The organism is Streptomyces sp. NPDC033221 (assembly GCF_055577005.1).
In genome coordinates, this window is sequence record NZ_JBVIQN010000002.1 from 171,628 (window position 1) to 229,298 (window position 57,671).

At 72.2% G+C, this 57,671-nt stretch carries 37 protein-coding genes and 1 tRNA gene (2 of these 38 only partly in view); 24 read left to right on the forward strand and 14 right to left on the reverse strand.

What is annotated here, in order from left to right; translation table 11 throughout:
* Both gltB and ACZ53K_RS02890 read left to right on the forward strand, forming a co-directional pair.
* Window positions 1–440 carry the end of a glutamate synthase large subunit gene (gene gltB, locus ACZ53K_RS02885; protein ID WP_468831243.1) on the forward strand. Its footprint begins 4,192 nt before the window's first position, so only the last 440 of its 4,632 coding nucleotides appear in the window; the start codon falls outside the window, past its left edge; its stop codon occupies window positions 438–440.
* Window positions 433–1,893 carry a glutamate synthase subunit beta gene (locus ACZ53K_RS02890; RefSeq protein WP_468831246.1) on the forward strand — a complete coding sequence of 487 codons (1,461 nt, stop codon included), beginning with the start codon at window positions 433–435 and terminating at the stop codon, window positions 1,891–1,893. Before gltB ends, ACZ53K_RS02890 begins: the two co-directional genes overlap by 8 nt.
* 104 nt (window positions 1,894–1,997) lie before the next feature.
* Here the strand turns inward: ACZ53K_RS02890 and ACZ53K_RS02895 are convergent, their stop codons facing one another.
* Window positions 1,998–2,990, reverse strand: a complete 993-nt coding sequence (locus tag ACZ53K_RS02895) for a serine hydrolase (protein WP_468831249.1) — start codon at window positions 2,988–2,990, stop codon at window positions 1,998–2,000.
* Window positions 2,991–3,242: 252 nt separating this feature from the next.
* Window positions 3,243–3,782: a MarR family winged helix-turn-helix transcriptional regulator gene (locus tag ACZ53K_RS02900; RefSeq protein ID WP_468831252.1), complete on the reverse strand. Its 540-nt coding sequence runs from the start codon at window positions 3,780–3,782 to the stop codon at window positions 3,243–3,245.
* Window positions 3,783–3,944: 162 nt separating this feature from the next.
* Here ACZ53K_RS02900 and ACZ53K_RS02905 point away from each other — a divergent pair, with 162 nt between their 5' ends.
* Window positions 3,945–4,670, forward strand: a complete 726-nt coding sequence (locus tag ACZ53K_RS02905; protein WP_468831254.1) for an SDR family NAD(P)-dependent oxidoreductase — start codon at window positions 3,945–3,947, stop codon at window positions 4,668–4,670.
* A 70-nt stretch (window positions 4,671–4,740) separates the two neighbouring features.
* Here ACZ53K_RS02905 and ACZ53K_RS02910 read toward each other — a convergent pair whose 3' ends face one another.
* Entirely contained in the window at window positions 4,741–5,232 is a 492-nt protein-coding gene (locus tag ACZ53K_RS02910; RefSeq protein ID WP_468831257.1) for a PPOX class F420-dependent oxidoreductase, read from the reverse strand.
* A 145-nt stretch (window positions 5,233–5,377) separates the two neighbouring features.
* Between ACZ53K_RS02910 and ACZ53K_RS02915 the strand changes: the two genes are divergently transcribed.
* From ACZ53K_RS02915 to ACZ53K_RS02925, 3 genes are all read left to right on the forward strand, one after another.
* Window positions 5,378–5,638 (forward strand): hypothetical protein, encoded by a 261-nt coding sequence (locus ACZ53K_RS02915; RefSeq protein ID WP_468831260.1) that lies wholly within the window; start codon window positions 5,378–5,380, stop codon window positions 5,636–5,638.
* A 167-nt stretch (window positions 5,639–5,805) separates the two neighbouring features.
* Window positions 5,806–6,918: a hypothetical protein gene (locus ACZ53K_RS02920; protein ID WP_468831263.1), complete on the forward strand. Its 1,113-nt coding sequence runs from the start codon at window positions 5,806–5,808 to the stop codon at window positions 6,916–6,918.
* A 144-nt stretch (window positions 6,919–7,062) separates the two neighbouring features.
* Entirely contained in the window at window positions 7,063–7,833 is a 771-nt protein-coding gene (locus tag ACZ53K_RS02925; protein ID WP_468831266.1) for an MBL fold metallo-hydrolase, read from the forward strand.
* A gap of 62 nt (window positions 7,834–7,895) precedes the next feature.
* Here the strand turns inward: ACZ53K_RS02925 and ACZ53K_RS02930 are convergent, their stop codons facing one another.
* The gene (locus ACZ53K_RS02930) at window positions 7,896–8,411 is read right to left on the reverse strand and encodes a GNAT family N-acetyltransferase (RefSeq protein WP_468831269.1); all 516 of its coding nucleotides are present in this window, start codon (window positions 8,409–8,411) and stop codon (window positions 7,896–7,898) included.
* Between the two features lie 70 nt (window positions 8,412–8,481).
* Here ACZ53K_RS02930 and ACZ53K_RS02935 point away from each other — a divergent pair, with 70 nt between their 5' ends.
* From ACZ53K_RS02935 to ACZ53K_RS02950, 4 genes are all read left to right on the forward strand, one after another.
* Window positions 8,482–9,177: an alpha/beta fold hydrolase gene (locus ACZ53K_RS02935; protein ID WP_468831272.1), complete on the forward strand. Its 696-nt coding sequence runs from the start codon at window positions 8,482–8,484 to the stop codon at window positions 9,175–9,177.
* A gap of 282 nt (window positions 9,178–9,459) precedes the next feature.
* Window positions 9,460–10,074, forward strand: a complete 615-nt coding sequence (locus ACZ53K_RS02940) for a sigma-70 family RNA polymerase sigma factor (RefSeq protein WP_468831275.1) — start codon at window positions 9,460–9,462, stop codon at window positions 10,072–10,074.
* Entirely contained in the window at window positions 10,071–11,840 is a 1,770-nt protein-coding gene (locus tag ACZ53K_RS02945; RefSeq protein ID WP_468831278.1) for a hypothetical protein, read from the forward strand. Before ACZ53K_RS02940 ends, ACZ53K_RS02945 begins: the two co-directional genes overlap by 4 nt.
* Entirely contained in the window at window positions 11,837–16,597 is a 4,761-nt protein-coding gene (locus tag ACZ53K_RS02950) for an FtsK/SpoIIIE domain-containing protein (RefSeq protein ID WP_468831281.1), read from the forward strand. The genes ACZ53K_RS02945 and ACZ53K_RS02950 overlap by 4 nt, the downstream gene beginning before the upstream one ends.
* A gap of 81 nt (window positions 16,598–16,678) precedes the next feature.
* On the opposite strand, the gene ACZ53K_RS02955 is transcribed toward ACZ53K_RS02950, so the two are convergent.
* Window positions 16,679–16,987: a hypothetical protein gene (locus ACZ53K_RS02955; protein WP_030020961.1), complete on the reverse strand. Its 309-nt coding sequence runs from the start codon at window positions 16,985–16,987 to the stop codon at window positions 16,679–16,681.
* Window positions 16,988–17,065: 78 nt separating this feature from the next.
* Window positions 17,066–18,076: a hypothetical protein gene (locus ACZ53K_RS02960; protein WP_468831284.1), complete on the reverse strand. Its 1,011-nt coding sequence runs from the start codon at window positions 18,074–18,076 to the stop codon at window positions 17,066–17,068.
* Window positions 18,077–18,311: 235 nt separating this feature from the next.
* Between ACZ53K_RS02960 and ACZ53K_RS02965 the strand changes: the two genes are divergently transcribed.
* From ACZ53K_RS02965 to ACZ53K_RS02975, 3 genes are read left to right on the forward strand one after another with little or no spacing between them, the layout of a single operon-like run.
* Window positions 18,312–27,431, forward strand: coding sequence for a putative T7SS-secreted protein (locus ACZ53K_RS02965; protein WP_468831287.1), 9,120 nt, complete (start codon window positions 18,312–18,314; stop codon window positions 27,429–27,431).
* Entirely contained in the window at window positions 27,428–30,286 is a 2,859-nt protein-coding gene (locus ACZ53K_RS02970; protein WP_468831290.1) for a right-handed parallel beta-helix repeat-containing protein, read from the forward strand. The genes ACZ53K_RS02965 and ACZ53K_RS02970 overlap by 4 nt, the downstream gene beginning before the upstream one ends.
* A 52-nt stretch (window positions 30,287–30,338) precedes the next feature.
* Window positions 30,339–31,310 carry a hypothetical protein gene (locus ACZ53K_RS02975; RefSeq protein WP_468831292.1) on the forward strand — a complete coding sequence of 324 codons (972 nt, stop codon included), beginning with the start codon at window positions 30,339–30,341 and terminating at the stop codon, window positions 31,308–31,310.
* Window positions 31,311–31,394: 84 nt separating this feature from the next.
* Here the strand turns inward: ACZ53K_RS02975 and ACZ53K_RS02980 are convergent, their stop codons facing one another.
* Window positions 31,395–32,336 carry a hypothetical protein gene (locus ACZ53K_RS02980; protein ID WP_468831295.1) on the reverse strand — a complete coding sequence of 314 codons (942 nt, stop codon included), beginning with the start codon at window positions 32,334–32,336 and terminating at the stop codon, window positions 31,395–31,397.
* A gap of 265 nt (window positions 32,337–32,601) precedes the next feature.
* Between ACZ53K_RS02980 and ACZ53K_RS02985 the strand changes: the two genes are divergently transcribed.
* From ACZ53K_RS02985 to ACZ53K_RS03000, 4 genes are all read left to right on the forward strand, one after another.
* Window positions 32,602–33,414 (forward strand): S1 family peptidase, encoded by an 813-nt coding sequence (locus ACZ53K_RS02985; protein ID WP_468831298.1) that lies wholly within the window; start codon window positions 32,602–32,604, stop codon window positions 33,412–33,414.
* Window positions 33,415–34,266: 852 nt separating this feature from the next.
* Complete coding sequence (locus ACZ53K_RS02990; protein WP_468831301.1) at window positions 34,267–34,965, forward strand: response regulator; 699 nt, start codon at window positions 34,267–34,269, stop codon at window positions 34,963–34,965.
* Window positions 34,966–34,970: 5 nt separating this feature from the next.
* On the forward strand, window positions 34,971–36,170 hold the full coding sequence (locus ACZ53K_RS02995; RefSeq protein WP_468831304.1) for a sensor histidine kinase: 1,200 nt from the start codon (window positions 34,971–34,973) through the stop codon (window positions 36,168–36,170).
* A 507-nt stretch (window positions 36,171–36,677) separates the two neighbouring features.
* Window positions 36,678–39,800 (forward strand): endo-alpha-N-acetylgalactosaminidase family protein, encoded by a 3,123-nt coding sequence (locus ACZ53K_RS03000; RefSeq protein WP_468831893.1) that lies wholly within the window; start codon window positions 36,678–36,680, stop codon window positions 39,798–39,800.
* Between the two features lie 27 nt (window positions 39,801–39,827).
* On the opposite strand, the gene ACZ53K_RS03005 is transcribed toward ACZ53K_RS03000, so the two are convergent.
* Window positions 39,828–41,609, reverse strand: a complete 1,782-nt coding sequence (locus ACZ53K_RS03005) for a glycoside hydrolase family 35 protein (protein WP_468831895.1) — start codon at window positions 41,607–41,609, stop codon at window positions 39,828–39,830.
* A gap of 228 nt (window positions 41,610–41,837) precedes the next feature.
* Here ACZ53K_RS03005 and ACZ53K_RS03010 point away from each other — a divergent pair, with 228 nt between their 5' ends.
* The 4 genes from ACZ53K_RS03010 (at window position 41,838) to ACZ53K_RS03025 (ending at window position 48,923) form a co-directional block, all read left to right on the forward strand.
* On the forward strand, window positions 41,838–42,713 hold the full coding sequence (locus ACZ53K_RS03010; RefSeq protein ID WP_468831307.1) for a helix-turn-helix domain-containing protein: 876 nt from the start codon (window positions 41,838–41,840) through the stop codon (window positions 42,711–42,713).
* 105 nt (window positions 42,714–42,818) lie between these two features.
* A complete protein-coding gene (gene pepN, locus ACZ53K_RS03015) occupies window positions 42,819–45,506 on the forward strand; it encodes an aminopeptidase N (RefSeq protein ID WP_468831310.1) in 2,688 nt (895 codons plus the stop codon).
* A gap of 421 nt (window positions 45,507–45,927) precedes the next feature.
* A complete protein-coding gene (locus tag ACZ53K_RS03020; RefSeq protein WP_468831313.1) occupies window positions 45,928–47,400 on the forward strand; it encodes a pyridoxal phosphate-dependent decarboxylase family protein in 1,473 nt (490 codons plus the stop codon).
* Window positions 47,397–48,923 carry a lysine N(6)-hydroxylase/L-ornithine N(5)-oxygenase family protein gene (locus tag ACZ53K_RS03025; protein WP_468831316.1) on the forward strand — a complete coding sequence of 509 codons (1,527 nt, stop codon included), beginning with the start codon at window positions 47,397–47,399 and terminating at the stop codon, window positions 48,921–48,923. Before ACZ53K_RS03020 ends, ACZ53K_RS03025 begins: the two co-directional genes overlap by 4 nt.
* Before the next feature lie 113 nt (window positions 48,924–49,036).
* Here ACZ53K_RS03025 and ACZ53K_RS03030 read toward each other — a convergent pair whose 3' ends face one another.
* Window positions 49,037–50,842, reverse strand: a complete 1,806-nt coding sequence (locus ACZ53K_RS03030) for a bifunctional metallophosphatase/5'-nucleotidase (protein ID WP_468831319.1) — start codon at window positions 50,840–50,842, stop codon at window positions 49,037–49,039.
* A 217-nt stretch (window positions 50,843–51,059) separates the two neighbouring features.
* Here ACZ53K_RS03030 and ACZ53K_RS03035 point away from each other — a divergent pair, with 217 nt between their 5' ends.
* Both ACZ53K_RS03035 and pyk read left to right on the forward strand, forming a co-directional pair.
* Window positions 51,060–51,770, forward strand: coding sequence for an SIMPL domain-containing protein (locus tag ACZ53K_RS03035; RefSeq protein ID WP_468831321.1), 711 nt, complete (start codon window positions 51,060–51,062; stop codon window positions 51,768–51,770).
* Between the two features lie 165 nt (window positions 51,771–51,935).
* On the forward strand, window positions 51,936–53,372 hold the full coding sequence (gene pyk / locus ACZ53K_RS03040; RefSeq protein ID WP_468831324.1) for a pyruvate kinase: 1,437 nt from the start codon (window positions 51,936–51,938) through the stop codon (window positions 53,370–53,372).
* 20 nt (window positions 53,373–53,392) lie between these two features.
* Here the strand turns inward: pyk and ACZ53K_RS03045 are convergent, their stop codons facing one another.
* The 3 genes from ACZ53K_RS03045 to ACZ53K_RS03055 form a co-directional block, all read right to left on the reverse strand.
* The gene (locus tag ACZ53K_RS03045) at window positions 53,393–54,166 is read right to left on the reverse strand and encodes a transcriptional regulator (RefSeq protein ID WP_468831327.1); all 774 of its coding nucleotides are present in this window, start codon (window positions 54,164–54,166) and stop codon (window positions 53,393–53,395) included.
* Between the two features lie 23 nt (window positions 54,167–54,189).
* A complete protein-coding gene (locus ACZ53K_RS03050; RefSeq protein ID WP_468831330.1) occupies window positions 54,190–54,972 on the reverse strand; it encodes a helix-turn-helix domain-containing protein in 783 nt (260 codons plus the stop codon).
* Between the two features lie 107 nt (window positions 54,973–55,079).
* Window positions 55,080–55,153, reverse strand: a tRNA-Leu gene (locus tag ACZ53K_RS03055).
* Between the two features lie 97 nt (window positions 55,154–55,250).
* Here ACZ53K_RS03055 and ACZ53K_RS03060 point away from each other — a divergent pair.
* Window positions 55,251–55,919 (forward strand): ANTAR domain-containing response regulator, encoded by a 669-nt coding sequence (locus ACZ53K_RS03060; RefSeq protein WP_468831333.1) that lies wholly within the window; start codon window positions 55,251–55,253, stop codon window positions 55,917–55,919.
* Between the two features lie 174 nt (window positions 55,920–56,093).
* Here the strand turns inward: ACZ53K_RS03060 and ACZ53K_RS03065 are convergent, their stop codons facing one another.
* Entirely contained in the window at window positions 56,094–56,822 is a 729-nt protein-coding gene (locus ACZ53K_RS03065) for an ABC transporter ATP-binding protein (protein ID WP_468831336.1), read from the reverse strand.
* Window positions 56,819–57,671 carry the 3' portion of an ABC transporter ATP-binding protein gene (locus ACZ53K_RS03070; protein WP_468831339.1) on the reverse strand. 98 nt of this gene lie beyond the right edge of the window, so only the last 853 of its 951 coding nucleotides appear in the window; its start codon lies beyond the right edge, outside the window; it ends in the stop codon at window positions 56,819–56,821. The genes ACZ53K_RS03065 and ACZ53K_RS03070 overlap by 4 nt, the downstream gene beginning before the upstream one ends.

Sequence of the window (57,671 nt, forward strand, 5' to 3'; positions counted from 1 at the left end):
TCTGCGTCCGCAACTCCGGCGCCACGGTGGTGTCCGAGGGCGTCGGCGACCACGGCTGCGAGTACATGACCGGCGGCCACGCCGTCGTCCTGGGCGAGACCGGGCGCAACTTCGCGGCCGGCATGTCCGGCGGCATCGCGTACGTCATCGACCTGGACCCGGCCAACGTCAACCGTGAGCTGACCGCCGCCGTGTCCACCGAGCTGGACGCCACCGACCGGCAGTGGCTGCACGACGTCGTGCGCCGACACCAGGAGGAGACCGGCTCCACCGTCGCCGAGAAGCTGCTCGCCGACTGGGACGCCGCGCTGGCCCGCTTCAGCAAGGTCATTCCGGCCACCTACCAGGCAGTGCTCGCCGCCAAGGACGCCGCCGAGCGAGCCGGGCTCTCCGAGTCCGAGACCCACGAGAAGATGATGGAGGCGGCGATCAATGGCTGACCCCAAGGGCTTCCTGACCACCGACCGCGAGGTCGCCAAGACCCGCCCCGTCGGCGAGCGCGTCAAGGACTGGAACGAGGTCTACGTCTCCGGTTCGCTGCTGCCGATCATCAGCAAGCAGGCCGGACGCTGCATGGACTGCGGCATCCCCTTCTGCCACAACGGCTGTCCGCTGGGAAACCTCATCCCCGAGTGGAACGACTACGCGTACCGCGAGGACTGGACGGCCGCCAGCGAGCGGCTGCACGCGACCAACAACTTCCCGGAGTTCACCGGTCGCCTGTGCCCCGCGCCCTGTGAGTCGGCCTGCGTGCTGGGCATCAACCAGCCGCCGGTGACCATCAAGAACGTCGAGGTCACCATCATCGACAAGGCGTGGGACAACGGGGACGTCACCCCGCAGCCGCCCGAGCGCCTCAGCGGCAAGACCGTCGCCGTCATCGGCTCGGGCCCGGCCGGGCTGGCCGCCGCCCAGCAGCTGACCAGGGCGGGCCACACCGTCGCCGTGTACGAGCGCGCGGACCGTATCGGCGGGCTCCTCCGCTATGGCATCCCCGAGTTCAAGATGGAAAAGCGCCACATCAACCGCCGTATCGAGCAGATGCGGGCGGAAGGCACCAAGTTCCGTACGGAGGTGGAGATCGGCCGGGACATCGACGCCGCCAAGCTGCGCAAGCGCTACGACGCCGTCGTGATCGCCGCCGGCGCCACCACCTCCCGCGACCTGAAGGTCCCCGGGCGCGAGCTGAACGGCATCCACTTCGCGATGGAGTACCTGCCGCTCGCCAACAAGGTGCAGGAGGGCGACCTGACCGTCGCCCCGATCACCGCCGAGGGCAAGCACGTCGTGGTCATCGGCGGCGGCGACACCGGCGCGGACTGTGTCGGCACCGCGCACCGTCAGGGCGCGGCCTCGGTCACCCAGCTGGAGATCATGGGCAAGCCCGGCGACGAGCGGAACCCGAACCAGCCGTGGCCGACCTTCCCGATGCTCTACAAGGTCACCTCCGCACACGAGGAGGGCGGCGAGCGGCTGTACTCCGTCTCCACCACCCACTTCGAGGGCGACGAGGACGGCAACGTCCAGTGGCTGCACCTGGCCGAGGTGGAGTTCAAGGACGGCCGTCCCGAGACGAAGCCGGGCACCGAGCGCAAGATCCCCGCGCAGCTGGTCACCCTGGCCATGGGCTTCACCGGAACCGACCAGGACAACGGCCTGGTCTCACAGTTCGGACTGGAGCTGGACGCGCGCGGCAACATCGCCCGCGACGCCGACTTCGCGACCAACGTCCCCGGCGTGTACGTTGCCGGTGACGCTGGCCGCGGCCAGTCGCTGATCGTGTGGGCCATCGCCGAGGGCCGCTCCGCAGCCCGCGGTGTGGACCGCCACCTCGCGGGCGCCAGCGCACTGCCCGCGCCCATCAAGCCGACGGACCGCGCACTGACCGTGTAGCGGCCCCGGCTCACAGATGTCCCGTACAACGACGTGCGGAACACCCGCGGCGCCTGCCTCCCTCCCCGACCGGAGGGCAGGCGCCGCGACTCATGCGTGCAGGATCACCGGCCGGCTGCGGAAGCCGGTTCGGGGACCAGCGAGCCGTCCGACGTGTCCGGGAGGGCGGCCCTGGCGCGCACTCCTTGGGACGGACCCGCCGCCTTGCCGAGGTCCTTGTGCACGGTGCGGGCGAGGTCCTCGATCGCACCGACACCGGCGGACATGGTCGGATGGTCCGCGGTCAGGACGGCGAGCGCGTAGTCATGCCCCCCACCGGTGAACGCGCCGAGGCTGTGCACCCGCCAGCCGCCACCGGTCCGCTGCAGCCACCCATTCTTGACGTGCACCTTCACCCCTGCCGGAGCGCCGGCGGGGGCTCCCCAGCGCTGCTCGGGAATCACCCGGCTCATGAGATCCAGGGCATAGGCGCGGGCGGCGCCGCCCAGTACGGAGTTCTCGGAGGTGAGGGTCCTCAGCAGGGTGAGCTGATCGGCGGCGTTGATCTGGGTCAGCCCCCAGTACCCCTCCGTGTCCGGAACGGTGTCGTGCATCCCGGCGAGCCGGAGGAAGTTGTTTATGCGCGTTACGCCGATCCGCTTCCACAGTGAGGTGGTGGCGGCATTGTCCGATTCTGTGATCATTTTGGCTGCGAGGTTTTTCTCGGCCGCCGTCAGCTGACGCTGCTCGTCCTGGGCCTGGCGCAAAAGCGCGCCCAGTATCGTGACTTTGACGACACTCGCCGAATCGTACTGACGGCTCGCGTCATACGCGCACTTCGTATTGCTCTTACGGTCGTACAGCGCGAACGACATGTGGCCGTCCGAAGCGTGCGATTTCAACACCTGGCCGAGATCTTTCGCCAGCCGGCCGGCGCTTCCGTCGTCGTCGGACGTACAGGAGACCTGCGGAGACGTCGGACGGTCCGCCGACGGAGCGGTCGGCGTCGCCGCCGCCGGTGTCGCGGTGGCGATGAGCGAGGACAGGGCTGCGGTGAGAAGCGCCGCGGCGGAGAAACGCTGCTGACCGGAACCCAGGGGGCGTATTCGATGGCGCAAGGTGTTCTTTTGCCTTTCTGATGGTGATCGCCGACAGGGCGTGGAGAAGGGGCATGGCGTCGAGCGAGCACCATTCCCGCCGCAGGAGCATTCAGCATCAGGGATTCCGCGTCAATGGCGTAGATAACGTCGCGGAAGTCGCATAAGTGGTCATGGTGGGTGGTCGACGGGTGTCCGATCGGGGGAGCGGTCGATCGGGGGGACGGGCTATTAAGGGAAGGGGCGATTAAGGGGGCGGGGCGGGGGTGGGGGTTATCCGCCCACGTGTGTGATCCGGTGGTCGCCCAGCCGGGTCTGTACGTCCTGGAGCAGCAGCTTGAGCAGGCCCGCGAGCTGCTCCTGCTGGTCCGGCTTCAGGCCGCAGACCAGCTCCGCCTCCCGGTGCAGCACCTGGTCCACGGTTTCCTCGACGAGCGTGTGACCGGCCGGGGTCAGCTCCACCCATACCGTGCGGGGGCGGCCCTCGCCCGGGCGGCGCACGACCAGGCCCTCGCGTTCGGCGCGGGCGACGCGCTGCGAGATCGCGCCGGCCGTCACCATCGAGCGGGCCGCCAGTTCGCGGGTGCTGAGGGTGTACGGGGCGCCCGCGCGGCGCAGCACGCTCAGCAGGTCGAGGGTGGCGGAGTCCACCCCGGCGCCGGCAAGCACCCGTCGGCGGTCGTCGCCCAGCAGCTTGGCCAGCTGCCAGAGGGGCGTGACGATCGGGATGGACAGAACGGGGGTGCCGGGGCGCTCGCGTTCCCAGGCGTCGGCGATCTCTTGGACCGGGTACGGGGCGTCCGCGCTTGCCATGGGTTCTCCTGCGGGTGTTACGTTGAGGTCTAAATGTAGGCCTAAATTCAGACCTGTATCGAGGTCGGTGCCGGCCCTGTGTGGAGGTCTGCACCGGGCCCGCGTCGAGGTCTGAATTCAGGTATGAATTTAGGTCTGAATGATGACGTCAGGAGTCAGCCTATGTCACGCACCATCCTCGTCACCGGCGGCGCCACCGGCATCGGCCTGGCCGTCGCGCGCCACTTCGCCGGGCAGGGCGACGCGGTCACCATCACCGGCCGCCGCCCCGCACCCCTGGAGAAAGCCGCCGAGGAGACCGGCGCCCGCGCGGTCGTCTGCGACCACACCGACCCCGCCGCGCTGACCCGCCTCCTGGGCGAGCTGCCCGAACGGATCGACGTGCTGGTCAACAACGCCGGCGGCAACACCGACCTGGACGACGAGCCGGGTGCCGACCTCGCCTCGTACGCACGGGCCTTCCGCGCCAACCTCGATGCCAACCTGCTCACCGCGGCCCTCACCACAAAGGCCGTGGAGGACCGGCTCGCCCAGGGCGGCGCCGTCGTGCACATCGGCTCGATCGCCGCCGACCAGGGCGCGGGCTCCGGTGCGTACGGCGCGGCCAAGGCCGGACTCGCCACGTGGAACCTCGACCTGGCGAACGCGCTCGGTCCGCGCGGCGTCACCGCCAACGTCGTCTCACCCGGCTACATCGAGGACACCGAGTTCTTCCGGGACCGGCTCTCCGACGGGCGGCGCGCCTGGCTGGTGGACGCCACCGCCACGGGTCGGGCGGGGCGGCCAGGGGACATCGCGGCGGCGGTCGCCTTCCTGGCCTCCGAGGGGGCGCGGCACATCACGGGCCAGGTGCTGAACGTCAATGGGGGTGCGTACAGGACGCGTTGAGGTTGGGGGGGGCGGTAGTGACCGGGGCGGCGAAAGTGGTCGGGGGCGGTCTGAGGCGAGGGGGCGGGGCTCAGTCCCTCTCCTCGCTCTGGTCGTCCTCCTCGACGAGGCGGGCCGGGAAACCGCCCTTGGCAATCGGGCCCCAGCGCAGCGGCGTCACCCGGATCAGGGACTTGCCCTGCGTGATCATCGCGGCACGGTACTCGTGCCAGTCCGGGTGCTCGCCCGCGATGTTGCGGTAGTACTCGACGAGCGGCTCGACCGAGTCCGGTGCGTCCAGAACCTCCGCCTCGCCGTCGACCTGCACCCAGGGGCCGTTCCAGTCGTCGGACAGCACGAGCACGCTCACCGAAGGCGCCCGGCGGGCGTTGCGTACCTTGGCGCGCTCCGGGTACGTCGACATCATCAGGCGCCCGGAGTCGTCCACGCCGCAGGTCAGCGGCGACGCCTGCGGCGTGCCGTCGGAGCGCCGGGTGAGCAGGATCGCGCGGTGCCGAGGGCGTACGAACTCCAGCAGGCCGTCGAGGTCCACGCGGGTGTTGGTGGCAATGGAAGGGCTCATACGGACGAGCTTAGGACGTGGGGCGCGCTCGACGGGAGCGACGTTCCGGGGGGCGGCGCGGCCCGTCGTGTCCGCGCTATTGACTAAAAGTCAGCCGGGAACGACGCTGCTGGGCAGCCGTCGTAGCCGCACCCCGGGAGGACTGGTGGGTACAGGTTCACGTACAGACGCACGGACCGGCACGGGCGGGGACCCCGAGGGGCTCCGCGCGCTGACCGAAGCGCTCGGCGCCTCCGCGCCGCCCGGCTTCGCCGCCGCCGCGCCCGAAGAACTCGCTGTACTGACACGCGCGTTGCGCGCTCGTAAGGAGAGCCGTGCCGCGGGGCTCAACGACGCGGCCGAAGAGGCCCTGAAGCTGGTGCCGGCCCTCGCCCGAGGGCCCGTCCGCCGCATCCTCTTCCGTTGACGTTGACGTTGACGTTGACGTTGACGTTGGCTCTGGCTCTCGCTTCAGCGCTGGGTCCGGCTTTCGCCCTGGCTCCGCTGATGCCCCAGTTCTGCTGACGCCGCAGCTCCCCTGACTCCGCTCATCACGCTCATCTCGCTGATTCCGCCGACCGGACGGTGACTCCCATGGACACGCTCAGCAACCGCGCCGAGGCGCAGAAGATCGCCCAGCTGCTCGACGTCCTGCCGGAACAGCTGGACTTCCTGCACGGGCTGCCCGCCGAGGACGTACGGCAGCTCCGTGCCCGTACCGTTGACGCGCTCTTCGACGACGTACCGGACATGCTCGACCGCATCGCCGCCGCGACCAAACTCGTACCGGCCGGTGTCGCCGCCGCGATCTCACAGAAGGCGCTCGGGCCGCGGCTGGCCGCCTCCGTGGCCGGGCGGCTGGACCCCGGCCGCGCCGCGGACATCATCGGGAAGCTGCCGGTCGCCTTCACCGCCGAGTCCTGCGGCCATCTGGACCCCCGCCGGATCGCCGGTATCGTCGACCGGCTGGACGAGGACCTTGTGGTCCGCATTGCCGTCGCCCTCGTCGAACGCGGCGACCACCTGACGATGGGACGCTTCGTCGGCCATCTGCGCGACCGGACCCTGGGGCGGATCCTCCAGCTCATCGACGACCGGGTGGTGCTGCGCGTCGGGTTCTTCATCGACCTGCCCGAACGCCTCGACGCCATCCTGGAACTGATGGGGGAGGAGCGGCTGGCCTCGGTGGTGGCGGCCGCCGGGGACGGCCTGTGGCCCGAGGCGCTGGCCGTGGCCGGGCTGGCCGGGCCGGAGCGGCGTGCCCGGGTGGCCGCCCTTGCCGCCCGCCAGGATCCGGTACGGCTGGACGGTCTTGTCCGTACCGCGCACGAGCAGGGGCTGTGGGAGTCGCTGCTGCCGCTGGTGGCCCTGCTGTCCGAGGAGGACCGGCGTGCGGTGGCCGCCCTGCCGTCGCTGCGTGACGCCCAGGTGCTCGGCGCGGTCGTCCGGGCGGTCGTCGCGACCGGGCTGTGGGCGGAGTTCCTGCCGCTGGTGGGGGCGTTGCCGCCGGAGTCACGCAAGGTCGTGGCGGACACGGCGGGGGCGCTGCCGGACGCGGAGCTGGACGCGATGGTGCTGGAGGTCGAGAAGCAGGATCTGTGGGACACGGTGCTGCCGCTGGTGGAGATCATGGACGAGCCGGCCAAGGAGCGGGTCTTCGCGCTGCCGGTCTTCCAGGAACAGGGACAACAGGGGGAGCGGGGATAGCAAGAGGAGTATGGGCGGCAGGAACGGACGAACAGGGGGAGACGCGGAAAGGCGCAGGAGCCGGCGTGCGGTTCGCCGTCCGCTCAATCCGCCCTGGGCGCAAAGCGGGTGGCTACGCGGCGGCCGACCGTTAGCGTCCGGTACATGACCGCTTCTCCCGAATCTCGCGCAGCCGACCGTGCTCCCGAAGGCCCCGCCCCGATCGTCCCCGGTGTCTGGCAACTGCCGTTCCCGGTGGGCCATGTCTATCTCGTACGGCTGTCCGACGGCGGGTTCGCGGCTGTCGACACCGGTGTGCCGGGTTCGGCTCCGGCGATCCTGGAGGCCGTGACCCGGCTCGCCGGGACGCCGGACGCGCTGCGGCAGATCGTGCTGACGCATTGCCACGTCGACCACACGGGTTCGGCCGCCGACCTGGTGGCCGCCACCGGCGCCCGCGTCCTGGCGGGTGCGGCGGACGCCCCGTACATCAGCGGTACCGCGCCCGAGCCGCCGCCGGTGCTCACCTCCTCCGAGAAGCCCGTGATCGAACAGGTTCTGGCGGGCCTGGCGGAGGCGGGCACGCCGCCGCTGAAGCACGTGCGGGTGGACGTCGAACTCCACGACGGCGACGTCCTCGACGACTGGCCCGAGCCCGCCCACGTGCTGCATGTCCCCGGTCACACGCCGGGCAGCACCGCCCTCCATCTGCCCGCCGCCGGTGTGCTGTTCACCGGCGACCTCATAGCCACGGGGGCGGACGGCCGGGTCATCCTCGGTCCCTTCAACGTCGACCGGGCCGAGGCCATCGCCTCCTTCCGGCGGCTGGCCGCGCTGCCCGGCGTGGACACGCTGTGCGTACCGCATGGCACACCGGTCCGTACGGGCGCGGCGCGTGCCCTGGCAGCGGCCACGCCGGAGGCCGACTGGCAGTGAGCCGGGCGGTACGGGGCGGGTGACTCAAGGGCCGGGGTACGGGGTGAGTCACCGGCGTTCGGTCACGGGCGGCGGACCGCGTAGGCGACCGACCCGAACGGCCAGTCCGCGGCCAGCCAGTCGCGCACCGCCTCGTACAGGGGCCGGTCCAGCTCGGCACGGTCGGCCCGCACCCAGGAGCGGACCTCCGCGTCCGGGGTTTCCTTCGGGCCCTTGCCTGGCTTCGAACCGCCCCCGCCGCCCCCGCCGTGCCCGTCCCGTACCGGATAGATGTACACGCACCCGATCACCTTGCCGTCCGGTATCCCGATGACGGAGTACGTGAAGCCGGTACGCCGTTCGAAGTCCCGGGCGTGCCGCCGCAGGTCGCCGAGGTTCTCCTCGGGTGTCATACCGGTCTCGGGCGGCCAGCCGCGGCCGGCGAAGCCGGGGGTCGCCCGGATGTGCGTGACGCTGGAGGTCCAGGCGGTGTGGTCGGCGAGGTTGTGGCCGGGGCCGAGGGGCTCCAGCCGGAACCGGTCGGTGACGAGTTCGCCGGGGACGGCGAAGTCGGCGGGGACGAAGGGTGGTGTGTCCATGCGGTGAGAATAGGGTCCGGCGCGCCGCTCGACCGCGGCGTGCGACGGAACGTGACAGGAAGGCGATGCCATGCAGCTGCACACCCATGAGTGGGGTACCGGTGAGCGGGTCGCGGTGCTGGTGCACGGCATCATGTCCGACCACCGGACCTGGCGCCGGGTGGGCCCCGCACTGGCCGACCGCGGCTACCGCGTGATCGCCGTCGACCTGCGCGGCCACGGCGCCAGCCCGCGCGGCCCGTACGGCGACGGGATCTTCGCCGACGACCTGGTGGAGACCCTGCCCGCGGAGCCGGAACTGGCGCTCGGGCACTCGCTCGGCGCGATGGCGCTGTCGCTGGCGGCCGAGCGGCTGCGCCCGCGGCGCGCCGTCTACTCGGACCCGGCCTGGACCCTCGGCAACGCCGAGCGCCCGATGGACCCCGCGCTGTTCGTCGAGTTCAAGCGCGCCACCCACCAGATGATCCGGGGCTTCAACCCGCGCTGGGCGGAGGCCGACGTCGAGATCGAGGTGGCCACGATCGAGGCGTGGGACTCCGACACCGCGCTCGCCCTCTCCGGCCGGAGCCTCAAGGAGCGCATACCGGAGCGGCCGGTGGTCCCTTCCCTTGTGCAGGTGGCCGGGGAGGGCTTTCTGTTCACGGAGGCGGACAAGGAGCGGGTGGCGGCGCGCGGCTTCGAGGTCCGTACGGTCGAGGGTGCCGGGCACACCATCCACCGGGACGACTTCGACGGCTTCATGAAGTCGCTGGAGGGCTGGATCTGACCGGGCGCCGACCGGATCCCCATCGGGCGGGCGACAAATGACCGCCATCCGGACGCCATCCGGACGACCCGGACAACGCATCGCCTGTCGGGTTTAGCACTTGATGTTCAGTCTTGTACCACCCCGGAGGGTGCCGGCTGCGGTGGAGTGTGCCGGCCGGCGTCCGGGGCGCTTTGCCGCGGTCGGCGGCGGCTGATTAGGGTGTGGTCCGTGGTAGTAGCAACCACCCACCCCGGTCGGCCCGCGCACCGGCGACCCGAAATCCCCTGAGGCAGCACAGCGATGACCGAACCGGCGATACCGGCCCGGGGCCCCGCCGCCGCGCCGGAACGCCCCGCGCCGGTCTCCTTGTCGTCTCCCGCCCGGCCGCGTACCGAGGAGCGCATCACCGCTCTCGTACTGACGTACCGTCAGCCGCTGTTACGGTACGTCACCGGCTTGTTGCCCGCCGACCCGCAGCGGGCGGAGGACGTCGTCCAGGAGACGCTGCTGCGTGCCTGGCTGGAAAGCGACATCTCTCGCGTACGGGACGCCCGGCGCGAGGCCGGCTGGGAGCCCGGCCTGCCGTGGCTGTTCAGGGTCGCCCGCAACGTCGTGATCGACTGGAGCCGGCGCGACAGCTCCCGGCCGGCGGTGCCGACCGGGCTGCCGCCGGAGACGGCCGGCCCGGCGGACGAGGTCGCCCGCGTGGTGGAACGGACGCATGTCGTCGAGTTGCTCGCCCAACTGTCCCGCCCCCATCGAGAGGTTCTGGTGTACACATACCTGCTCGGCTGTTCCGGACCCGATACGGCGCACGCGCTGGGCATACCGCCCGGCACGGTGAAGTCCCGGCTGCACCATGCGATGCACCACCTGCGGCGGGCCGCCGCGCCCGACGCCCGGGACCGCGGATGAGCGGCCCGGGCCGTACGGTGCCGCCGGGGACGGCGGCCGCGGTGGTACCGGCGCAGTCCCCGGTACCGCTGGCCCTCGGTATGCCGGACCGCACCTCCTGGCTGATCCTCATCGGCTTCCTCGTCGTCCTGATCCTGCTGATCTGGCTCCTCGCCCGGACCGTCCGCAAACAGGGCGGCCTGCGCCGTACCTGCCGCCGGATCGCCTGGGAGGTACGGATGACGGCGCGGGCGTTCACCGCGCCGCTCCGCGCCTACCTGCGGCACCGGCGCTGCGCCCGGATCCTGGCCGCGTACTTCGCCGACCCGGCCGCGTACGACGTCTCCCGCGCGGCGCTCGACCGCGCGGACGCGGACGCGGGCGACGGCTGCTACGCGCCGACCGTCCAGCTGGCCCAGACCCGGGACCGGGTACACGTCGTCGTCGCCGGCCGCGACCCGGCCGGCGCCGGCGGACCGGTCGTGCCCTGGATCGACGCGGCGCACGAGCCGGGGGAGTGGACCTGGTCGGCGCCCGCCGACGCGGTACGGGGATCGTCGGCGGCGCACGGACGCGCCGTACGCATGCCGCTCGTCCTCGGCGTGGACCGCAGGACGACGGGCGTGGTGCTCGTCGACTGGCTGCGCGGCCCCGCGGCGCTGGGCGTCGAGGGCGACCCGCAGGTGTCCCGCAGCGCGCTCCAGGCGCTGGCCGCCCAGGTGGACCGGATGCCGGACGGGCCGCCGGTCCTGGTGGCACCCGGCGTGCACCCGCGCTTCCCCGGCCGTCCGCTGGACGACATCCTCGCGGAGCTGGCCGCGGACCGCTGGGCGGAGACCGGGTACGGGCCGGAGGCCGTGGACGAGACGGCGGTCCCGGTGGTCGTCTGCTGGGCACCCACGGCCGACCAGGCGGCGCGGCTGGCCGACCTGTGCGTACGGGGACGTGCCCGCGCGCTCGTCGGCGGCCGGCTGCCGGGCGCCTGCTGGGTCCTGCACGCCGAACCGGACGGGCGGCTGCTCGGCCCCGGGCCGCGGGTGGACGTGGAGTCGCCCGCGCTCGGCCCGATCGTGGCCCGCGCGGTACGGCGCAGGCAGCCCGCGCCGCACTGCGTCCTGCCGGGCGCCGGTGTGGGGACGGGCATGGGGACGGGCATGGTGCCGGAGTCCGGCCCCGGTTCCGGCGGCCCGGCCGGGTACGCACCCGGACCGGCCCCGGCGAAGCCGGACCTGCACAAGACCGCTCCGGTCCCGGTGCCCACTCCGGCCCCCGCCGAGCCGGTACGGGAACGCCCTGCGGCCCCCATCCCGCCGGGACCGGCCCCAGCGCCCGCTCCGACCTTCAACCCGGCCCCCACCTCGGCCGCCCATCCCCCCGCGGCCCCCGCACCCGCCCACCCCGCCGGCAACCCCGCCCACCAGGCCGAAGCGCCCCGCGAAACCGCCGCTTTCGACGCCGACTTCGCCGAGCCCGAGCCGGGCGTGCCCGCTCCGGCGGCCGCGTCCGAAGCCGTGACGCCGGAGCCCGCGCCCACCCGGCGTCCCGCCGCGGCGCCCACCCCGTCGGAAACCGGCTCCCCTGCCGATGCCGGACCCGGTAGCCGGCCCGGTGCCGACTTCGCCGAACCGGACTTCGCGGAACCGGACCTGGCCGTCCCCCGGGCCGCCGCCGCGCCGCCCGGCCTGGCCGGGGTGTCCGCCGCCTCCGGCACCCGCGGCACCTCCGACGCCGACTCCGACCCCACCGCCCCCGGCGATCCTCAGGAACGGACTCCTCGTACCCCGTGAGACTCTTCGTCACCCTCGCTCCGGCCGCGCCGGCCCGGCCCGGCTCACCGCAGCCCGCCCCCGAGCGGCGCGACCTGGTCCTGCACACCCCGGGCACGACCACGGTCGGCGCCCTGGCCGCCCGCTTCGCCGGTGCGCACGCCACCGGCGAGACGCCGCCCGCCCTCTTCCTCGGCGACCGTGAACTCCCCGCGGACCTGCCGGTGTCCGCCACCGGCATCCGCGACGGCGCCACGCTCGGCCTCGGCGGTCCCGTACCGCCCGAGCCGGACGGCGGTTACGGCCCCGACCGCACCGAGCTGCCGCCCCCGTCCCGCTCCGCCGACGGCGAGCGGCTGCCGCGCGCGCCGCGCGTGGAACTCCAGCTGATCGGCGGCCGTGGCGCCGGGCGGGTCTGGCCGCTGGATCTCGGTACGCACACCATCGGCCCGGCGGCGGGCAGTTCGGTACGCCTCCAGGGCCGCGACGTGCCCGGTGCGGGCATCCGGATCACCGTCCGGCCGGACGGCACGGTGCTGCTGGACGCCGGCCCGGCCGCCCGCAAGTCCGCCGGCGGTACGGCGGCGGACGGCGGCAGGCCCGCGTCCGGCCACCGCACCGACGTGGCGCTGTCGGTTCCCGAGCCGCCGCCCGCCCGGCCCCGCGCCGACGCGACCCCGCTGCCGCCCCCGCCGCCGCCCGAACTGCCCGACCCGTACGCCGACACCCACCTGCCGGTCCCCGAGGGCTGGGTGGAGTGGCCGCTCGGCGGCGAGCTGCGGCTGGGCGAGTTCCTGCTGCGGATCGCCGAGCCCACGGAGGCGGACGCCGCGGTGACGGCCTCCGAGGACGGCGCCCACCTGGACTTCAACCGGCCGCCGCGGATCGTCCCGCCGCTGGTGCCGGAGCGGTTCACGCTGCCCTCGCCGCCCGCACCGCCGCCCCGGCGCACCATCCCGCTGCTGGTGGTGATCGCGCCGATGTTCATGGGCATCGGCATGGTCGTCTTCCTGAACTCGTACTTCTACCTGATGTTCGCGTTCTTCAGTCCGGTCCTCGCCATCGGCAACTGGATCAGCTCCAAGCGCAGCGGCTGGCGCGACTTCCTCACCTCGGTCGCCAACTACCGGTCCCGGCGCGCCTCGCTGGAGCAGGACGTCAAGGGCATGGTCGAGCGCGAGCGCGGCCTGCGGGTCGCCGCCGGGCCCGACCCGGCCGCCGCCGGCATGTGGGCCGTCGGCCCCGGCGCCCGGCTGTGGGAGCGCCGCCGCGGCCACCCCGACCATCTGCTGCTGCGCGTCGGCACCGTACGCCAGTCGTCGCTGCTGACGATCGAGGACAGTTCCCGCGAGGACAACCACCGCTCGGTGAACTGGCAGATCCCCGACATGCCGATCGGCGTGGACCTGTGCGGCGACGGCGTCGTCGGCATCTCGGGCGAGACGGACGCGGCCCGCGCGCTGGCCCGCTGGACGGTGGCGCAGGCCGCGATCCTGCACAGCCCCCGCGACGTACGGATCACCGTGCTCACCGACGCGGCGGGCGCGCCCGCCTGGGAGTGGGTGCGCTGGCTGCCGCACGCCCGCCCCGGCGAGGGCGGCGTCGCCGCGCCGCCCACCGGCGGGCCGACCGTGACCGTCGGCAACGACCCGGAGACGGTCGCCAACCGGGTCTCCGAACTGGTCTCCGCGATCCGCTCCCGGGCCCGTTCGCGGGAGTCCGCGATGGGCGGGGCCCTGCTCGCCGAGCCCGACCTCGTCGTCGTCCTGGACGGCGCGCGGCGGCTGCGTGACGTGCCCGGCGTGGTGCAGGTGCTCAAGGAGGGCCCGTCCGTACGGGTCTTCCTGATCTGCCTCGACCAGGAGGAGCGGATGCTCCCCGAGGAGTGCGTCACCGTCTGCACGGTCGGCGCCCGCGAGGTGACGCTGCGCCGTACCGGCAGCGCCGACCTCACCGGCATCCGGCCCGACCTCGTGGACACCGGCTGGTGCGAGCGGATCGCCCGCGCCCTGGCCGCCGTACGCGACGTCACCCCGGACGGCTCCGACGGCCTGCCGGACCGCGTCAAGCTGCTGGACCTGCTCGGCCTGGAGCCGCCGCAGGCCGCCGAACTGGCCGCCCGCTGGACCAAGCGCCCGGCCTCCACCGGTGTGCTGCTCGGCGCCGGTTACACCGGCCCGGTCACCTTCGACCTGGTCAAGGACGGGCCGCACGGCCTGATCGCGGGCACCACCGGCGCCGGCAAGTCCGAACTGCTGCAGACGCTGGTGGCCTCCCTCGCGGCGGTCAACCGGCCGGACGAGATGACGTTCGTCCTCGTCGACTACAAGGGCGGCAGCGCCTTCGCGGGCTGCGAGCGGCTGCCGCACGTGCTGGGCATGGTCACCGACCTGGACAGCCACCTCGTCGAGCGGGCCCTGACCTCGCTGACCGCCGAACTGACCCGCCGCGAACGCCTCCTGGCCGACGCGGGCGCCAAGGACCACACCGAATACCGGGCGATGCGCCGCCGTGACCCCGCGATGGCGCCGCTGCCGAGGCTGCTGCTCATCATCGACGAGTTCGCCACCCTGGCCCGCGACGTACCCGAGTTCGTACCCGGCCTGGTCGGCATCGCCCAGCGCGGCCGTTCGCTGGGCCTGCACCTGCTGCTCGCCACCCAGCGTCCGGCCGGTGTGGTCACCGCCGACATCCGCGCCAACACCAACCTGCGGATCTCGCTGCGCGTCACCGACGCCCTCGACAGCCAGGACGTCCTGGAGGTCAACGACGCGGTCAGCATCTCCAGCGACACCCCGGGCCGTGCCCTGGCCCGGATCGGGCACCGTTCGGTGCTCCCGTTCCAGACCGCCTTCGTCGGCGCCGTACGCGACGCCGCGCAGGCCACGCCCCCGGACGCCGGGGACACGGAGCAGGGCGCGACGAAGGGGGCGCAGTCCGACGCCGACGTGTGGACCAGCGAACTCTCCTGGTCGCTGCTGGGCCGTACGGCCGCCGAACCCGCCGAGGAGACCGGGGACCTCTTCGACGCCATCCAGGAGGCGATGGACGACCGCGACGCGCCGACCGACCTGACGGCTCTGGTCGACGCGGTCCAGCAGGCCGCCGCCGAGCTGGAGATCGAGCGGCAGCCCAGCCCCTGGCTGCCCGCCCTGCCGCACGCCGTCAGCCTGGCCGAACTCCCCGACCGGCCCGACCCGGCCGACGGGCGTCTCGCGCCGGTCGTCTGGGGCCTGTCCGACCTGCCGGGCGCCCAGCGCCAGGAGCCCCTGGAGCTGGACCTCACCCGCTTCGGGCACCTGTACGTCCTGGGCACCCCGCGCTCCGGCCGTTCCCAGGTCCTGCGCACCATCGGCGGTGCGCTGGCCCGTCGGCACTCCAGCGCTGACGTGCACCTGTACGGCATCGACGCGGCCGGCGGCGCGCTGTCGCCGCTGTCCGCGCTGCCGCACTGCGGCGCCGTGGTACCGCGCGCCGACCTGGAACGGCTCGGCCGGCTGCTGTCCCGCCTGACCGCCGAGATGAGCGCCCGCCAGGAACTGCTCACCTCGCACGGTGCGGCCAACCTGACCGAGCTGCGCGCCTTCCTGCCGCCCGCCGAACGCCCCGCCCACGTGGTCGTCCTGATCGACGGCTGGGACTCGCTGGCCGCCCTGCTCGGCGACCACGACGGCGGCCGTCCGGTCCAGGAGCTGACCTCGCTGATCCGCGAGGGCGCGCCGATGGGCCTGCACGTCATCGCCACGTCCGAACGCGCGCTGATGACCGGCAAGGTCGCCTCGCTCAACGACGAGCGGCTGCTGCTGCGGCTGACCGACCGCAACGAGTACAGCCTGGCGGGCATCCCGCCGAAGCAGGTGCCGGCCGTCGTCCCGCAGGGCCGCGGCTGGCGAGGGGGCAGCGCCACCGAGGTACAGGTGGCCCTGCTCGGCGAGCAGGCCCTGCGGGAAGAGGGTGCTCCGGTCACCGGCCGTGACCAGGCCGAGGCGCTCAAGCGGATCGGTGAGCGGGCCGAACAGCGCGACCGGGACGTGCCCGCCGCGCGCCGCCCCGCACGCGTGCTGAGCCTGCCGCGCCAAGTGTCCTTCACCGACGCGTACGAGAAGGTCCCGGCGGCCGACCGGCGCCCCCTGTGGGGCCTGCTCGGTGTCGGCGGCGACGAACTGGGCCCCATCGGCGTTGACTTCGCGGCCGACGCGCCGTCCTTCCTCGTCAGCGGCCCGCCCGGCAGCGGCCGGTCCACCGCGCTCACCACGCTCGCGGTGTCCCTGCTGGCCGGCGGCACCCGGGTGGTCGCGCTCACGCCGCGCGAATCGCCGCTGCGGGGCCTGGCCCGGCACCCGCGCGCCGTGGTCATCCAGGACCCGGACCCGCTGGCCGACGAGGTGACCGCGGCGCTCAACGCCGAACCGGGGCCCGCCGTGGTCCTGGTCGACGACGCCGACCTGCTCGCCCAGCTGCCCGCGGCCGACGCGGCGCTGCGCGAGGTCGCCACCACCGGACGGGACCGCGGCATCGGCCTGGTCGCCGCCGCCACCGCCGAGACGCTGACCTCGGTGGGCATCGGCTGGCTCGGCCTCGTACGGCGGGTGCGCAAGGGCGTGCTGCTGTCGCCGCAGTCGCCGAGCGAGGGCGACATCCTCGGCGTACGGGTGCCGTACGACCTGCTGCGCGGCCGTCCGACGCCGGGCCGCGGCCTGACCGTCGACCCGGTCAGCGGCGCGCTGGTGTCGGTGCTGGTGCCGGAGACGGTGCTGCGCGAGGGAGACGCCGGCTGACCGGCCGTAAGGCAGATACGACGGTGCCCCGCCACCGGACGAGAGGTCCGGCGGCGGGGCACCGCCGTGTGGTGCGGAAGGTCAGCCGGCCTTCTTGGTGCCGGCCGCGATGTCCGCGTCCATCTTCTCGATGTTGTTCTTGATCTGGTTGAACTGGTTGGCGAAGGAGTTGATGCTCTCCACGGCCTTCTGCAGCGACGCGGTGAGGTTGGTGTACGACTCCTTCAGCGCCGGGCTGCTCTGCTGCATGAACATGCCGTTGTCCAGCAGGCCCTCGACGGAGGTCTTGGTGCTCAGCAGCAGCGGGTTGATGTCGTTGACGGCCTGGTTCATCACGCCGGAGACGCGCTGGATCTCGTTGTAGTCGATGTTGATGTTGCCTGCGGGCATGGTGCTGGCTCCCTGAATCGGTGTGATGGGTGGAGATCCGGACGGGGTCCGGGGCGCGGCGGGCCGGGGGACGGGCCGTCAGTCGTCGGACTTCTTCGGCTTCCAGCCGGTGTCCCCTTCGGCGTCGTCGCTCGTCCACTCCTCCGTCTTGCCGTCGGTCACCACGGTCTTGGTGCCGCTGCCGTCCTCGTTGACCTCGATGGTGGTGGTCACCTCGTGGCCGTTGAGTTCGACGGAGGAGTGGGTCGTACCTTTCACCGTCTGCTCGTTGCCGTCCTCGTCGGGACCGACGGTGGTGTAGGTGGTCTTGGTGTCACGGTGACCGGTCTTCTGGTCGGTGACCGAGGTGGTGGTACCGGTCGTGGTGCTCTCTTTGCCCTCGGTGTCCTTCGTCTTGCTGTTGAAGTCGTCCGTGGTGGTCTTGTGCTCCGGCGTCTCGGTCTTCGTGGACGTGCCGGTGGTGTTCGTGACGTTGCCGAAGACGTCCGTCGACTTCGAGTCGTACGTGCCGTCGTCGTGGTAGTTCGTGGTGTCGGTCGCCTTCAGGCCGGTCTTGGTCTCCATGGTCGTGGTGACCTTCGTCGGCTCGCCGTCCGCCCCGTACTCGTACGTCGTCGTGGTCTTGTTGCCGTGCCCGTCGTCGGTGGTCCACTCGTGGGGACGCTCACCGGGCTTCTGGGGCTCCTTCGGCAGCAGCTTCGGGTCGAGGTCCGGGTGTTCCTTCTTGGCCTTCTCGACCGCCTCGTGCCAGGCGTTCCACTCCTCGTTGCGGGCCTTCCACAGGTCGGAGGAGATCTGGGCGCTCTGCTTGGCCGCCTTGTTGGCCAGGTCGAAATCCCAGTCGGCCCACTTCTTCGCGACGCCGTCGTAGAGGTTCTTCAGCTTCTCCAGCTTCTCTTCCGAGCGTTTGAAGGAGCCCTTCCACGTCGAGTAGTACTTGCGGATCGCCGCGACGGCCACCCGGGAGCCGACCTCGTCGACCGAGTACTCCTGCTTGCTCTCGCGGGCCTGCTTGACCTCGTCCTTCAGCTTGCCGGACTTCTGTGCGACATCGTTGAGCAGCTCGTAGTCAACGGCTATGTCGGACACGGTCACACCCCTCGCGCGGTACTGGAGATCACTTCACGTCTCTCCTGGTCAAACGTATGGAGAGGCGGAACGGTTCATCCGGGAACCGGAGAAGCCGCGCGAAGTGATGTCGTTCACACAGTGAACCGATTGCTCCCCGGATACGTAAACGTAGGTGTGGTGTCCCATGGTCCGGATGCGCGGAACGCGCCGGTCGTGACACGAGTGAACGGTCTGCTGCGCGAAGGGAAGAGGCTTGGCTACGCGTCCCGGTGACTGGGGGGCCCTCGGCCTCGACGGCGACCCGACCCCGGGTGACGCCTCCGCCATCACCACCATCGCCGACGCGATGCGCGACCTCGCCACGCACGCGGGCACCATCAACAACGGCCTCAAGGCGCTCCAGCAGACCGCCGGCGACGGCCAGCGCTTCATCGGCAAGACCGCCGACCAGCTGCGCGACATGGTCGACGACCACCTGCACAACTTCGTCGGCCATGTGTCGGACTCCTTCAACCAGGCCGAGGCGGCGCTGCGCAAGTACGCCACCGCCGTCACCGACGCGCAGGCCGACGCCGACGCGGCACTGACCGCCGCCCAGGGGCTGGACAAGGACGACCCGCAGCTCCAGACCCACAAGGACCGGGCCGACGACGCGCAGTCCGCGCTCAGCACCGCGGCGAGCACCCTGGACAAGTCGCTGACCTCCGCCGGGTCGCTGATGGTCCAGCCGGTCAGCGACTGCGACCTGTTCTGGGAAGCCTTCCAGTGGCTGACCATCATCCTGTCGGTCATCGCCATCTTCACCGGCGGCGTCCTGGCGATCCTCGCCTGGGGCATGAACGCGGTCCTGCTGATCAAGACCATTGTCGACTTCAGCCAGGGCAAGGCCAGTGGCCTGGAACTCGGCCTGGCCTTCCTCGGCGTGCTCTTCCCCACCACCAAGGCCCTGCCGGTCGGCTCCATCCTCAAGGGCCTGGGCGGTGTCCTCAAGGGCGGCGTCGAGGGTATCGCGGGCGCCGGGAAGAACATCATCAAGGAGATCGGCCACTTCTCCTCGCTGCACAACATGCCGAAGGTCGTGGTGGCGCCGATCGTGCTCGGCATCCACGCGGCCCCCGCCTTCAACATCGTCAACGGCGTGAAGGGCCTCGGCAATCTCGCCAAGGGCGGCTGGGAGTCGCTGGCCGGCACCGTCGTCAAGGACTGGGCGAAGTTCACCGGGCACATCGACGGCAACTGGGGCAAGATCGGCGCGTACGCGAAGGTCAACTTCGAGCGGCTCGGCCGGGCGGGCATCGCTACCGTCGTGCCCCTGGACTTCACCGAGATGGGTGTGCTGGGCTTCGGCGGCGCCGCGCGGCTCGCCTTCGCCGAACGGGTGCTGGGCATCCCGCAACCGGATCTGCAGAGGCTGCTGGCCAACGCGGGGCGTACGGACACGGCGCTGGCCAACGGCGTCCCCGTCGGTGACTTCGGCGCCCTGGTGGCGTTCCGGCCCATCGGCGGGGCCGGCGTCCACTTCGTGCCGGGCAGCTTCGTGGACCTGTCGGCCCTGCACTTCGTCCCCGGCGGCTTCCACGGCGTGTCCTTCCCCGGGGTGCACATTCCCTCCGTATCTCCCGGCGGGCTCACCAGGTTCCCGGGCGCCGGCCTGCCGAACGGCATCGGCGGGCTCCACCTGGACGGGCTGGGCGCGTTCCGGCCCGGCGGCCTCGGGACGTTCAACTTCCAGGGTGTCGGCAACCTGATGCCCAACGGCATCGGCTCGTTCGGACACGGCGGGCTGAACCTCAACATCCCCGGCAATCTGGGCGGCCTGGGAGTCAAGGGCCTGGGGAACGTCACGCATGTCGGCGTGAACATGCCGCACGGGGTCAATGTGCCCCACGGAATCACCGTGCCGCACACCGGCGTGAGCGCGCCACACGGCATCACCGTGCCCGGCGGCTCCCTCACGCACACCGGCGCGCACGTCGGCCAACCCGGACTGCTGACCGTCCCCGACGTGCACATGCCGGGCATGACCACGCTCGACAACGGCCTGAGCGTCCCGGACGTGCACGGCGCCGGCGCCACCCGGCTCATCCAGCAGACGGACTTCGCGGCCGGCCACATCCGGATGGACAACAACCTGCTGCTGTCCGGTGACACCGCCATCGACCTGCTCAAGGACGCCCACGGATCGTCGGGCGTGCTCGGGCACGTGCCGGAGAACACCACCGCCCGCGCCCCCGAAGTCTCCTTCGACAGCGGCTTCGTGCACGGCATCGGCGACGGCCACTCCATGGCCCGCGGTGCGATCGGGCACGGCGAGGCCCTGGAGGATATGACCTTCCCCGAGCTGACCGCGCTGGCCAATGGCGATGTCGCGGTGACCGCATTCCACGGGGACGGCATCAGCTTCCGCATCGGTGAGGCGGCCCCGCGCACGATCACCGCCGACCACCTGGCGGCCACGGCGCCCGGCACGCCCGTACGGGTGGACACGCCGGGTACCCAGAACCTGGCGGGCACGCAGAACCCCCTGACCACGCACAACCTGACGAGTGCGCACGGCGAGGCCCCGGCCGTCCAGGGTGCCGTACCCCCGCCCCGAGACCTCGCCAAGGCCCCGGCCGACGTACCGGCGTCGTCGCTCGGCGGAGCACCGGACCCGCTGCGGCTGAAGACGCCGGAGACCGGTAAAGCCACCACCATCGGCAGCGGCGCCACGACCAAGGCGGCACCCCAACCGGTCGTCAACGAACACGACATGGCGATGAGCCTGCTGGACATGGGCGACCGCAAGCCGGTCCCGTCCGCCGGCCACAGCGCCACCTCGAACAGCCCCTCCGGGGTGTCCGCCCTCCCGGACCTGGACGGCGCGGGAGCCCGCGGCGCCACCGGCCCGGCGGACAACAGCGTCCTCGACCTGATCGCCCACCCCGGCGGCCCGGCGAAGGCCGGGGACGAGGCCGCCGTCGGCATACCGGCCGCCGTGAAGGCCACCGACAACGCACCCGCCCCGACGCCCGTACCCGCGCCGAAGACCGAGACGCCCAACTCCGCGCCCGCGGCGAAGGATCCCGGCACCGTCACCGCGCCCCCCGGCAACCGCTTCGGCGGTTTCTCCGGTGCCGCGGCCATGAACCACCGCCTGCGCGTCCGCAACGACCTGATCCTGGGCGGCTCGGTCGGCCCGGAGGCCGGGGCCAAGCTCAACGCGTGGGCCGGGTACGAGAACGCGCTGTCGCAGCTCGGCAAGGCGGAGCGCAAGGTGGACGAGCTGGCGCCGCCGCCCGGCGTGACCGCCGGCAAGCCCTCGCCCGCCCTGGCGGAGGCCCTGGACGACCTGGGCGTCAAGCGCGTCGAGGTCACCAAGGCCGAGGCCAAGCTGGACGAACTGGGCATCGACGCCTCGCGCACCCGCAAGCAGATCAGCGCCCTCACCGACGGCATCTTCGGCGAACACGGCCTGGGCGGCGGCCCGCGGCCGCACCCGCAGCCGGAGCCGCAGGCGGTTCCGGTCGTCGACAAGGGCAAGGCGAAGGCGGACTTCGCGGATGCCGAGCCCGTACCGCACATCGACAAGGGCAAGGGCAAGGCCGACGCCGCGGACTTCGGGCCCGTCCCCGAGACGAACATCCCGCGGCCCCCGGCACAGGACCCGCTCGGCCACACCCCCGGTTCCGGCATCGGCGACCGTGCCGCGGCCCGGCACGAGATCGTCACCGGCGGTACGAGTGGACACGAGGCCGACCTGCGGCTCGGCGCCTGGGAGCAGTACGAGCAGGCGTCGTTCGACCTGGCCCGCGCCCAGGGCAAGGCGGACGGGCTGGTGCCCAAGGCCGGGCAGCCGGGCCCGTCCAAGCCGTCCGCCGCGGCCGTCGACGCGCTCGACGACCTGAACGCCAAACGCGCCGAGTTCCACGACGCCGAGGCCCGCCTCGGCGAACTGGACATGGACCCCAACGCGCTCCGGCAGCAGATCGACGACGCCAACCACGCGATCGCCATCGACCGCGCGCAGCACGGCGAGTACGTCGGCCCGCTCGGCGGCGCACCGGCCCCGCACGGCGGCGATCCGCTGCCGGTCGGGCCGCACGACTGGTCCCCCGACCCGCGGGCGCCGCACGCCCTGTGGCCCGAGCCCGGCACCCACGGGGCGGGCCGCACCATGGTCAACCAGTCCTTCCGCGACCTGCCGTTCGCGGGCCACCAGCCGCTCACGGGGGGCGACTACCTGAGCTGGATGCGGGCCAGCACGGGGGAGGGGCGGCCGCTGTCCTACGTGGTCAACAGCATCGTCTCGTACAGCGAGATCGGCGGCGGCAAGCTCCAGGACTTCCTGAACTCGATCACCCGCGGCCTGGAGGGCTACGACGGCCGCCTCGGCGTGGTGATCGGCGTCAACGGCAAGCTGGAGGACCTCGCCGCCATCCACCGCGCGATGGACGACGCCCTCGCCTCGACGCACTTCGACCACCCGCTGGCGATGGTGGCCACCACCTTCTACGGCGACAACTTCCCGTACGGCACCATCCGCAACCTCACCATGACCAGCCCGGCGGCCCGGTCGATGGCGCACTCGATGATGCACGGCGGCGGGGCGGCCGGCCCCAGCCACCCGTACTGGGCCTTCATGGACTTCGACGTGTACGAGCACACCGTCCCCAGCGGCCGGCACGTCTTCGACCACTTCGACCGGGAGCTGAACCTCGGCCCGGGCGGCGCCGTGGACGACTGGGCAAAGAAGCTCCCCGGCGACACGGGGCCCGCGGCGAAGGTCTCCGACGACTCCGTGACGGTGCCGGGCGGTCCCGACACCCCGCCGCTGCGCCCGCTGGTGATGACCGGCGGCTACCGGGTGCCGGGGAAGACCGGCGAGACGGTGATCGTCGACGGCGTCGCGGTGGACCGCTCGGTCGAGGACCTGATCAAGGCGACCAAGACCCGCGGCGACACCCCCGACGGGATGGTCTTCACCCAGCAGGACGTGGACAAGTTCGCGTCCGTCGTCGACTCCGACATGCGCATCCGCGCCCTGATGGCCGACTGGCACGGACTGCTGCCGTACGGGCCCGAGCCGAACCTCTTCGTGGACGCCGCCGTCACCATGGTGGACGACATCCCACTGGCCGCGGGCCCGTGGCGGCCGGTCCGGTTCGGCGGCGGCACCGGCGAGTACAAGGGCCTGCGGGAGCGCCTTAACCACTTCCACGCCTGGGAACTGGACCAGACCCTGCCGGACGTGCCGGGCAACACGGTCGCGCGGGAGATCGCCGCAGCCAACTCCGCGCTGCCCGACCGCGGCACCGCGTTCCTCGCCGACTTCGTGAACGGCGCGGTCCCCACCGACCTGTCCCGCCTGATGTCCGGCTACTACAAGCACGGCAAGGCCGGCGGCGTCGGCAACATGCCGCAGGAGCACCTGACCCCGAAGAACGTGGTGGAGCACGTCTTCGCCCGGGACACCTTCGACCTGGACCCGAGCATGTCGCGGGCCAAGGACGACACGAAGATCGCCAAGCTGCGCGAGGACCTGCTGAAGGGGAAGTCCCCGGAGCAGGGCTTCCGGGACGACCCGCTGAAGCCCATCGGCATCGACGGACGGCCCCCCGGGCTCAACGAACACCCCCGGGTCACCCTCGACCGGCTGGGCGCCGGGCTGGGCGGCGACGCCAACACCCTCGGCCTGAACATCTCCATCCACGTACCGGGCCGGACGGACGGGCTCGTGGTGGGCATCGTGCCGGCGGACAAACGGTTCCTCAGCCATGCGCTGGTCACCGCCACCGAGGAGGCGGCGTACAAGCGGCTGCAGAACTACGTGATCGCCGAGGTCCTGCCCCAGGGCGGCCTGCCGAACAACTCGCTGCTCCGGGCCCTGCCGGAGCCGCCCCCGGCCACCGCCGGCGCGAAGGGAGGCCGGATCACGCCCGGCGCGATCCCGGACGCCTCGACGCTGCTGACGCAGGTGCAGCGGCAGATGGGCAAGAACGGCTTCGAGGACCTGGTCAACGACACGTACACACGGGGGCTCGACGGCCGCGCGCTGACCGTCGGGCTGGTCAGCGGACGCCTGGGTCCGGACGTGTCGGACATCGGCCCGATCGAGCGGATCGTGCTGGACCGCTATGCCAGGGCGTTCAACCGCCCGCTGGAAATCCGCGGTCTGGACGGCTCGGCCCACCGGGTCGACATCGAAGCCCGCAAGCCGGGCCCGCCGCTCTACCTGACCTGGGTCCCGGGCCACGGCGGCCCGCACTCCGGGCACTGGGACGTGAGCAACGCGGCGCCGCCCGCGCGGCTCGGCTTCGAGCCCGGCTCCGGCATCGGTGAGCGGTCCGCGGTCCGGCACGACATCATCACCGGCGGTACGGCCGGGACGGAGGCCGATCTGCGGCTCGGCGCCTGGGAGCAGTACGAGCGGGCGTCGTTCGACCTGGCGAAAGCTCAGGGGAAGGCGGACGGACTGGTGCCCAAGGCCGGGCAGCCCGGCCCGTCCAAGCCGTCCGCCGCTGCTGTCGGCGCGCTCGACGACCTGGGCGTCAAGCACGCCGCGTTGACCAAGGCGGAGACCCGTCTCGACGAGCTGGGCATGGACCCGAACGCCATCCAGCGGCAGATCGACGACGCCAACCACGCGATCGCCGTCGACCGCGCGCAGCGCGGCGAGTACGTCGGTCCGCTGGGCGGCGCGCCGTCCCGGCACACCAACCTCACCCAGGCGTTCGACGACCTGGACGTGGCCGGCGGCTCGTCCGCGCACCACGTCGACGACCTGGACATGACGGAGGCGCCCGCCCCCGTCGGCGCGGGCGACGACGTGACCCCGACGCCGCACGGCGACGACCCGATGGACGGGACGGGACCGTACGGCGACCTGGGCCACGGCGGCCCGCCGACCGCCGGACCGCTGCCCCGCGACCTGCAATGGCAGCAGGACGTGCCGAACCTCGGCAACCAGGTCACCCGCGGCGACGTCACCGTCAACGGCGCCTTCCAGCGGCTGCCCGGGTTCGGCCAGCGCCCGCTGACGCCGGACCAGTACACGAACTGGATCCACGCCAGCCTCGACCGGCAGAACCCGATGGCGTACGTGGTGAACACCGTCGTCCGGGCCGGCGACATCGCCGGAGAAGCGGGACGTCAGCGGCTGCGGGACTTCCTCACGGCGATCACCACCGACCCGAACGGCGAGTACCGGGGCAAGTTCGCGGTGGTGATCGGCGTGAACGGCCGCGCGGACAAGATGGCGGACGTCAACGCCGCAGTCCGCGGCGCGCTCGACGGGCTGGACGTGCCCTACCCGGTGGCCGCGGTCGGCATCGGCTGGACCGGCAAGGACTTCCCCTTCGGCACCATCCGCAACGTCACCATGACCAGCCCGCCGAGCCGGTACCTGGTCCGCTCGATGATGTACGACCCGCACCAGCCGGCGCACCCGTACTTCTCCTTCATGGACTTCGACACCTACCAGCGGCTGGTGCCCAGCGGCGATCACGTCTTCCAGCACTTCGTCAAGGAGTTCGAGATGGGCGGCGGCGGTAATCAGCCGCTGCGCCCGCTGACCATGTCCGGCGGCTACCGCCTGCCCGAGGGGAACGTGCCGGGCGCCGACACCGCCCAGCTCATCGAGGACACCAACAAACGCCTGGCCGAGGAGCACGCCAAAGCCGTGGCAGCCGCCGCCAAGACGGGCGGCAAGGGCAAGGGCAAGGACGTCGGACCGCTGCACACGGTCTCCGAGGCCGACCTGCCCGCCTTCGACACCGCCGTCCGCGCGGACATGCGGGCCCGTACCCGCCTGGCCGGCATCCACCCGCTGCTGCCCTACTCGCCCGAACCCAACCTCTTCACCGACGCCGCCGCGACCCTGCTGGACCGGGTCGGCCCCGGCTGGCAGCCCATCAGGTTCAGCCCCGGCACCAGTGAGTTCAACGGCCTGGCCGAGACCCTGAACTCCTTCAACGCCTGGGAACTCAACCGCACCCTGCCGGTACTGGACCGCTCGGCCTTCCCCGGCAACTCCCTCGTCCACCGGCTCACCGACCGCGAGATCGAGGCCGTCGCCCAGCGCCCGTACGACCGGGCGTACGGCGCCGACATCGAGACACCGACGGCCGGCCAGATCGACGCCGTACGGCAGCGGCTCGCCGCCCGCGGGCCGGGCGGCGGAACCGACGGACCGCTCGGCACACCGGAGATCGACGCGGTCAGCCGGCTGCTCACCCCCGGGGAACTGAACGCCATCGCGACCCGGCAGGCGGAGCGGCTGATCGCCGCGCACACCAACACCCTGCCGGACCGCGGCGTGCCCTTCGTGACCGACTTCGAGGGCGCGGCCACCCCCACCGACCTGTCCCGGATGATGGAGGGCATGTTCGGGGACCGGCCCGCGCTGCCGCAGGACCACAACGACGTCCGGCAGGCGATGGGCCGGATGTTCGGCCGCGACTCGTTCGCGGACGTCGACCCCCAGACGTCCAGGAGGGTCAAGGGCGGCCTGCACTGGGCCGACCGCCGGGACGACCACCTGACGAAGAACTCCGCCACCGGGCTCTCCCGCGACCCGCTGGCACCCGTCGACCCGGGACACGGCTCGACCCACTCGCCGCGGGACGTCGTGAACGGGCTCGACGGTCTGGGGACCGACCGCAACACCCTCGGTTTCAACGTCTCCGCGCCCATCCCCGACGACTCGGGCCTCGCGCTGCGGGCGGGCCTGCCGCTGAACGACAAGGCGTTCGCGAGCCTGGCGGCGGCGACCCACCCCGAGCCGGCCGGCTTCATGCGCAACCTGCACCTCGTCGTCGCCGGGTACCCGCCGGTGCACTCACCGCCCCGGTCCCTGTTCCACGCCCTGGAGAACGCCGCCGACAGCGGCGGCGGGCCGGGCCACACCCCTGGCGGCCTGCTCGACACCGTGGAGCAGTACCTCAGGAGCAAGCCGAAGGGCAGCAAGGACCCCGTCGTCAAACTGGTGCTGGCCGAGGCGGACCGGGCCGGAACGGGTTCCCGCGAACTGTTCGCCACATTGGCCACCGGGCGGATCGACCCGCACGGCTCGTTCGCCGTCGGCTCGCCGGGCGAACTCTCCGTACGGCTCTACGCCCAGGCACTGGGCGCCCGCATCCGCATCATCGACGGCGACGGCATGGTGGTGCACGAGGCCGCACCGGGCACGACGGGCGCGCGGTCCCGCCCCCGCCCCGGCCTCGACTTCCGCTGGGAACCGGACCCCGGCGGCGGCTGGCACTGGACCGTACGGGAGTCTGACGACATGGAGGAGCCGGCCGGCCAGCCGGTCAAGCGTCCCCGCAAGGGCAAGGGACGCGCCGACAGGCCTCCCCGGCCGCACGACGAGGACACGAGCATGGGCGACGCATGACCACCGCAGAACACCCGGACACCGGGACGGTCCACACAGTCGCCGCCGGACACCCGGCGGCGCACGCCACCCTGGGCGCCGCGCTGCACGCGGCCGCGCCCGGCGACGAGATCCGCATCGCGCCCGGCACCTACGAGGAGGCCCTGCGGATCGACCGCCACATCGTCCTGCGCGCAGACGGCGGCCCGGTCACCCTCGCCGCCCCCGGCGGCACCACGCCCGCGCTCGAAGTGCTGCCCGGCGCCCGGCTCACGCTGGACGGGCTGACCGTACGCGGCGGCGCCGCCGACCGGCCCGCCGTCCTGCTGACCGGCGGCGCCACCCACTGGCACGGCGGCGGCACCGACCGCGGACGCCTGGAGGTGCTGCGCGAGGCCGCGCTCACCATGACCGGCGCCCGCCTGACGGGCGCGGCCCTGGCCGGGGCGCTGATCCGCACCATCGGCGCGGTCCGGCTCACCGACTGCGTCCTCGAAGGTGCCCAGGGCACCGGCGTGGTGGTGGGTGGCGACTCCCGGCTGGAGCTGACCGGCACCCGGATCAAGGGCGCCACCGGCTCCGGAGTGCGGGTCCGCGAGGACGCGCGCGTCGTGCTGCGCGACTGCCTCATCGACGGCGCGGGCCGCAGCGGGCTGCTCTTCGAGGACCGGTCGGCGGCCCTCGTCGTCGACTGCCGCATCCGCGACTGCGGCGGCGAGGCCGTACGGGTGCTGGACTCCTCACCGGTGCCGCGCGACGGCGACCCGTACGAGGCCGCCGACGGGCAGGTGCCCGCGCAGGCCGGCGGCGGACTGCTGCTGTACGGCTGCGAGCTGACGGGCGCCGGCGCGGACGCCCTGCACGTCGCCGGGTCCGGCGACGCCGTGCTCGACGGCTGCGTGCTGCGCGACGGCGGCGGCTCCGGCGCCACCGCGGGGGAGCGGTCCCGCGTCCGGCTGGCCGACACCCGGATCGTACGGACCGCCGCCGCCGCCCTGACGGCACACGGCACGGCCCGGCTGGAGGCGCGCGGCACGACCGTACGCGGCTCGTCGGCCAACGGCGTGCTGGCCACCGGCTCCGCCACCGTCCAGCTGACCGACGGCGAGGTGACCGACTGCCGGTACAGCGCCGTGCACGCCGGCGGCGACGCCGAGCTGACCCTGACCCGGCTGCGCGCCGGGAACACCCCCGAACACGGCCTGCACGCCGTCGCCGACAGCCGCCTCACCCTCACCGAGGTCCACCTCACCGACTGCGGCATGTCCGGCCTCGACCTGTCCGGCACGGCGGCCGCCGAAGCCACCGAACTGTCCGTCGCGCGCTGCCGCAACGGCGTCGTCGCCGGCTCCGGCGGCACCCTGAGCCTGACCGGATGCACCGTCACCGACGCCGAACGCGCCGGACTCACCTTCGGCAGCGGCGAAGCGGACCTGACCGGCGGCCGCATCCTGCGCGCCGGCACCGCCGGGCTGGTCTTCCAGGGCGGCGCCACCGTACGGGCCGCGGACGTGGAGATCACCGAAGCGGCCGGGTCCGGCATGGTGGTCGCGGCCGGCGCCGCGCCCGACGTCCGCGCCGTACGGATCGCCCGCCCCGGCAAGAACGGCCTGATCGTCGACGCCAAGGGCGCCGGCACCTTCGAGGACTGCGAGATCACCGGGCCCGGCTTCCCCGCCGTCCACCTGGGCGAGGCGGCCGCCCCCGCCCTGACCAGGATCCGCGTCCAGGACGCCGAGGCCGACCTGAGCAGCGAGGACGGCGCCGAACCGAGGGTGCGCGACTGCGTCTCCTGGCGGGTCGAGGACGCCCAGTGGCCCGCGCCCTTCGCCCCCGTCCCGGCCGCCGCCGCGGCCGCCGCGAGCGGCGCGCAGTCCGCCGGGGCGCCGTCCGGCGACGGCACCACGACGACGGTCCCGCCCACCGAGGCCGACCTCGACGAACTCCTCGGCGAACTGCACGAACTGATCGGCCTGGAGCGCGTCAAGCAGGACGTCGCCTCGCTCGTCAAGCTGATGCGGATGGTCCAGCGCCGGGAGGCGGCCGGACTGGCCGCGCCGCCGCTCAGCCGCCACCTGGTCTTCGCGGGCAACCCCGGCACCGGCAAGACCACGGTCGCCCGGCTCTACGGGCGCATCCTGGCCGCCGTCGGCCTGCTGGAGAAGGGCCACCTCGTCGAGGCGGACCGCTCCGCGCTGGTCGGCGAGTACGTCGGCCACACCGGCCCGAAGACCCAGCGGGTCTTCATGGAGGCGATGGGCGGCGTGCTGTTCATCGACGAGGCCTACTCGCTGGCGCCCGCCCACTCCTCGGGCGGCAACGACTTCGCGCAGGAGGCCATCGCCACCCTCGTGAAGCTGATGGAGGACCACCGCGACGCGGTCGTGGTCATCGTCGCCGGATACCCGGTGGAGATGGAGCACTTCATCGACTCCAACCCCGGCCTCGCCTCCCGCTTCAACCGCACGCTGCTGTTCGAGGACTACGGCACCGAGGACCTGGTGCAGATCGTGGAACAGCACGCGTCGGCCCACCAGTACGAGCTGACCGACGCGGCCCGCGCCACCCTCGTCGGCTACTTCGACCACGTCCCGCGCGACGGCCGGTTCGGCAACGGGCGCTCCGCCCGGCAGACGTTCCAGGCGATGACCGAACGGCAGGCGTACCGCGTCGCGGAGAACGACGCGCCGTCCGAGGCGGACCTGCGGACGCTGTCCGAACTGGACGTACCGGAGCTGGACGTACCGCGCCAGGACGAGCCGTACCAGGACGCCAGCGGCCACGGGGCTCCGGAGGCGGTCGTGCCCGGCGGCACCGCCGTACCGCAGCCGCAGCCGCAGCCGTCCGGCCCGGGCGGGCCCGGCCGGCTCGCCTGACCGGCACCCCGCCCGCCCCAGCACCCCCCGACCACCCCCAGGAGGAACCCCGTTGTCACAGCCGAACAAGAGCGCCGGACCGGACCGCTCCGGCGCATCCGACCCGTCCCGGTCCGGTTTCGCGGAGACCTTCGCCAAGGGCGCGCGGACGCCGAAGCGCGGCCTGGCCCCCGGACGCCGGGTGTGGAAGACGGCGGTGGGCCTGCCCGTCCTGGCCGGAGTCGGCATCGGCGCGGTGGCTCTCGCCACCCTCGGCGCCTCCCAGGTGCGCTTCGGCGACGGCCAGGAGCAAGCCGTCGCCGCCAAGCAGCCGCAGCAGACCAAGACCGGCTCGCCCCTGCCGTCGGCCAAGCCCGGCAAGGCCCCCGGCGAGGCGCCGGGCGACAAGAAGGCCGGTGACGCGCCCACGCCGAAGAGCGAGAAGTCGCCCTCCGGCACGCCCGCGGCACCCAAGAAGAGCCCGAAGCCCGAGGCCAAGAAGCCCGCCGCGCCGCGCGAGGCCAAGATGACGTACGAAGGCATCGCCGGCCCCGGCTGCCCGACGCCCCCGCGCGGCGGCTACCACCAGGCCGGTGTCCACGGCGAGGTCGGCGTGGGCTGGTACGGGCTCAGCGGCGGCAGCACCCGCGACGGCGGCTGCAGCGGCCAGTTCACGTCCGTGCCGATGTCCGGCGACCCGAACAAGGACACCAACAACAACATCATGTGGTGGTGGGAGCCGGGCCCGGAGTCCCGCAGCTGCCAGGTGTCGGTCTACGTCCCCTGGGGCCCCAGCGAGCGTGACGTCCAGGGCAGCCCGACCCACTACCAGGTGCTGACCGACCCCTTCAACGGGGGAACGAAGGTCGGCGACTTCGCCGTCGACCAGGTCGCGCACCGGGGGAGCTGGCAGACGGTCGGCACCTTCCCGGTCCGGCAGAACAAGATCGGCGTGAAGCTGATGGACCGCGGCGACAACCACTCGCCGGGCCGGGACCGCGCCCACCACGGGGCCGGAGCCGTCAAGGTCACCTGCCACGACTGATCCCCGCTGACGGGTCCGCCGCGCGCGCCGCTGCGTCTGCTGTGTGCCGCCACTGTGTGCCGCCACGCCTCGCTGTGTGTGCCGCTACGTGTCGCACTCCAGCTCCGTACGGCACAGCGCGCAGCGGGCCCGCAGCCGGCCGCGCACCGGGACACGGATGCGCTGATGGCACGTCGGGCAGGGGAACGACACGCGCAGCGGCGCGCTCCCCTCGAAGGCGTAGCCGCCGGACGCTGCGGAGTTGCCGGACGGCGTGGGGCCGCCAGGCCGTCCGGTGCGCCGTGGGTCCTGGGCCGCGCGCCGGTCCCTGGCGTAGCGGCGGCGGCCCGACCAGCCGGCCGCGGCCAGCGGCGGCTGCTGCGCGTCGCGGCGGGCCAGCGCCAGGCCCGCCTTGTAGGCGTCGTACGCCTGCGGGCTGGTGAACCACGGCGCCGGGTCCTCGTCGAAGAGCAGCGCGCGCTTGGCGAGGACGTAGCCGAACTCCTCCGGGGTCAGGTAGCCCAGCTTCTGCGCGAACGGCCCGTGTTCGCGGTACGCGTCCAGCAGCAGCCAGCCCGCGCCCAGGTAGGCAGTGGCGGTGTCGGTGAGGATCTCGTTGTCGCGGGTGCGGGGGAAGGACAGGTCGAGGCGGTGCAGGTAGACGTGCATCACCTCGTGGGCAAGGGCGGCGCCGATGTCCCGGCGGTGGGACTTGAAGCGGGCGTTCAGCTCGACGAAGTACTCGGGGCCCGCGGTCAGTTCGACGTTGGCCGCGAGCTGCATGTCGCGGAACGCGACGATCACGCGCGCGTCGGGCAGCCGCAGGTGCTGCACCATGGCGCGGGCCACCCGCTGCGCGCCCGCGTACAGCTCCTCCCCGTCGTCGAAGGCGACTTCGGCGGGCAGCACGCTCGTCGCGAAGGTGCGGACCGTGTCGTACGACAGGCGTTTGTAGAGCGCGGTGACGGACGCGCGCACCGTGTCCAGGTGCGGATAGCCGTGCTCGATGTCATCGCCGGAACTGCCCGGGCTTCCCGTCGCCGCCACCCGACCACTGTACGTCTCGTCGGGTACGTCCGGTATGGGGTGTACGCGACGTGGGTAGAACAGGAGTTGGCCGGATGTACACCCTTGCCACTGTGATCGCCGACTCCACATAATCCAAGGGCGCTTTGCGGGCTCATCCCCCACTGGGTCCGGACGCCTTGCGGCGTGCTGCCGACTTTCACGCACGTTCTCCGGCGGTCCTTTCCGGTTCTCGCGTTGGCATGGGCCTGACATCGACGTGCAACCCCCCACGAAAGGAAGCCCGTTGCGAAGCCACCTGAAGCACCTCAAGAGAGCCACCGCCGCCGCAGCCGTCGCCCTCGCCGCCGTCAGCCTCCAGCCGACCGCCGCCAACGCCGCCGCCACCCCCACACCCCAGCCCGACGGCATCCATAACAAGATCGTCGGCGGCACCAAGGCCGACCAGGGCGAATTCCCGTTCATGGTCCGCCTGTCGATGGGCTGCGGCGGCGCCCTCTACGCCAAGGACGTCGTGCTCACCGCCGCCCACTGCGTGGACGGCAGTGGCCCCAACACCTCCATCACGGCCACCGCGGGCGTCGTCGACCTCCAGGACTCCAAGGCCGTCAGCGTCAAGTCCACCGAGGTCCTCCAGGCCCCCGGCTACAACGGCAAGGGCAAGGACTGGGCACTCATCAAGCTCGCCAAGCCCATCGACCTGCCGACCCTGAAGATCGCCACGGACGACAAGCTCACCAGCGGCGAGTTCGACATAGCCGGCTGGGGAGCCGACAAGGAGGGCGGCCAGCAGCAGCGCTACCTCCTCAAGGCCAAGGTGCCCTTCGTCGACGACGCCACCTGCAAGAAGGCCTACGGCGACCAGCTCACCCCCGGCGAGGAGATCTGCGCCGGCAAGCTGGACACCGGCGGTACCGACACCTGCCAGGGCGACTCCGGCGGCCCGATGTTCCGCAAGGACGACGCCGGCCAGTGGCTCCAGGTCGGCATCGTCAGCTGGGGCGAAGGCTGCGCCCGGCCCGGCAAGCCCGGCGTCTACACCGAGGTGAGCACCTTCGCCGCGGACATCAAGAAGGCGGCCGACGGCCTGGCCGGCTGACGGTCACCCCACAGCGCGCCTGCATGCCGCAGGGTGTGCGCCGCGCCCCGATGCCGTATGGCGCCGGGGCGCGGTCGTGTGTATGGGGTACGGGGCTTGAGCGCCGGGTCCGGAGCCTCGGGACCCGCACACTCCAGACCCCGCACCCCGCACCCCGCACCCCGCACCCCGCACCCCGCACCCCAGGGCCCGGCTCCCGCGCCCACCAGGCCGTCTGGGCTTGGGTCCCACCGGAGAGGGACCCCGCTCGTCCTTTCGGCCGGGGTGCGGGCGCCGACGCATGGCCGGACGGCCGATACCCGCCCGCACGCCCCCTTCCTAGCGTGGGCAGCGTGACCACCGAGCCCCGTTCGCGTTCCCGCCTTCGCCGCCCGCCACGGCCCCCGGGCCACGGCCCTGCCCGCCCCGGCGGCCACCGGGCGACCGCGATCGCCGCCCTGCTGCTGGCCGCCTCCGCCGCGGCCGTCACCTGGCTGCTGCTCGGCCACCGCGGCCACGGCCTCCGGGCCGTCCCCACGGCGGATTCCACGGCGGTCTCCACCGTCGCCGGCACCGACCGGGCCGCCCTTTCCGGCGCCGCCGCCCGCACCGGCGGCGACTGTGCCGTACGGGCCCCCGGCACCCACGGCTGTGCGTACACCGGACGCCCATACCTATACTCGCCCGCCTGCTGCGGGCCCCCGCACCGCGCCGGTCACCGCGCCGGTCACCTCGCCGTACGCACGGCCCGCCGGTGACCGGACCCGGGCCGCGCCAGCGGTTGCGGGGCGCGATCACCGCAGGTCAGATGGAAAGCAGCGGAAACGGCCCGGACCGCGGCCGAGCACGGCGCACGGACAGGGCGAGGGACACATGGCGATCAGCGTGGTCATCGCGGACGATCAGGAGATGGTCCGGATGGGCTTCCGGATGATCCTGGAGAGCCGGCCGGACATCGACGTACTCGCCGATGTCGTGGACGGCGCCGCGGCCCTCGCCACGGTGGAACAACTGCGCCCCGACGTCCTGCTGCTCGACATCCGGATGCCCGAGATGGACGGCCTGGAGGTCACCCGCCGGCTCGCCGAGCGCGCCGCCGCCCATCCCGAGTACGGGCACAAGCCGCGCATCGTCATCGTCACCACCTTCGACCTCGACGCCTATGTGCACGCCGCGCTGCACGGCGGCGCCTCCGGCTTCCTCCTCAAGGACGCCAGCCCCGCCATGCTCGTGGAGGCGGTACGCGCCGCCGCGGCAGGCGACGCGCTGGTCTCGCCCGCCATCACCGTACGGCTGCTGCGCGAACTGGCCCCCGCGGCGGCCGGCGGCACCACCCGCACCCTCACCGAGCCGCTGACCGACCGCGAACAGGACGTCGTACGGGCCCTCGCGCGCGGCCGGACCAACGCCGAGATCGCCGCCGAACTCTACGTCTCGCTGTCCACCGTCAAGACCCACCTCGCCAACGTCCAGGCCAAACTGGACGCCCGCAACCGGGTCGAGATCGCCGCCTGGGCCTGGGAGAGCGGGCTCGCGACGGGCGGCACCGGCGGCGGACCGGCCGTACCGTGAGCCCGATGTCCGGGTGGGCACGCGCCCACCCGCGCAAGGCCACCGCCGCCAGACTCGCCCTCGCCGTGGTCCTGCTCTTCCTCGTCGGCTTCGAGACCGTCGCCCTGGCCCGCCAGCCCACCCGCCCGCACGCGACCGTCGTCGCCGCCGCGGTCGTCGTCTGCCTGTGCGCCGTACCCAACGCGCACGTCCCGCTGAAGGTCCGCGCCTGGGCCGCCGCAAGCGTCTCCCTCACCGCCTCGGTGGTCCTGATCGCCGGACAGCACGCCCTGGAGGTGTGGGGCCTCGGCGAAGGCATCGCGCTGCTCGTCCTGCTCACCGGCGTCCTGCACCGCGCCCCCGGCCGCACCGCCGCCGTCCTCGGCCCCATGCTGGGCCTGTCCTGCGTCCTCGCCCCCATGCGCGACATCCGCCTCGGTCCGTACACCGTCGTCTACGGCGTGCTCACCGTCGTCGTCAGCGCCTATTCGATGATCCTGCGCTGGCAGGATGCCCAGCGGATGCGGGACCTGGCCGCCGTACGGTCCGCCGAACGCCTGGAACTCGCCCGCGAACTGCACGACTTGGTCGCCCACCACGTCACCGGCATCGTCGTCCAGGCCCGCGCCGCCCGTTTCACCTCGCTCAGCGGACCCCAGGCCGACGCCGCCTTCGAACGGATCGAATCCTCCGGCGGCGAGGCGCTCGGCGCGATGCGCCGCCTGGTACGGGTCCTGCGCGAGGGTGCCGCACGCAACCGGCCGCTCGCCGGACTCGCCGAAGTACGCACCCTCACCGAGGCTTACGCCCGCACCGGCCCGCCCGTCACCCTGCACATCGACAAGGGCCTCGACGAGACGGTCCCCGCGGAGGTCGCGGCGGCCGTCTTCCGCATCGTCCGCGAAGCCCTCACCAACATCCGCAAGCACGCCGCGGACGCCACCGCCGTCCGCATCGCCCTCCGCGCCGTACCGCCCGGCCTGGAACTGCGCGTCGCCGATGACGGAGGACACCCCGCCCGCCTCCCCCAAGAGGCCCGCGGCGGCGGCTTCGGCCTGGCCGGACTCACCGAACGGGCCGAAGCGATGGGCGGCCGGCTGACCGCGGGCCCCGCACCGGAAGGCGGGTGGGAGGTGCGGGCGGTGCTGCCGTTGGGGGAGGAGGGGACGACGGGAGAAGAGGGAGAGGAGGGGGAGAAGGGGGCGTACGGGGGCGAGCCCGGCTGACGCGGGGGGTTGTTCGGGGCGTGTGGGGCGTGCGGGTGGTGCAGGGCGTACGGGGTGCACGCTTCGTGTCGGGCGTACGGGATGCGCGGGGTGCGCGGGGTGCACATACCGTGCCGGGTGTGCAGATCGTGCGTGGCGTACGCACACCCCATCGCCGCCCGTTAGTCCAACACCTCCCGCCCCTTTGTCCATGGGCGCGCCCGCCGCGCACCCAGCACCCTGTCCCGCGACGGGCAGAGCCGGTGCGAAGGACGGAGAGCGCACGTGAACGGACCGACAGACGCGGAGCAGCCGACCGACGCGGCAGTACCGGCGAACATGGCAGTACCGGCGAACATGGCAGTACCGGCGGATACGGAAGCACCACCGGTGGATGCGGAAGCACCGGTGGATACGGCAGTACCGGCGTATGCGGCAGCACCGAACGCGGAAGAGTCGGCGGATACCGCAGGGCCGACGGGCCCCGGGACCCCGGCCGGCGCGGCGCCCGGTCCCAGCCGGAGGAAGATCGTCGTCGGCACCGCGCTCGCCGGGATCGCCGGTGCCCTCCCGCTCGCCGGCGGCAGCGCGTACGCCCACAGCAACGGCACCGGCCCGGGTACCGTCCCGCACCCGCCCCGGTCCGGTGAGGCGGTGCTGCGGTCCGGAGCGCTGGACGTCCGCGTCGACACCGCCTTCCCCCGCGTCCTCTCCTACACCGACCGCGGCACCGGCGCCGTCCTGTACGGCCAGCCCGACCCGGTCACCCGGCTCCTCGTCGACGGCACCGCCCGCACGCCCCGGGTCACCTCCCGCCCGGCCACCGACCGCATCGTGTACACCCTCGCCTTCGACGGCGGCACCGAGATCATCGCCGAGATCACCGTCAGCGGCTGGCGCGTCGACTGGCGTGTCACCAGGATCGCCGACACCCCGGCCCTTCGTGTGGGCACCCTGCAGATCCCCGGCCTCGCCCTGCTGAGCGTCCGCGACGACCAGCCGGGCGCCGCGGTCCTCGCGGCCCGTATCGACCTGGACAAGGCCAAAAGCGGCGACACCCTCGTCCGCATCGGCCCGACGACCCCCGTGGACGCCGCGCCCGCCGGCTGCGCGTACGCGGTCGCCGCCACCGGCCGACTGGCCGCCGCCATCGAGACCAACACCGTGTACGACACCCCCTCCGGGGCCACCACCTGGGAGAACGGGCGGCTGTGGCGCCAGACCACGGCGAGCGGCGGCCACCGCTTCGCGCGCCTCGGCTGCGGCCAGTGGACCCACCGCGCGGCCACCGCGCCCGTGGCCGACACCGAGCCCCTGCCGTACGCCACCGTCATCCTCACCCGCGACCGCAACGGCGACGGCACCGCCGACTGGCAGGACGCCGCCATCGCACTGCGCGACATCATGGTCAGCCCGCTCGGCGCCGACGAACAGCACCTGCGCGTCGTCGCCCACATCCCCTTCAACTTCGCCAGCCAGGCCACCAACCCCTTCCTGGCCACCCTCGACAACATCAAACGGATCGCGCTGGCGACCGACGGTCTGCGGCAGTTCACGCTCCTGAAGGGCTACCAGTCCGAGGGGCACGACTCCGCCCACCCCGATTACGGCGGCAACCACAACCAGCGGGCCGGTGGTCTCGCCGACCTCAACACCCTGCTGCGCGCCGGAAAGAAGTGGCACAGCGACTTCGCCGTCCACGTCAACGCCACCGAGTCCTACCCCGTCGCGCACGCCTTCTCCGAGACCCTCGTCGACAAGAACGACGCGCAGTGGGACTGGCTCGACCAGTCCTACCGCATCGACGCCCGCCGCGACCTGGTCTCCGGCGACATCGTCCGCCGCTTCCGGCAGCTGCGCGAGGAGACCGACCCCGCCCTGAACACCCTCTACATCGACGTCTTCCGCGAGTCCGGCTGGAACTCCGACCGCCTCCAGCGCCACCTGCGCGCCCAGGGCTGGCAGGTGACCACCGAATGGGGCCACGGCCTGGAACGGTCCGCCCTGTGGTCCCACTGGGCCAACGAGACCGATTACGGCGGCGACACCTCCCGCGGCATCAACTCCCGGCTCATCCGCTTCGTACGCAACCACCAGAAGGACGTGTTCGCGAACAAGTGGCCCACGCTGCTGGGCGGTGCCCGGATGGGCAACTTCGAGGGCTGGGTCGGCAAGACCGACTGGCACGCCTTCTACAAGATCATCTGGGTGGACGCGCTGCCCGCCAAATACCTCCAGGCGTACCCGATCCGCACCTGGCGCGACCACGAGATCACCTTCGAGGGCCCGACCGCCACCACCGTCACGGACACCGGCGGCACCCGCCGCATCACCACCGACGGGCGGCTGGTCTACGACGGCGGCACCTACCTGCTGCCCTGGGAACCACGCCGGGCCACCGACCCCGAGAAGCTCTACCACTACAACCCCGCCGGCGGCACGACCGCCTGGACCCTGCCGCGCGGCTGGTCCGGCACCCGGAGCGTGTACGCCCACCGGCTCACCGACCAGGGCAGAAGCCGGCCGCGGCGGCTGACCGTACGCGGCGGAAAGGTCCGCCTCACGGCCGAGGCCGGGCAGCCGTACGTCATCCACCGCCGCCCCGCCCCCACCCAGGGAGGCCAAGGCTGGGGCCCGGAAAGCGGCGGGCGCGGCCACGGCGGACCCGGCTGGGGCGAGGGCACGCCGCTCGCCGACCCCGGCTTCCACTCCGGCACCCTCGACGCCTGGCAGGTCACCGGGCCCGCCACCGTCGAGCCGAGCGCCCTCGGCGACCACGAACTGGTCGTCGGCGCGGGCGGCGCGGCGGCCGTCACCCAGCGCCTCGCCCGCCTGGCACCCGGCACCTACGCGGCCTCCGTACAGGTGGAGGTCGGCGCGCAGCCGGGGGAGCGGCGCCGGGCCACGCTGGAGGTACGCACCGGCGACGGCGTCACGGCCGCCAACTGGACCGAGATCTCCACCGCCGGCAACTTCGTCGCCGCCGACCGCAAGCACGGCACCCGCTTCCAACGGATGTTCACCCCCTTCACCGTCCCCGAGGGCGGCGGCCCCGTCACCCTCACCCTCGGTGTCGCGGCGGGCACACCCCGTGTTCGTTTCGACAACGTGCGGGTGGTCCCCGCAGTTCCCACCCGTCGGCCGGGGACCGTCGCGTACGAGGATTTCGAGCACGTACCGCAAGGCTGGGGCCCCTTCGTCAAGGGCGACGCGGGCCAGGTCACCGACCCGCGCACGCACATCGCGCAGCGGCACGCGCCCTTCACCCAGCGCGGCTGGAACGGCAAGACCATCGACGACGTCATCGACGGCGGCCAGTCACTGAAGTCCCGCGGCGAGAACGAGGGACTGGTCCACCGCACGGTGCCGCATACCGTGCGCTTCGTCCCCGGCCGCCGCTACCGGGTCAGCTTCCGCTACCAGAACGAGAAAGCCGGACAGTACGCCTGGATCACCGCCGTCGACGAGCCCGCACCCCGCGAACTGAGCCGCACACCGCTGCCCGTCGCCACCGCGCCCGCCACGCACACCTACGAGTTCACTGCCCCGGAGAGCGGCGAGGCATGGGTGGGACTGCGGAAGACGGGCGGGGACGGGAAGGCGGAGTTCGTCCTGGACGCGTTCGAGGTACGCGAGGTACGGGAGGCCTGACGCGCCCAGGCACCGGAACCCGACGCGTCAGGGCACCAGACCGGGCGCCCCTGCCCCTTCCCCCTCAAGGGTGGGGGCGCCCTCCAGCTCCAGCAGGAGCAACTCGTTGGCGCCCGGACGCAGCACGGGCCCGGGGACGAACAGTGTGCGCTGTGGTCCGGACGCCCAGTAGCGCCCCAGGCAGAAATTGTTGATCCAGGCGAAGCCACGCGTCCAGCCGGGCAGTTCGAGGGCGGCGTCGCCGGGGGAGGTGACGGGCAGCGTGGCCCGGTAGAGGCCCGGTTGCCCGGCAGCGAAGGGGTGGTCACCGGGTTCCCTGAAGGGCACCAGCTCCACCACCGCCGCGTCCTCCAACGCATCCAGCCGCAGCCCCCGCGCCCGTACACCGTGCAGATACTGCCGCTCGTGCAGCACCCCGCCCGTGATGCCCTTCGGCTCGCCGAGCCGTGGACCGTAATTGACACGCCCCAGCGACTCCACCCACAGCTCCACGCCGGCAGGCCCGGCCACCGCCGCACCGATCTCCGCCTCCTCCGCGTGCAGCGTCGGCCCGCGCACTCCGTCCACGTACGTCACCGCCAGGTCGCGCAGACCGGTGACACGCAGCGACAACGGCCCACGCGGACCGGGCACCTCGAAGCGGTAGCGCACCACACCCCGGTCCACGTCCAGCTCCTCGAACGTCGGCGGCACACCCGACGTCACCTCCGGGCCGCCCAGCACCTCCAGTACGTCCACGAGCGGCGCCCACCCGCCGGATTCAGCCCGTACGGGCACGGCGAGGACCGGCGGCGGTACGGGGACGTCGGGCAGCGGGCCCGGCGCGTACGCTGCCAGCACCTCGCGAAAGCGGTGGAACTTTTCCGTAAGGCGCCCGCGTTCATCGATCGGCGCGTCGTAGTCGTACGACGTCACGGTGGGCTGCAGAGCACCGTCGTGCAGCACGCCGGAACGGTTCGCCCCCGCCCAGCCGCCGAAGTTCGTACCGCCGTGCGCCATGTAGACATTGACCGACGCGCCACAGTCCACGATCTCGCGCAGCGCCTCCGCCGCGTCCTCCAGGGAACGCGCCACCGGCGCGTCACCCCAGTGGGAGAACCACCCGCACCAGAACTCCATACACATCAGCGGACCCTCCGGCTGATGACGGCGCAGCGCCGCGAACGCCTCCCGCGCCCCGGAACCGAAATTGGCCGTGGCCAAAACACCCGGCACTGAACCACCGGTGAGCATGTGGTCCTCGGGACCGTCCGAAGTGAACAGCGGTACGCGTACCCCGAGGCCACGCAGCAGGTCCACCATGTGCGCCAGGTACTCCCGGTCGCTGCCGTACGACCCGTACTCGTTCTCCGCCTGCACCATCACCACCGGGCCCCCGCGGTCGTACTGCCGCGCCACCACCTGCGGCAGCAGCCGCCCGAACCACCCCTCCACCGCCCGCAGGTACTCCGCGTCGCGGGTGCGCACCCGCCGCCCCAGCGGGCCGGTCAGCCAGTGCGGCAGCCCGCCGTTCTCCCACTCCGCGCAGATGTACGGGCCGGGCCGGACCAGTGCGAGCAGCCCCGCCGCGTGCGCCGCGTCCAGGAAGCGGCCCAGCGCCTCCGGATCGCGGTAGGTGCCGGGCCGCGGCTCGTGCAGATTCCAGGGCACGTACGTCTCGACGCAGTTCAGGCCCATGGCGCGCAGCATCGCCAGCCGGTGACCCCACTGCGCCTCGTGCACCCGGAAGTAGTGCAGGGCGCCCGACAGCAGCCGCACCGGGCGCCCGTCCCGCTCGAAGTCCCGCCCGCCCACCACGAAACCGCCCATGCCGCCCGCCCCGTCCGTCCGCCTGGTCTTCCGCCCGCTCACCCTCACCTCTGGCGGCGCGGGGGTCCATGGACAAAGATCGGCGGTGATTGGACGGAAGACGATCGGAACTGGGCCGGAACGGCCCGCAACAGGCCACAGCACGCCACGACAGGCCGCAACTGAACATCGGCCGCTACGGCCGCTACGGCAGCCACAGCCGCCACGGCAGTTCGGGAAGGAGCCCGCGTGTACCACACCTGGATGCGGTACTTCACACCGAGCCCGGTCCACCACCGGCTCGGCCTGGTCTGCCTCGGCGTCGGACTCCAGCACGGCACCCTGCCACCCGTCGGCCCGCGCGTCCTCGACCATCACGTCGCCGTCGTCATCGGCGCCGGCCGGGGCTGGTCCGAAGGCCCCGACGGCACCCGCCGGCCGGTCACCGCCCCCGCCCTGCTGTGGCTCGTCCCCGGCGTCACCCACCACTACGGCGCCGACCCGCACACCGGCTGGGACGAAAGCTTCGTCGACTTCACCGGCCCCGCCACCACCACCTACACCGAACTCGGCTACATCGAACCCGACCGCCCCCTCGTCCCCCTCGCCGACACCGCCGCCGCCCGTACCGCCATCGGCCGCATCACCCGCGCCGCCCGCCGCGGCAACCCCCTCCTGGAGGTCGAGACCGCAGCCGCCGTCCACGAACTCCTCGTCGCCCTGCGCCGCGCCCGCGCCGACACCGACGCGGACGGCCACCCCGTACTCCAGGCCCTGGCCCGCGACGCGTTCCTGCCGCTGTCCGTCACCGAACACGCCGCCCGCCACGGAATGACCCCCGCCGCCCTGCGCACCGCCGTACGCCGCGGCGCCGGCTGCAGCCCCAAGGACTACCTCCTGGCCATCCGCCTCGGCCACGCCAAGGAACTGCTCGCCGCCACCGAACTCCCCGTCGCCGCCGTCGCCCGCCGCGTCGGCTACACCGACCCGGCCTACTTCAGCCGCCTGTTCACCCGCCGCGTCGGCACCGCACCCGTCCGCTTCCGCGCCCGCCAGGGGCACACCGTCCCCGGCGGCTGGTCCACCCGCGTACCGGACCCCGACGACCCGCCACGGATCGGCTGACCCGGCCACGGCCGGGGCGCACGGCAGCACACGCGGGGCGCGCCCCGGCCGGAAAAATCACGGGACCAATGCGCGGTGTCAGTGCCGTACGGCAGCATGGCGCACATGCCCGCACTGACGCGCGACGAGGCGCAGACCCGAGCCCGAATCCTCGACGTCCACCGCTACACCATCGACCTCGACCTCACCCACGGACCCGACCACTTCGTGTCCCGCACGGCCGTCCGCTTCAGTGCGCGCACCCCGGGCGACACCTTCATCGAGGTCAAGGCGCAGGAGCTGCGCTCCGCCACCCTCGACGGCCGCCCCCTCGACCCGGCCACCCTCGACGGCAACCGCCTGCCGCTGACCGGCCTCGCCGAAGGCGACCACGAACTGCGCCTCGAAGCCGCCATGTCCTACTCCCGCACCGGCGAGGGCATGCACCGCTTCACCGACCCCGCCGACGGCGAGACCTACGTCTACACCCAGCTGTTCCTGGACGACGCCCAGCGCATCTTCGCCGCCTTCGACCAGCCCGACCTCAAGGCCGTCTTCGAACTGACCGTCACCGCGCCCGCCGGCTGGACCGTCCTGGGCAACGGCACCGCCACCCGCCAGGACGGCGAGGCGAACCACTGGACCCTCGCCGCCACCCCGCCCATCAGCACCTACCTCGTCGCCGTCGCCGCCGGCCCCTGGCACACCGTCCGCACCGAACACGCCGGACTGCCCTTCGGCATCCACTGCCGCCGCTCCCTGGCCCCCCACCTGAGCGCGGACGCCGAAGAGATCTTCGACATCACCCGCCGCTGCTACGACCGCTTCCACGCCCTGTTCGACGAGCCCTACCCCTTCGACTCCTACGACCAGGCCTTCGTCCCCGAATTCAACGCGGGCGCCATGGAGAACCCCGGCCTGGTCACCTTCCGCGAGGAGTTCGTCTTCCGCTCCGCCGTCACCGACACCGAGCGTCAGACCCGCGGCGTGGTCATCGCCCACGAAATGGCCCATATGTGGTTCGGCGACCTGGTCACCCTCCAGTGGTGGGACGACATCTGGCTCAACGAGTCCTTCGCCGAGTACATGGGCTATCAGGTGCTGTCCGAAGCCACCCGCTTCACCGACACCTGGACCGACTTCGGCATCGCCCGCAAGGGCTGGGGCTCCGACGCCGACCAGCGCCCCTCCACCCACCCCGTCGCCCCCGCCCCCGAGGACGTGCCCGACACCGCCTCCGCCCTCCTCAACTTCGACGGCATCTCCTACGCCAAGGGCGCCTCCGCCCTGCGCCAGCTCGTCGCCTGGATGGGCGAGAAGGACTTCCTCGCCGGCGTCAACGACCACATCACCCGCCACCGCTTCGGCAACGCCACCCTCGCCGACTTCGTCGAGTCCCTCGCCCAGGCCACCGACCGGGACGTACACGCCTGGGCCGAGAGCTGGCTGCGCACCACCGGCGTCGACACCCTCACCCCCGTCGTCGGCACCGCACCCGACGGCGGCTGGTCCCTGCGCGTCGACCGGGCCGGCAGCCGCCCGCACCACCTCACCGCCGGACTGTACGACCGCGACCCCACCGACCCCACCCGCCTCGTCGCCCGCGACCACCTCGCCTGGGACATCCCCGCGGCGGAACCCCAGGAGGACGCCACCGCACCGGCTTACGGCGCGCCGGGCACCGCACCGGTCGCCGGCCCCGCTCCGGTCGCCGGTCCGGCACCGGTCGCCGGCCCCGCTCCCGCCACCGGTCCCGCTCCGGTCACCGGCACCCCGCACACCGGCGCGCGGAGCGCCGTGCTGCAGCGCCGCCACACCGCACCGGGCGCCCGTCCCGCCCTGATCCTCCTCAACGACGGCGACCTCACCTACACCAAGATCCGCCTCGACCCCATCTCCTGGGACACCGTCCGCGAAGCCCTTTCCGGCCTGCCCGGCCCCCTCACCCGCGCCGTCGTGTGGAACGCCGCCCGCGACATGGTCCGCGACGGCGCACTGCAGCCCGCCGCGTACCTGGAGACCGTCCGCGCCCACCTCCCGTACGAAACCGACATCGCCATCGTCTCCGGCGCCCTCGCCTTCGCCCGCGGCCAGATCGCCGACCGCTACCTCCCCGCCGCCGACCGGCCCGCCGCCCTGAACACCCTCAGCACGGTCGCCCGCGACATCCTGCGCCGCACCGAAGGCTCCGAGAACGGCGACGGCCAAGGACTGCGCCTGGCCGCCGTCCGCACCTTCATCGACAGCGCCACCACCCCCGACGGCATACAGGACTGGCTTTCCGGCGGCAGCGTCCCCGGCGGCCCCACCCTCGACCCGGAGCTGCGCTGGCGCATCCTCGGCCGGCTCGCCGTCCTCGGCGCCACCACCCCCGCCGCCATCGAGGACGAACTGGCCCGCGACCCCAGCGCCACCGGCCGCCAGGGCGCCGCCACCTGCCACGCCGCCCTGCCCGACCCGGCCGCCAAACAGGCCGCCTGGGACGCCCTGTTCACCACCGACGAGCACACCGACCTGTCCAACTACCTCTTCAACGCCACCGCCGCCGGCTTCTGGGCCCCCGAACAGCTCGACCTGGTGCGCCCGTACGTCGGCCGTTACTTCCCCGCCGCGGCGGCCCTCGGAGCCCGGCGCGGCCCGGCCCTCGCCGACTCCGTCGGCCGCTTCGCCTTCCCCACGCCGTTCGTCGACACCGTCACCCTCGAACTGGGCGAGGAGTGCCTGCGCACCGCCGGCCTGGTCCCGGCCCTGCGTCGCAAGCTGGTTGACCAGCTGGACGACCTGAGGAGGGCCTTGCGGGTACGGGGCGTGTAGCGGAGTGCGGGAGCGCCGGGCCAGACGGGGCGTCCGGCCCGGCAGGGGCGGCCGCCCCGTCCGCCGGGCCAGGCGGGGCGCCAGGCCCGGCTTGCCGGAGGGGAGAGGCGGGCTGAGCGGGGGAGAGGCCGACCTATCGGAAGGAGACGGGCCAAGCGGTAGAGCGGCTACGGCGTGCCCCTGCGCGGAAAGGATTCGGCACGCACCCGCCGACCCCGCCCCCGGAACCAGCCCGCCCCCCGGCCCCCGGTGGGCAGCCCGTACAGGCCGTACGGACTGCATAGCAGGCAATGTGATCACCGCCGCCCCACCCGGCACTTCGGTACCCCTTTCGGGTTGAGCTCGCCCAGCTCGGCAGGTACGCCACCCGGCCCCGGCCAGTCTGTGGTGTGCCCGCTGTCGCGCACCCGAAGGACCGCCCATGAACACCCCGCCCCTCGCCGGCGGAGCCGCAGGCCCCGACGCCCTGCGCCCCCTCCTCGGCACCGTCCTCGACGCGCTGCGCGACGGCGCGGAAGCCCGGGGCGGGCCGCTGCCCGCCGGCGGCCCCGGCCGCGTCGCCGCGCGGCTGCGGGAGGCCACCGGACCGGTCCTCCCCGAGACCGGCCGCGGGGCCCACGAAGCGCTGCGCGCCCTGGTCCAGGCCCTGGCCGAAGGCGCCGCCGACCCCGCCGACCCGCACTGCGCGGCCCACCTGCACTGCCCGCCGCTGGCCCTCGCCGCCGCGGCCGACCTGGCCGCCGCCGCCCTCAACCCGTCCATGGACTCCTGGGACCAGGCCCCCGCCGCCTCCGCCCTCGAAGCCCGCACCGCCCGCGAACTCGCGGCGCTCGTCTACCCGCACGGGCCCGACGGCGCCTCCCGGCCGTACGCACCCGACGCCCCCGCGGCCCCCGTACGCGCGCACGAGGACGACCGGCCCGACGCCCTCGTCACCACCGGCGGCACCGAGTCCAACCAACTCGGCCTCCTCCTCGCCCGCGAGCACGCCCGCGCCCGCCACACCGAGCCCCTGCGCGTCGTCTGCGGCGCCAACGCCCACCACAGCATCCACCGCGCCGCCTGGCTCCTCGGCCTCCCCGAACCCCTCACCCTCCCCACCCCCGACGGCACCCTCGACCCCCACACCCTCCACACCGCCCTCACCGGCCTCTGTCACCCCGGCACCTCCGGCCCTCCCGTCCTCATCTGCGCCACCGCGGGCACCACCGACACCGGCGCCATCGACCCGCTGCCCGCCCTCGCCGACCTCACCCGCACCCACGGCGCCCGCCTCCACGTCGACGCCGCATACGGCGGCCCCCTCCTCCTCAGCACCACCCACCGCCCCCTCCTCGACGGCCTGCATCACGCCCACACCGTCACCCTCGACCTGCACAAACTCGGCTGGCAACCGGTCGCCGCCGGCCTCCTCGCCGTCCCCCGCACCACCGACCTCACCCCTCTCACCCACCGCGCCGCCTACCTCAACGCCGACGACGACACCGAAGCCGGCCTCCCCGACCTCCTCGGCCGCTCCCTGCGCACCACCCGCCGCCCCGACATCCTCAAGATGGCCGTCACCCTCCAGGCCCTCGGCCGCACCGGCTTCGCCGACCTCATCGACCGCACCCTCGCCGCCGCCCGCACCCTCGCCGACCTCATTGACCACCACCCCGCGTACGAACTCCACTCCCGCCCCACCCTCAGTACCGTCCTCTTCCGCCCCACCGGCGCCGACGACACCACCGTCGCCACCATCCGCCGCCGCCTCCTGCACCACGGCCGCGCCGTCCTCGGCCGCGCCGCCACCCCCACCGGCCTCTGGCTCAAGGCCACCCTCCTCAACCCCCACACCACCACCGACAACCTCGCCGCACTGCTGAAACTCGTGGAAGGCCACACCCCCCGATGAGCACCACCCCCCACCCCGACGCCGTCACCCTCCAACTGCCGTCCCCGGACCCCGGACGCCCCGGCCCCACCTGCTTCCGCACCGCCGGCACCCGGCCCCCCGACCCCGAACCCACCCCCACCCGGCCCTCCACCGAGCCCGACGAACCACTGGACCTCGCCGGCATCGGCATCGGCCCCTTCAACCTCTCCCTCGCCGCCCTCGCCCAGCCCCTCACCCACCTGCGCACCGCCTTCTACGACCAGCGCCCCGCCTTCCACTGGCATCCCGGCCTCCTCATCGAGGACGCCACCCTCCAAGTCCCCTTCCTCGCCGACCTCGTCACCCTCGCCGACCCCGCCAGCCACTGGAGCTTCCTGAACTACCTCAAATACCGGGAACGCCTCTTCCCCTTCTACTTCGCCGAACGCTTCCACATCCACCGTGCCGAATACGACGCCTACTGCCGCTGGGTCAGCGAAAACCTCCCCGGCCTGCACTTCCGCCACCAGGTCGACGCCGTCCGCTGGAACAACGACCGCGCCGCCTTCGAAGTCGACTACACCCAGCTCGGTGAGGACGGCGAAGCCGAAGCCCTCGGCCGCACCCACGCCCGCAACCTCGCCCTCGGCGTCGGCACCGTCCCCCACGTACCCGACCCCCTCAAACCCCTCGTCGACGCCCCCACCGTCCCCGTCCTGCACGCCGCCGACTACCTCGCCCACCGCGAACGCCTGCTGACCGCCGAACACATCACCGTCATCGGCGCCGGCCAGTCCGGCGCCGAAGTCTTCCTCGACCTGCTACGCGCCCGCCCCACCGGCCGCGAAGGCCTCCACTGGCTCGCCCGCACCGCCGCCTTCGCCCCCATGGAATACAGCAAACTCGGCCTCGAACACTTCACCCCCGACTACACCCGCTACTTCCACGCCCTCCCCGAACCCGTACGCGACGAACTCCTCCCCGGCCAGTGGCAGCTCCACAAAGGCATCGACCACGCCACCCTCGCCGCCATCCACGACGAGCTCTACCGCCGCACCCTGCACGGCGGCTGGCCGGACGCCACCCTCACCCCGGGCGTCACCGTCCGCACCGCGGGCCGCGTCGGCACCACCAAGGTCGAACTCCACCTCGACCACCCCCACCAGGGCGCCCGCTCCCGCCTGACCACCGACGCCGTCGTCCTCGCCACCGGCTACCGCGAAGGCCGCACCGACACCCTGCTCGCCGCCCTCGACCCCTACATGCGCCGCGACGCCGCCGGACGCCCCCGCATCGACGCCGACCAGCGCCTCCTCCTCGACCCCTGCGTCACCGGCTCCGTCTACGTACAGAACGCCGAACACCACACCCACGGCGTCGGCACCCCCGACCTCGGCCTCTCCGCCTGGCGCAGCGCCACCATCCTCAACTCCCTCACCGACAGCACCACCTACCCTCTCCCCACACGCACCGCCTTCACCACCTTCGGCCTGCGCCCCTCCCCGCCCCGCACCCTCACCGACATCCCCCGCCCCAACTCCACCCTCATCGAAAACCCCTGAACCGCACGGCCCAGGCTCCGCCCCTACGGACACCTGGGCCGCCGCGCACCACGCGGGACCGGATCACCGTGCCCGTATCAGGCACCGTGCCGGCATCAGACCCCGCGCCGGAATCAGAACACCGGCACCCCGTCCCGGGTCAGCCGCCAGTCCACGGACGCGAACGCCGCCCCGTCGATCTCCCCGGTCTCCTCCACCCAGCCGATGATCACATTCCGGATCTCCTCCGACGTCGACCACACCTGCGGCGCCTTCGCCACATGCGGGAAGTTGCCGCCGCCGCTCGCCCGGTAGTTGTTCACCGCCAGCACGAACCGCGCGTCGTCCGCCACCGGCTTCCCCTCGAACGACAGCTTCCCGATCCGCCGCCCCGGCTCCTTCGCGATGTCGATCTCGTACGACACCCCGCTCACCGCGTCGTAGTTGTAATCCGGAATGCCGTCCGCATTCGTCAGCTTCGCCGGATCGACCGGACCACCCGCCGGCGTCCGCACGTAATACCGCGCGGAGAACTCCAGATACTCCCGCAACTGCTTCCCGGTCAGAATCCGCGCCTCCAGCGTATTGTCGAACGGATACAGCGCCGCCATCGACCGGATCGTCACCGCACCCGCCGGAACCACCGCCGAACGCGAGAAACACGAAGCCTGCGACAGCACCGGCAGCTTCGCGTGCTCCCCACCCGCCAGCGCCTTCCGCACCGCCTCCGCCTGGACGAACGCGATGAAATCCAGCACCGGCGTGTCCTTGTACGGAGCCTCCGCCGCGGTCATCTCCGCCTTCGACCGCCCGATGACCTGATTGACGTACGCCACCACCTTCCGCTGCTCGGCACGCAGCAGCCGGGTGATCCGCGCATCCTCCGGAACCGTGTTGGAATTCAGCACCTTCGCCGACACCGACTCCACCGACCACCGCCCCCGCGACCGCACCAGTTCGACATCGAAGAGCGTCAGCCGCTGCCCCCATTTCAACGGCTCCGACAACACCACCTCACGACCGGTCTCGCGATTCACCACGCGCCGCTCCGGCACCTCCACATGCGCGTGCCCCACCAGAATCGCGTCGATCCCCGGCACCCGCTCCGCCACCAGCGCCGCCGCGTTCTCCACATGCGGCAGCTGATCCCCGTACGACGACGTACCGCTCGTCCCCGAATGCGCCGACACGATCACCACGTCCGCACCCATCGACCGCAGCTTCGGCACCCACTTCGCGGCCTGCTCCTCCAGCCCCGGAAACGCCAGCTTCCCCTGCACATGCGCCTTGTCCCAGATCGCGACACCGGGATTCGTCAGCCCCAGCACCGCCACCGTCACCTGACCACCGCACGGCGTACACAACCGCTTCATCCAGTACGGCGGAAACGCCGGCCGCAGCGACTTCGCGTCCACCGCGTTCGCCCCCAGCAGCGGGAAGTCACAGCTCTCCTCGAACTTCCGCAGCACCGCCAGCCCGTAATTGAACTCATGATTACCGAGCGCCGCCGCGTCATAGCCGATGGCGTTCATCGCCTTCGCCATCGGATGCACCGGACCGTTCGGACCGGTGATCGGATCGACCTTCGCGTAGTAATACGCCAGCTGCGTACCCTGGATCGTGTCGCCCGCGTCGATCAGCAGCGTATTGCGCGCGCCCTTCTCCTCCCGGACCCGCCGCACCAACGTGGAAATCTTCGCCAGCCCCACATCGTTGTGGTCCTTGTCGTCGAATTCCGCGTCGGCGGCGTAATCCCAGTTGAAGACGTTGCCGTGCAGATCCGTGGTCCCCATGACCGTGAAGGCGTAACGCCGTGCGGGCCGCCTCCCGCCACCGGGCACCGGCGCGGCCGCCGCCGGCGGCGCCGCCGTACCGATGAGCGCGGCCCCCGCGCCCGTGGCGACCGAACTCCCCAGGAACTTCCTACGGCCGAGCGGCATGTACATCTCCTTCGACGAAACACGGCGGCGGACCGCGGCGACGGCAACTCAACCGGCGCCCACCGCGACACTCCGGCCACCGCGACACACATGGACAACGCGCGTAGATTCTGGCCCAGCAACCCCACCCGGAACAGCCCTTACAGGTTGCGATCAGATGACCGCTCCGCCCGGCCACTCCCTGACAAACACCCGGTCCCGTGCCAGGCTGCCCCCCATGACCGACCCCGACACCCGGCCCGCCGCCCTCCCGTACGGCACCCCCGACGCACCCCGCCTCGCCGTCCGCGGCGAAGCCCGTATCGAGGCCGACCCCGAGATCGCCCGCATCGACATCACCGTCCAGGCCCGCGGCACCGACCGCACCACCACCCTCAAGGACCTCACCCACCGCAACGACCAGGTCCTCACCCTCGTCAAGAGCTACGGCGACGCCGTCGAAAAACTCGACACCGGCGCCTTCTCCGTCACCCCCGAAATCACCGCCAAAGGCCGCCACGAACGCGTACGCGCCTACCACGGACGCGTCCGCGTCACCGCCACCCTCGCCGACTTCACCGCCCTCGGCGAACTCACCACCCGCCTCGCCGACCTCGGCCTCACCCGCGTCGACGGCCCCTGGTGGGCCCTGCGCCCCGACTCGCCCGCACACCGCGAAGCCCGCCGGCAAGCCGTCCACGAAGCCGTCCAGCGCGCCCGCGAATACGCCGAAGCCCTCGGCGCCCGCCTCGACGCGGTCCTCGAACTCGCCGACACCGGCGCCGACGACGCCACGCCGATGCCGGCGCCCGGCGGCATGTTCCGCTCCGTCGCCTACGGAGGCGCGGCCCCGGCCGAAAGCGCCCCCGCCCTCGACCTCGAACCCGCACGCCAAGAGGTGTACGCACAGATCAACGCCCGCTTCACCATGACCCGCCCCACCCTCTGACCCACGCGCCTCAGGTTTCCCCGTGGTCCCGGCTGCCCCGCTTATCCGCTCATAGGAGCACCAGCCCGCGCATTCAACTACTTGTCAAGAGCCTTTCACGCAAAGGCCGTTGGGCAGTCACTTCCCCACAGTTCCCTACCTATGAGTAGGTCGTAGGGTCGGACCATGCGCCGAGCAAAGATCGTCTGCACACTGGGACCCGCCACCGACTCGTACGAGCAGATCAAGGCACTCGTCGAAGCCGGAATGGACGTGGCCCGCTTCAACCTCAGCCACGGCACCTACGCCGACCACGAGGCGCGGTACGAGCGGGTACGCAAAGCATCCGAGGAGACCGGCCGCAGCGTCGGCGTCCTCGCCGATCTTCAAGGTCCGAAGATCCGACTCGGCCGATTCCGCGAGGGGCCCGTACTTCTCGAACGCGAGGACGACTTCACCATCACCGTCCGCCCCGGCGTCGAAGGCGACCGCCACCGCTGCGGCACCACCTACGAAGGCCTCGCCGACGACGTCACCCCCGGCGAACGCATCCTCGTCGACGACGGCAAGGTCACCCTCCAGGTCACCGGCGTCCGCGGCACCGAGGTCCACACCAAGGTCGTCGAAGGCGGCATGGTCTCCGACCACAAGGGCCTCAACCTCCCCGGAGTCGCCGTCTCCGTCCCCGCCCTCTCCGAGAAGGACCGCGAAGACCTGCGCTGGGCCCTGCGCATCGGCGCCGACGTCATCGCCCTGTCCTTCGTCCGCAGCGGCGACGACATCGACGACGTGCACCGCATCATGCGTCAGGAGAACTGCTTCCGGCCCGTCATCGCCAAGGTCGAAAAACCCCAGGCGGTCGACGCGATCGACGACATCGTCGCCGCCTTCGATGGCATCATGGTCGCGCGCGGCGACCTCGGCGTCGAAATGCCACTGGAAACGGTCCCGATCGTCCAGAAGCGCGCCATCAAACTCGCCAAGCGCAATGCGAAACCGGTCATCGTCGCCACCCAGATGCTCGACTCCATGATCGAGAACTCCCGGCCCACCCGCGCCGAAGCCTCCGACGTCGCCAACGCCGTCATCGACGGCACCGACGCGGTGATGCTCTCCGGCGAGACCAGCGTCGGAAAGTACGCCACCGAAACCGTACGCACCATGGCCCGCATCGTCGCCGCCGCCGAGGAGGACATCCTCACCAAGGGCCTGCCCCCGCTCACCGGCCGCAGCAAACCCCGCACCCAGGGCGGCGCCGTCGCCCGCGCCGCCGCCGAAATGGGCGACTTCCTCGGCGCCAAGTTCCTCGTCGCCTTCACCCAGTCCGGCGACACCGTCCGCCGCCTGTCCCGCTACCGCTCACCCATCCCCCTCCTCGCCTTCACCCCCGAACCGGCCACCCGCTCCCAGCTCAACCTCACCTGGGGCGTCGAAACCTTCCTCGGCCCCAAGGTCGACTCCACCGACGAAATGGTCGCCCAGGTCGACGAAGAACTCCTCCGCATCGGCCGCTGCGAACGCGGCGACGTCGTCATCATCACCGCCGGCTCCCCACCCGGCGTCGCCGGCTCCACCAACCTCGTGCGCGTCCATCACATCGGCGAGGACGACTCCCCGAAGTAGCCCCTGTATGCGGATGTGACTCAGTACTTGGGTCCGATATACACATCCATGAGCGCCACGGAAGCACGCCGGGCCACGGAAACGTTCTGCGCGCGGCGGCTGTGGCTGGATTGCCGCCAGGCCACACCCACCGCGTCCAGCGTGCCCGTACAGAGCCGGACGATATCGGCGGACGTATTGGTGAAGAAGTACCGCGGATACTCGTAGCGCTTACGCACACCGCCCACGAGCCGGGTTGCCCAATTGGTGATCCGGCAGCCGTCGGAGTGGAACAGTCCGCGGAGAAAGGCCCACGGGTGGGCATCGACGATCTCCCGCTGCCAGGCCTCCAGAGCGATCTGGCGTTCGTGCTTCTTCCCGGGCCCGTGCTGCGGGAAAAGGCAGGGCCAATGCCTGCCGTAACTGGACACCATGACACAGCCCTGCTTGCGCACCAGACAGACGCTGTTGCCAACTCCCGCACGCAGTACGGCCGTACGGCAAGCATCAATAAGCCCCGGCCACGCGTCCGCACACGCGATCCGCAGCACGAAGCCCCCGCCCGGCTGCCGACTGATGCAACCGTCACCCAGGTAGAGCCCGAGCAGATAGGCATACGCGTCGGCGTCAGCAATCACCCACGGCTCGCCCGCGCACCGCGCGCACTCCGCCGACGGGCGGAAGAGCGGTTCCAGCCTGACCCGCCATGCGCGGATCGCGGCCCGCGATATCCCGGTCTCCTTGCTCACGGAGTTGAGACTGCGACCTTGGGCCAGGAGGGCGAGGGCGCGTTTGCGGGTGGCGATGTCATACACGGCCGGGCTCCACCTTCGAGGGATCAGTACTTCGGGCCGATGTGGGTGTCCATGAGGGCCACGGAGGTTCGTTTGGCCACGGAGATGTTGAATGGTTCGCTGCCGCGCGCGAGCGTCGTCCACGCGACGCCGACCTCGGTGAGGGTGTCTGAATAGAGCTTGCGGATGTCGTCGGATTTGTTGGCGAACAGGTAGCGAGGATATTCGTAGCGTTTTTTCTGACCGCCGACCGTGCGGGTGGTCCAGTTCGTGATGCGGCAGCCGTCGGAGTGGACCAGCCCTCGGATGAACGGCCACGGATGGGTGGCCAGGACGCGTCGCTGCCACGGCTCCAGGGCGATCGGCCGTTCATGCTTCTTGCCGACACCGTGTTGAGGGAACAGGCACCAGAGGTGCTTGGAGTACACCTTCACGTTGTGGCAGCCGGTCCGGCGTACGCGGCATACGGAATTGTCCGGGAAGACCGCACGCATCGCGGCTTCACACTCGTCCATCAGACCCGGCCAGGCGTCATCACACGCGATCATGAGGCTTGGCACCCGGTGCTGAGAGCATTGGATGATGTGGCCGTCGCCCAGGTACAGGGCCAGTAAATAGGAGTAGGCGACGTCGTCGAGAGGGCGCCCGTCGCATCGTGGGCACGACGAATGGTGCGCACCGGGGCATTCGCCGCGTTTGGCGCGGTCCATATGGCGCCAGTAACTGATGGTGCCGAGGGGGATGCTCAGGACGCGCGCGACATCAGCGTTCCTGGATCCGGACCGTAGGAGGGTGAGAGCCCGCTCGCGGGTTTCGGTGTCGTACATGAGCCGAGCGTGGCTGGAAGTGCGTCGACGCGGACTCGTTCGAGAGTATGTTCACCGAAGTGAGTGAAGATCTCGATTCTATGGGGACCTTCGAATCGAAGGTAAAGTGCCCCGGGTGGGACTCGAACCCACACTGAATACCTTTTGAGGGTATCGTCTCTGCCGATTGGACTACCGGAGCCCCTGCGTTTGGAAGGTTACCGTATCCCCTCCGTGCCTCAAAGATACAGGAGCTAGGTAGGCTCATGGGGCACCACCTGCCTGGAACGAGGAGACCCGTGAGCGCCGCCGAGCCCGAGCAGCCCGTCGCCGACGACGACCAGTCGCATGTCCCGCCGCAGACGACCCGTGTGGTCATTGCCGAGGACGAGGCCCTCATCCGTCTCGATCTCAAAGAGATGCTGGAGGAGGAGGGCTACACCGTCGTCGGTGAGGCCGGGGACGGCGAGAAAGCCGTGGAGCTGGCCCGGGAGCACCGGCCGGACCTGGTGATCCTGGACGTGAAGATGCCGATCCTGGACGGGATCTCCGCCGCGGAGAAGATCGCGGAGGAGAGCATCGCCCCGGTCCTGATGCTCACCGCGTTCTCGCAGCGCGAGCTCGTGGAGCGGGCGCGGGACGCCGGGGCCATGGCGTACCTGGTCAAGCCGTTCAGCAAGAGCGACGTGGTGCCGGCGATCGAGATGGCCGTGAGCCGTTTCACGGAGCTGAAGACGTTGGAGCAGGAGGTCGCCGACCTCACCCAGCGGCTGGAGACCCGCAAGCTCGTGGACCGGGCGAAGAGCATTCTGCAGACCCAGTACGGGCTGACCGAGCCCGCTGCCTTCCGCTGGATCCAGAAGACGTCGATGGACCGCCGGCTGTCCATGCAGCAGGTCGCCGAGGCCGTCATCGAGGACGCCGAGGAGAAGAAGCAGCAGCAGAAGGACAAGAAGGCCGAAGGGTAAGGAAGACGGGTAGGGGCAGGGTGGGGCGCGATCGGCTGGGGCCGAGGGGCGTGTAGGGGAGCGGGCTTTGCCGTTCCGGTCCGCTGCGGTCTGCCTCGGTCTGGGCTGCCCGGCGCCCTGGCGGCCCGGGGCACCGTCCGCTCCGGTCCCCTCGGCTTCCCCCCCCGCCCCCGGTCAGTCCTCGCCCAAGTACGCCTTCCGGACGGACTCGTCGTGCAGGAGTTGCCGGCCGGTGCCGGACAGGACGACGGTGCCGGTTTCCATGACGTGGCCGTGGTCGGCGAGGGAGAGGGCGGCCTGGGCGTTCTGTTCGACCAGGAGGATGGTGGTGCCCTGGGTGCGCAGTTCGCGGATGGTGTCCATGATCTTCTGCATCATGATGGGGGACAGACCCATGGAGGGCTCGTCCAGCATGAGGAGTTTGGGGCGGGACATCAGGGCGCGGCCCATGGCGAGCATCTGCTGTTCGCCGCCGGAGAGGGTGCCGGAGGCCTGGCGGCTGCGTTCGCCGAGGATGGGGAAGAGGTCGTAGACGCGCCGGATGTCGGATTCGATGGCGGCCGGGTCCTTGCGCAGGAACGCGCCGAGTTTGAGGTTTTCGGCGATGGTGAGGCGGGGGAAGAGGCGGCGGCCTTCGGGGGAGTGGGCGAGGCCGCGTTCGACGATTTTGTGGGCGGGGACGCCGGTGAGCGGCAGGCCGTCGAAGGTGATCTTTCCGGCGAGGGGTTTGAGGAGGCCGGAGAGGGTGCGCAGGGTGGTGGTCTTGCCGGCGCCGTTGGTGCCGATGAGGGTGACGACCTGGCCGGCTTCGACGGTGAAGGAGATGCCCTTGACGGCTTCGATCTTGCCGTAGGCGACGCGCAGGTCCTCGACCTGGAGGAGGGGGGAGGAGGGCGCGGTCATCGGGGGTCTCCTTCCGGGGTGGAGTGCCCGGGCGCGGAGTCCTCCGGCGGGTCCTCGGGTGGGGTGCCGTTCCGGGCGGAGGGGCCGTGGACGGCGGCTCGGGCCTGTTCCTCCGCGGCCCGTACCTCGGCGGCTTCTTCGGCGCCGGGTGCGTCTTCGAAGGGCGTACCGAGGTAGGCGGCGATGACGCGTTCGTCGGCCTGGACGACTTCGGAGGTGCCTTCGACGAGTTTTTCGCCCTGGACGAGGACGGCGACGCGGTCGCAGAGGTTGAAGATGAAGCGCATGTCGTGCTCGATCACGAGGACGGCGGTGCCCTGGTCGCGGATGGCGAGGACGAGGTCCCGAGTGGCGCGGGTTTCCTGGGGGTTCATGCCGGCGGTGGGTTCGTCGAGGAGGAGCAGGCCGGGGTCGCTGGCGAGGGCGCGGGCGATTTCCAGCTTGCGTTGTTCGCCGTAGGGCAGGTTGCGGGCGAGGTGGTCGCGTTTGGCGGCGAGGCCGGTGAACTCCAGGAGTTCCATGGCGCGTTGTTCGGAGGAGCGTTCGGCCTTGTGGAAGCCGGGGCCGCGCAGGAGGGCGGACCAGAGACCTTCTTTGGTGCGGGTGTGGCGGCCGACGAGGGTGTTTTCCAGGACGGTCATGTTGGCGAAGAGGCGGATGTTCTGGAAGGTGCGGGCGACACCGGCCTTGGTGACGAGGTGGGGTTTGCGGGAGAGGCGGCTGCCTCGGTAGCTGACGGTGCCTTCGGTGGGGACGTAGAGGCCGGTGAGGCAGTTGAAGAAGGTGGTTTTTCCGGCGCCGTTGGGGCCGATGAGGCCGACGATTTCGCCGGCCCGGACGGTGAGGTCG

Coding starts and splice junctions, on each gene's coding strand:
- ACZ53K_RS02890 (WP_468831246.1), top strand. CDS start 433: ATGGCTGACCCCAAGGGCTTCCTGACCACCGACCGCGAGGTCGCCAAG.
- ACZ53K_RS02900 (WP_468831252.1), bottom strand. CDS start 3,782: ATGGCAAGCGCGGACGCCCCGTACCCGGTCCAAGAGATCGCCGACGCC.
- ACZ53K_RS02905 (WP_468831254.1), top strand. CDS start 3,945: ATGTCACGCACCATCCTCGTCACCGGCGGCGCCACCGGCATCGGCCTG.
- ACZ53K_RS02910 (WP_468831257.1), bottom strand. CDS start 5,232: ATGAGCCCTTCCATTGCCACCAACACCCGCGTGGACCTCGACGGCCTG.
- ACZ53K_RS02920 (WP_468831263.1), top strand. CDS start 5,806: ATGGACACGCTCAGCAACCGCGCCGAGGCGCAGAAGATCGCCCAGCTG.
- ACZ53K_RS02925 (WP_468831266.1), top strand. CDS start 7,063: ATGACCGCTTCTCCCGAATCTCGCGCAGCCGACCGTGCTCCCGAAGGC.
- ACZ53K_RS02930 (WP_468831269.1), bottom strand. CDS start 8,411: ATGGACACACCACCCTTCGTCCCCGCCGACTTCGCCGTCCCCGGCGAA.
- ACZ53K_RS02935 (WP_468831272.1), top strand. CDS start 8,482: ATGCAGCTGCACACCCATGAGTGGGGTACCGGTGAGCGGGTCGCGGTG.
- ACZ53K_RS02940 (WP_468831275.1), top strand. CDS start 9,460: ATGACCGAACCGGCGATACCGGCCCGGGGCCCCGCCGCCGCGCCGGAA.
- ACZ53K_RS02945 (WP_468831278.1), top strand. CDS start 10,071: ATGAGCGGCCCGGGCCGTACGGTGCCGCCGGGGACGGCGGCCGCGGTG.
- ACZ53K_RS02955 (WP_030020961.1), bottom strand. CDS start 16,987: ATGCCCGCAGGCAACATCAACATCGACTACAACGAGATCCAGCGCGTC.
- ACZ53K_RS02970 (WP_468831290.1), top strand. CDS start 27,428: ATGACCACCGCAGAACACCCGGACACCGGGACGGTCCACACAGTCGCC.
- ACZ53K_RS02990 (WP_468831301.1), top strand. CDS start 34,267: ATGGCGATCAGCGTGGTCATCGCGGACGATCAGGAGATGGTCCGGATG.
- ACZ53K_RS02995 (WP_468831304.1), top strand. CDS start 34,971: ATGTCCGGGTGGGCACGCGCCCACCCGCGCAAGGCCACCGCCGCCAGA.
- ACZ53K_RS03005 (WP_468831895.1), bottom strand. CDS start 41,609: ATGGGCGGTTTCGTGGTGGGCGGGCGGGACTTCGAGCGGGACGGGCGC.
- pepN (WP_468831310.1), top strand. CDS start 42,819: ATGCCCGCACTGACGCGCGACGAGGCGCAGACCCGAGCCCGAATCCTC.
- ACZ53K_RS03020 (WP_468831313.1), top strand. CDS start 45,928: ATGAACACCCCGCCCCTCGCCGGCGGAGCCGCAGGCCCCGACGCCCTG.
- ACZ53K_RS03025 (WP_468831316.1), top strand. CDS start 47,397: ATGAGCACCACCCCCCACCCCGACGCCGTCACCCTCCAACTGCCGTCC.
- ACZ53K_RS03030 (WP_468831319.1), bottom strand. CDS start 50,842: ATGCCGCTCGGCCGTAGGAAGTTCCTGGGGAGTTCGGTCGCCACGGGC.
- ACZ53K_RS03035 (WP_468831321.1), top strand. CDS start 51,060: ATGACCGACCCCGACACCCGGCCCGCCGCCCTCCCGTACGGCACCCCC.
- pyk (WP_468831324.1), top strand. CDS start 51,936: ATGCGCCGAGCAAAGATCGTCTGCACACTGGGACCCGCCACCGACTCG.
- ACZ53K_RS03050 (WP_468831330.1), bottom strand. CDS start 54,972: ATGTACGACACCGAAACCCGCGAGCGGGCTCTCACCCTCCTACGGTCC.
- ACZ53K_RS03065 (WP_468831336.1), bottom strand. CDS start 56,822: ATGACCGCGCCCTCCTCCCCCCTCCTCCAGGTCGAGGACCTGCGCGTC.